Source organism: Phytopseudomonas punonensis (assembly GCF_900142655.1).
GTDB lineage: Bacteria > Pseudomonadota > Gammaproteobacteria > Pseudomonadales > Pseudomonadaceae > Aquipseudomonas > Aquipseudomonas punonensis.
The window spans coordinates 1-53,519 of the sequence record NZ_FRBQ01000015.1 but is presented as its reverse complement, the minus strand read 5'-3'; the positions used below and the strand labels follow the sequence as shown (position 1 = coordinate 53,519).

General features: G+C 62.9%; 49 protein-coding genes and 1 rRNA gene. 29 read left to right on the top strand and 21 right to left on the bottom strand.

Annotated elements, in window-relative coordinates:
* The first annotated feature begins 188 nt into the window (after positions 1 to 188).
* From rrf to BUC40_RS22140, 4 genes are all read left to right on the top strand, one after another.
* Positions 189 to 304 (top strand): 5S ribosomal RNA (gene rrf, locus BUC40_RS22155).
* A gap of 253 nt (positions 305 to 557) precedes the next feature.
* Positions 558 to 1,217 (top strand): paraquat-inducible protein A, encoded by a 660-nt coding sequence (locus BUC40_RS22150; protein WP_073268938.1) that lies wholly within the window; start codon positions 558 to 560, stop codon positions 1,215 to 1,217.
* Positions 1,204 to 1,827, top strand: coding sequence for a paraquat-inducible protein A (locus BUC40_RS22145; protein ID WP_073268936.1), 624 nt, complete (start codon positions 1,204 to 1,206; stop codon positions 1,825 to 1,827). Before BUC40_RS22150 ends, BUC40_RS22145 begins: the two co-directional genes overlap by 14 nt.
* A complete protein-coding gene (locus BUC40_RS22140; protein ID WP_073268934.1) occupies positions 1,820 to 4,117 on the top strand; it encodes a PqiB family protein in 2,298 nt (765 codons plus the stop codon). The genes BUC40_RS22145 and BUC40_RS22140 overlap by 8 nt, the downstream gene beginning before the upstream one ends.
* A 118-nt stretch (positions 4,118 to 4,235) precedes the next feature.
* Here the strand turns inward: BUC40_RS22140 and mksF are convergent, their stop codons facing one another.
* The 3 genes from mksF to mksB all read right to left on the bottom strand — a co-directional run bounded on the left by mksF (position 4,236) and on the right by mksB (position 9,115).
* Positions 4,236 to 7,070: an Mks condensin complex protein MksF gene (gene mksF / locus BUC40_RS22135; RefSeq protein WP_073268932.1), complete on the bottom strand. Its 2,835-nt coding sequence runs from the start codon at positions 7,068 to 7,070 to the stop codon at positions 4,236 to 4,238.
* Positions 7,067 to 7,759, bottom strand: a complete 693-nt coding sequence (gene mksE, locus BUC40_RS22130) for an Mks condensin complex protein MksE (protein ID WP_073268931.1) — start codon at positions 7,757 to 7,759, stop codon at positions 7,067 to 7,069. Before mksE ends, mksF begins: the two co-directional genes overlap by 4 nt.
* A gap of 111 nt (positions 7,760 to 7,870) precedes the next feature.
* On the bottom strand, positions 7,871 to 9,115 hold the full coding sequence (mksB, locus tag BUC40_RS22125) for an Mks condensin complex protein MksB (protein ID WP_073268929.1): 1,245 nt from the start codon (positions 9,113 to 9,115) through the stop codon (positions 7,871 to 7,873).
* 266 nt (positions 9,116 to 9,381) lie between these two features.
* Between mksB and BUC40_RS22120 the strand changes: the two genes are divergently transcribed.
* Together BUC40_RS22120 and BUC40_RS22115 are read left to right on the top strand one after the other, a co-directional pair.
* Entirely contained in the window at positions 9,382 to 10,479 is a 1,098-nt protein-coding gene (locus BUC40_RS22120) for a carboxynorspermidine decarboxylase (RefSeq protein ID WP_073268927.1), read from the top strand.
* Between the two features lie 48 nt (positions 10,480 to 10,527).
* A complete protein-coding gene (locus tag BUC40_RS22115) occupies positions 10,528 to 11,772 on the top strand; it encodes a saccharopine dehydrogenase family protein (RefSeq protein WP_027906075.1) in 1,245 nt (414 codons plus the stop codon).
* Positions 11,773 to 11,845: 73 nt separating this feature from the next.
* On the opposite strand, the gene BUC40_RS22110 is transcribed toward BUC40_RS22115, so the two are convergent.
* Complete coding sequence (locus BUC40_RS22110; protein WP_073268925.1) at positions 11,846 to 13,471, bottom strand: HAMP domain-containing methyl-accepting chemotaxis protein; 1,626 nt, start codon at positions 13,469 to 13,471, stop codon at positions 11,846 to 11,848.
* Positions 13,472 to 13,634: 163 nt separating this feature from the next.
* Between BUC40_RS22110 and BUC40_RS22105 the strand changes: the two genes are divergently transcribed.
* A complete protein-coding gene (locus BUC40_RS22105; protein ID WP_073268923.1) occupies positions 13,635 to 14,765 on the top strand; it encodes a lactonase family protein in 1,131 nt (376 codons plus the stop codon).
* 65 nt (positions 14,766 to 14,830) lie between these two features.
* Here the strand turns inward: BUC40_RS22105 and BUC40_RS22100 are convergent, their stop codons facing one another.
* The 3 genes from BUC40_RS22100 to BUC40_RS22090 are packed head-to-tail and all read right to left on the bottom strand — an operon-like array spanning position 14,831 to position 17,861.
* The gene (locus BUC40_RS22100; RefSeq protein ID WP_073268921.1) at positions 14,831 to 16,138 is read right to left on the bottom strand and encodes a CitMHS family transporter; all 1,308 of its coding nucleotides are present in this window, start codon (positions 16,136 to 16,138) and stop codon (positions 14,831 to 14,833) included.
* Positions 16,139 to 16,194: 56 nt separating this feature from the next.
* Positions 16,195 to 16,515 carry an AtuA-related protein gene (locus tag BUC40_RS22095; protein WP_073268919.1) on the bottom strand — a complete coding sequence of 107 codons (321 nt, stop codon included), beginning with the start codon at positions 16,513 to 16,515 and terminating at the stop codon, positions 16,195 to 16,197.
* The gene (locus tag BUC40_RS22090) at positions 16,515 to 17,861 is read right to left on the bottom strand and encodes an acyclic terpene utilization AtuA family protein (RefSeq protein WP_073268917.1); all 1,347 of its coding nucleotides are present in this window, start codon (positions 17,859 to 17,861) and stop codon (positions 16,515 to 16,517) included. Before BUC40_RS22090 ends, BUC40_RS22095 begins: the two co-directional genes overlap by 1 nt.
* Positions 17,862 to 17,968: 107 nt before the next feature.
* On the opposite strand from BUC40_RS22090, the gene BUC40_RS22085 reads away from it, so the two are divergent.
* The 3 genes from BUC40_RS22085 to rimI all read left to right on the top strand — a co-directional run bounded on the left by BUC40_RS22085 (position 17,969) and on the right by rimI (position 20,388).
* Complete coding sequence (locus BUC40_RS22085) at positions 17,969 to 18,862, top strand: LysR family transcriptional regulator (protein ID WP_073268915.1); 894 nt, start codon at positions 17,969 to 17,971, stop codon at positions 18,860 to 18,862.
* A 267-nt stretch (positions 18,863 to 19,129) separates the two neighbouring features.
* Entirely contained in the window at positions 19,130 to 19,939 is an 810-nt protein-coding gene (locus BUC40_RS22080) for an energy transducer TonB (protein WP_139272229.1), read from the top strand.
* A complete protein-coding gene (gene rimI / locus BUC40_RS22075) occupies positions 19,936 to 20,388 on the top strand; it encodes a ribosomal protein S18-alanine N-acetyltransferase (RefSeq protein WP_073268913.1) in 453 nt (150 codons plus the stop codon). The genes BUC40_RS22080 and rimI overlap by 4 nt, the downstream gene beginning before the upstream one ends.
* Before the next feature lies 1 nt (position 20,389).
* Here the strand turns inward: rimI and BUC40_RS22070 are convergent, their stop codons facing one another.
* Positions 20,390 to 20,635 (bottom strand): hypothetical protein, encoded by a 246-nt coding sequence (locus BUC40_RS22070; protein WP_073268911.1) that lies wholly within the window; start codon positions 20,633 to 20,635, stop codon positions 20,390 to 20,392.
* Between the two features lie 175 nt (positions 20,636 to 20,810).
* Here BUC40_RS22070 and can point away from each other — a divergent pair, with 175 nt between their 5' ends.
* The gene (gene can / locus BUC40_RS22065) at positions 20,811 to 21,452 is read left to right on the top strand and encodes a carbonate dehydratase (protein ID WP_073268909.1); all 642 of its coding nucleotides are present in this window, start codon (positions 20,811 to 20,813) and stop codon (positions 21,450 to 21,452) included.
* A gap of 2 nt (positions 21,453 to 21,454) precedes the next feature.
* Positions 21,455 to 22,375 carry a DMT family transporter gene (locus tag BUC40_RS22060; protein WP_083593678.1) on the top strand — a complete coding sequence of 307 codons (921 nt, stop codon included), beginning with the start codon at positions 21,455 to 21,457 and terminating at the stop codon, positions 22,373 to 22,375.
* A gap of 58 nt (positions 22,376 to 22,433) precedes the next feature.
* Here the strand turns inward: BUC40_RS22060 and BUC40_RS22055 are convergent, their stop codons facing one another.
* A complete protein-coding gene (locus BUC40_RS22055) occupies positions 22,434 to 23,354 on the bottom strand; it encodes an ABC transporter substrate-binding protein (protein WP_167369192.1) in 921 nt (306 codons plus the stop codon).
* Between the two features lie 409 nt (positions 23,355 to 23,763).
* Here BUC40_RS22055 and BUC40_RS22050 point away from each other — a divergent pair, with 409 nt between their 5' ends.
* Positions 23,764 to 24,453, top strand: a complete 690-nt coding sequence (locus BUC40_RS22050) for a hypothetical protein (protein ID WP_073268942.1) — start codon at positions 23,764 to 23,766, stop codon at positions 24,451 to 24,453.
* A 252-nt stretch (positions 24,454 to 24,705) separates the two neighbouring features.
* Here BUC40_RS22050 and BUC40_RS22045 read toward each other — a convergent pair whose 3' ends face one another.
* Together BUC40_RS22045 and BUC40_RS22040 are read right to left on the bottom strand one after the other, a co-directional pair.
* Positions 24,706 to 25,047 (bottom strand): zinc ribbon domain-containing protein YjdM, encoded by a 342-nt coding sequence (locus BUC40_RS22045; RefSeq protein WP_073268905.1) that lies wholly within the window; start codon positions 25,045 to 25,047, stop codon positions 24,706 to 24,708.
* A gap of 75 nt (positions 25,048 to 25,122) precedes the next feature.
* Entirely contained in the window at positions 25,123 to 25,527 is a 405-nt protein-coding gene (locus BUC40_RS22040; protein WP_073268903.1) for a RidA family protein, read from the bottom strand.
* Positions 25,528 to 25,749: 222 nt separating this feature from the next.
* Between BUC40_RS22040 and BUC40_RS22035 the strand changes: the two genes are divergently transcribed.
* On the top strand, positions 25,750 to 26,643 hold the full coding sequence (locus tag BUC40_RS22035; RefSeq protein ID WP_073268901.1) for a YihY/virulence factor BrkB family protein: 894 nt from the start codon (positions 25,750 to 25,752) through the stop codon (positions 26,641 to 26,643).
* Here BUC40_RS22035 and BUC40_RS22030 read toward each other — a convergent pair.
* From BUC40_RS22030 to BUC40_RS22020, 3 genes are all read right to left on the bottom strand, one after another.
* Positions 26,636 to 27,106: an LEA/WHy family protein gene (locus BUC40_RS22030; protein WP_073268899.1), complete on the bottom strand. Its 471-nt coding sequence runs from the start codon at positions 27,104 to 27,106 to the stop codon at positions 26,636 to 26,638. The genes BUC40_RS22035 and BUC40_RS22030 overlap by 8 nt on opposite strands.
* A 56-nt stretch (positions 27,107 to 27,162) precedes the next feature.
* On the bottom strand, positions 27,163 to 28,014 hold the full coding sequence (locus BUC40_RS22025) for a DMT family transporter (protein ID WP_073268897.1): 852 nt from the start codon (positions 28,012 to 28,014) through the stop codon (positions 27,163 to 27,165).
* A gap of 303 nt (positions 28,015 to 28,317) precedes the next feature.
* Positions 28,318 to 28,950 carry a TetR family transcriptional regulator gene (locus tag BUC40_RS22020; RefSeq protein WP_073268895.1) on the bottom strand — a complete coding sequence of 211 codons (633 nt, stop codon included), beginning with the start codon at positions 28,948 to 28,950 and terminating at the stop codon, positions 28,318 to 28,320.
* A 207-nt stretch (positions 28,951 to 29,157) separates the two neighbouring features.
* Between BUC40_RS22020 and BUC40_RS22015 the strand changes: the two genes are divergently transcribed.
* The 3 genes from BUC40_RS22015 to BUC40_RS22005 are packed head-to-tail and all read left to right on the top strand — an operon-like array spanning position 29,158 to position 34,906.
* Complete coding sequence (locus BUC40_RS22015; protein ID WP_073268893.1) at positions 29,158 to 30,300, top strand: efflux RND transporter periplasmic adaptor subunit; 1,143 nt, start codon at positions 29,158 to 29,160, stop codon at positions 30,298 to 30,300.
* A 14-nt stretch (positions 30,301 to 30,314) separates the two neighbouring features.
* Positions 30,315 to 33,458: an efflux RND transporter permease subunit gene (locus tag BUC40_RS22010; protein ID WP_073268891.1), complete on the top strand. Its 3,144-nt coding sequence runs from the start codon at positions 30,315 to 30,317 to the stop codon at positions 33,456 to 33,458.
* The gene (locus BUC40_RS22005; protein WP_073268889.1) at positions 33,455 to 34,906 is read left to right on the top strand and encodes an AdeC/AdeK/OprM family multidrug efflux complex outer membrane factor; all 1,452 of its coding nucleotides are present in this window, start codon (positions 33,455 to 33,457) and stop codon (positions 34,904 to 34,906) included. The genes BUC40_RS22010 and BUC40_RS22005 overlap by 4 nt, the downstream gene beginning before the upstream one ends.
* A gap of 66 nt (positions 34,907 to 34,972) precedes the next feature.
* On the opposite strand, the gene BUC40_RS22000 is transcribed toward BUC40_RS22005, so the two are convergent.
* From BUC40_RS22000 to BUC40_RS21990, 3 genes are all read right to left on the bottom strand, one after another.
* Positions 34,973 to 35,632, bottom strand: coding sequence for a DedA family protein (locus BUC40_RS22000; RefSeq protein WP_073268887.1), 660 nt, complete (start codon positions 35,630 to 35,632; stop codon positions 34,973 to 34,975).
* Between the two features lie 213 nt (positions 35,633 to 35,845).
* A complete protein-coding gene (locus BUC40_RS21995; protein ID WP_073268885.1) occupies positions 35,846 to 36,295 on the bottom strand; it encodes a hypothetical protein in 450 nt (149 codons plus the stop codon).
* Positions 36,296 to 36,413: 118 nt separating this feature from the next.
* On the bottom strand, positions 36,414 to 36,776 hold the full coding sequence (locus BUC40_RS21990; protein WP_073268883.1) for an RcnB family protein: 363 nt from the start codon (positions 36,774 to 36,776) through the stop codon (positions 36,414 to 36,416).
* A 210-nt stretch (positions 36,777 to 36,986) separates the two neighbouring features.
* Here BUC40_RS21990 and BUC40_RS21985 point away from each other — a divergent pair, with 210 nt between their 5' ends.
* The 9 genes from BUC40_RS21985 (at position 36,987) to BUC40_RS21945 (ending at position 47,295) form a co-directional block, all read left to right on the top strand.
* Entirely contained in the window at positions 36,987 to 37,376 is a 390-nt protein-coding gene (locus BUC40_RS21985; RefSeq protein ID WP_073268881.1) for a DUF3592 domain-containing protein, read from the top strand.
* A gap of 181 nt (positions 37,377 to 37,557) precedes the next feature.
* Positions 37,558 to 38,121: a putative antibiotic biosynthesis monooxygenase gene (locus tag BUC40_RS21980; RefSeq protein WP_073268879.1), complete on the top strand. Its 564-nt coding sequence runs from the start codon at positions 37,558 to 37,560 to the stop codon at positions 38,119 to 38,121.
* A gap of 34 nt (positions 38,122 to 38,155) precedes the next feature.
* Entirely contained in the window at positions 38,156 to 38,974 is an 819-nt protein-coding gene (locus BUC40_RS21975; RefSeq protein ID WP_073268877.1) for an alpha/beta fold hydrolase, read from the top strand.
* A gap of 18 nt (positions 38,975 to 38,992) precedes the next feature.
* Positions 38,993 to 40,963: an amidohydrolase gene (locus BUC40_RS21970; protein WP_073268875.1), complete on the top strand. Its 1,971-nt coding sequence runs from the start codon at positions 38,993 to 38,995 to the stop codon at positions 40,961 to 40,963.
* A 260-nt stretch (positions 40,964 to 41,223) separates the two neighbouring features.
* Positions 41,224 to 42,876 (top strand): MFS transporter, encoded by a 1,653-nt coding sequence (locus BUC40_RS21965; protein ID WP_073268873.1) that lies wholly within the window; start codon positions 41,224 to 41,226, stop codon positions 42,874 to 42,876.
* Complete coding sequence (gene ycaC / locus BUC40_RS21960) at positions 42,873 to 43,499, top strand: isochorismate family cysteine hydrolase YcaC (RefSeq protein WP_073268871.1); 627 nt, start codon at positions 42,873 to 42,875, stop codon at positions 43,497 to 43,499. Before BUC40_RS21965 ends, ycaC begins: the two co-directional genes overlap by 4 nt.
* Positions 43,500 to 43,627: 128 nt before the next feature.
* On the top strand, positions 43,628 to 44,530 hold the full coding sequence (locus tag BUC40_RS21955; RefSeq protein WP_073268940.1) for a LysR substrate-binding domain-containing protein: 903 nt from the start codon (positions 43,628 to 43,630) through the stop codon (positions 44,528 to 44,530).
* Between the two features lie 151 nt (positions 44,531 to 44,681).
* Positions 44,682 to 45,638, top strand: coding sequence for a GlxA family transcriptional regulator (locus BUC40_RS21950; RefSeq protein ID WP_073268869.1), 957 nt, complete (start codon positions 44,682 to 44,684; stop codon positions 45,636 to 45,638).
* 211 nt (positions 45,639 to 45,849) lie between these two features.
* Positions 45,850 to 47,295: an ATP-binding protein gene (locus BUC40_RS21945; protein WP_073268867.1), complete on the top strand. Its 1,446-nt coding sequence runs from the start codon at positions 45,850 to 45,852 to the stop codon at positions 47,293 to 47,295.
* A gap of 7 nt (positions 47,296 to 47,302) precedes the next feature.
* On the opposite strand, the gene BUC40_RS21940 is transcribed toward BUC40_RS21945, so the two are convergent.
* The 3 genes from BUC40_RS21940 to BUC40_RS21930 form a co-directional block, all read right to left on the bottom strand.
* A complete protein-coding gene (locus BUC40_RS21940) occupies positions 47,303 to 47,707 on the bottom strand; it encodes a helix-turn-helix domain-containing protein (protein ID WP_073268865.1) in 405 nt (134 codons plus the stop codon).
* Between the two features lie 131 nt (positions 47,708 to 47,838).
* A complete protein-coding gene (locus tag BUC40_RS21935) occupies positions 47,839 to 48,471 on the bottom strand; it encodes a response regulator (protein ID WP_073268863.1) in 633 nt (210 codons plus the stop codon).
* Positions 48,468 to 51,512: a sensor histidine kinase gene (locus tag BUC40_RS21930; protein ID WP_139272228.1), complete on the bottom strand. Its 3,045-nt coding sequence runs from the start codon at positions 51,510 to 51,512 to the stop codon at positions 48,468 to 48,470. Before BUC40_RS21930 ends, BUC40_RS21935 begins: the two co-directional genes overlap by 4 nt.
* Before the next feature lie 205 nt (positions 51,513 to 51,717).
* Between BUC40_RS21930 and BUC40_RS21925 the strand changes: the two genes are divergently transcribed.
* Both BUC40_RS21925 and BUC40_RS21920 read left to right on the top strand, forming a co-directional pair.
* Entirely contained in the window at positions 51,718 to 51,987 is a 270-nt protein-coding gene (locus tag BUC40_RS21925; protein ID WP_073268859.1) for a hypothetical protein, read from the top strand.
* 150 nt (positions 51,988 to 52,137) lie between these two features.
* Positions 52,138 to 52,503, top strand: a complete 366-nt coding sequence (locus tag BUC40_RS21920; RefSeq protein ID WP_073268857.1) for an excalibur calcium-binding domain-containing protein — start codon at positions 52,138 to 52,140, stop codon at positions 52,501 to 52,503.
* 98 nt (positions 52,504 to 52,601) lie between these two features.
* Here the strand turns inward: BUC40_RS21920 and BUC40_RS21915 are convergent, their stop codons facing one another.
* Positions 52,602 to 53,054, bottom strand: coding sequence for a hypothetical protein (locus tag BUC40_RS21915; RefSeq protein WP_073268855.1), 453 nt, complete (start codon positions 53,052 to 53,054; stop codon positions 52,602 to 52,604).
* 194 nt (positions 53,055 to 53,248) lie between these two features.
* On the opposite strand from BUC40_RS21915, the gene BUC40_RS21910 reads away from it, so the two are divergent.
* A partial coding sequence (locus tag BUC40_RS21910) for a transposase (protein ID WP_139272227.1) occupies positions 53,249 to 53,519 on the top strand: 271 nt, incomplete at its 3' end.

The following is a 53,519-nucleotide window of genomic DNA, read 5'->3' as shown; positions in this document are numbered from 1 at the left end:
GTTGTGAGGCGTTGAGCTAACCAGTACTAATTGCCCGTGAGGCTTGACCATATAACACCCAAACAATTTGGCTGTTAGACGGTAGAAGTCGACAGTAATGCCGAAAATTTGCGAGAACACGTAATACCAACTGACATCACATACCCAATTCGCTGCAGCGGCTAAACCCCGAAGCAGCAACCAGTTTGCTTGACGACCATAGAGCGTTGGAACCACCTGATCCCATCCCGAACTCAGTAGTGAAACGATGCATCGCCGATGGTAGTGTGGAGTTTCTCCATGTGAGAGTAGGTCATCGTCAAGCTTCTACTAGAAACCCCAGATCTCAATAGAGATCTGGGGTTTCGTCTTTTAGGGGCCGCGGAAAACTAGAGAGCCGGCAGCGCCAGGAGAGCTCGGCGGGGGCTCCTCGGTAAGCCGCAACTACCTAAATCGCCGCACAGCCAAGTTGGCCGACGTAACGCTGGGGTAATGTTTGTCGCGCAGATAATCGGTATAACGGTGCGTTGCTTGCAGGGTCTCATTTAGAATGGGCGACATTTTTGAGAACTCCAACCATGCCCGAGTCGGCCGCTCAACAGTCGTTAGCTGAAGTCCCGCTGAGGGAGCTGGTTGCCTGCCATGAGTGCGATCTGCTGATGCATCGCCCGGTGATTGGCGATGGTGAGCGTGTCGAGTGCCCGCGCTGTGGCTACGAACTGTATAACCACCGCCCACAGGTAATACGCCGTAGTCTTGCTCTGGTGCTGGCTGCGTTGCTTCTCTATATCCCCGCAAATTTCCAGCCGATCATGCAGATGAGCATGCTCGGGCAGTCCTCTCATGACACGGTGTGGAGCGGCGTGCTTGGGCTGTACGACAGCGGCATGCAGAGCATCGCCGTAGTGGTGTTCCTATGCAGCATGGCGGTTCCGCTGCTGAAGCTGCTTTGCCAGCTGCTGGTACTGCTGAGCATCTGCCTGAACATGGGCCGTGGCTATGGCTTGCTGCTCTATCGCATTTACCACCATATGCGTGAGTGGGGCATGCTCGAGGTGTACCTGATCGGCATCCTGGTTTCCATCGTCAAGCTGGCGGATCTCGCCGAGCTGTCCGTTGGCTTGGGGCTCTTCTGTTTCATCGCGTTGTTGCTCGTACAGGTCTGGTTGGAGGTCACCATGTCGCCTCACCAGATATGGGAAGCGCTGGCCGGGGAGGATCGCCATGCGCGCCATTGATGCCGGGTTGATCATCTGCCACGAATGCCACCAGCTCAATCGTCATCAGCCCGAGCTGAAACGCCAGTTCTGCACGCGTTGCGGAGGGCGGATACATGAGCGTCGGCCCAATAGCCTGGTGCGCACCTGGGCGCTGCTGATTACTGCCGCGATTCTCTATATTCCTGCGAACGTGCTGCCCATCATGACGGTCAATTCCTTCGGCAAAGGGCAGCCTGACACCATCATGTCGGGCGTCATTACCTTGGTCGAGAATGGCATGGCGCCGATTGCCATCGTCGTGTTCGTGGCCAGTATTCTGGTGCCTACCTTCAAGTTGGTCGGCATCGGTCTTTTGCTGTATTCGGTACAGCGACATCAGCCGATGTCGGCTCGCCAACGTATCTTGATGTACCGCTTCATCGAATGGATTGGGCGCTGGTCCATGCTGGATATCTTCGTCATTGCCATTCTCGTGGCGGTGGTGCGGTTCGGCAGTCTGGCCAGCGTCGAACCGGGAGTGGGGGCGGTGGCATTCGCCACTGTGGTGATCCTGACCATGCTGGCAGCACTGACTTTTGACCCTCGGTTGATTTGGGATAACACGGAATCGGATGACGACCATGAATGATCTGCCCACCGCCAGGACGCGTCCAGCTTCCAACTGGTCTGCCATCTGGGTATTGCCGCTGATCGCGCTGCTTATCGGCGGCTGGCTGGCATGGCGCGCCTACAGCGAAGCCGGTGTCGAGATTCAGGTGGTCTTCGCCAGCGGCGAGGGCATCGAGGCTGGCAAGACCGAAGTGGTCTTCAAGGGCATGTCGGTCGGCAAGGTCACCAGCCTGACGCTGGACAAGAGCGACAAGCAACGTGGGGTGATTGCCACGCTGGAGATGAACAAGGATATCGAACCCCAGTTGCGCACTGGCACGCGTTTCTGGCTGGTCAAGCCAAGCGTGAGCCTGGCCGGGATTACCGGACTGGAAACCCTGGTATCCGGTAACTACATCGCCTTCAGCCCGGGTACTGGCGAGCCGGCCTATGACTTCCAGGCCCTGGCTCAGGCGCCACCGCTTTCCGATGAGCAGCCCGGCCTGCACCTGACCCTCAAGGCCGAGCGGCTGGGCTCGCTCAATCGTGACAGCCCGGTGTTCTTCAAGCAGATCCAGGTTGGCCGGGTGAAAGATTACGAGCTGGCTGCCGATCAGACGTCGGTAGAGGTGAAGGTCTTTATCGAGCCGGCCTATGCCCATCTGGTACGCAAACATACGCGTTTCTGGAATGCCAGCGGCATCAGCATCGACGCCAACTTCTCGGGCGTGAAGGTTCGCAGTGAGTCGTTGGCCAGCATCGTGGCTGGCGGTATTGCCTTCGCCACACCTGAGCATCGCAAGGACAGCCCGCCTACCGACCCCAGTAAACCCTTCCGTCTCTATGAGGACTTCGACGCTGCCCAGGCCGGTATCAAGGCAGTAGTCAAACTGACTGACTTCGAAGGGCTGCAGGCCGGGCGCACGCCAGTCATGTACAAGGGGATTCAGGCCGGTTTGCTGAAGACCCTCAAGGTCGACCCGGATCTGAAGAGCGCCACTGCCGAATTGGCCATGGACCCACTCGCCGAGGATTACTTGGTCGAAGGCAGCCAGTTCTGGGTGGTCAAGCCGTCGATCTCCCTGGCCGGCATCACCGGGCTGGAGGCATTGGTCAAAGGTAACTACATCGCCATTCGTCCGGGCGAGCTGGGCGGGCCACCACGCCGTGATTTCGTCGCCCGGACCAAGGCGCCACCGCTGGATCTCGGCGCCGAAGGCCTGCACCTGGTGTTGTTCAGCGACACCCTCGGTTCGGTGGATGTCGGTAGCCCGATTCTCTACCGGCAGATGAAGGTCGGCTCGGTGCAGAGTTTCCAGCTCGCGCGCGACAACAAGCAGGTGGTGCTCGGCGTGCATATCGAGCCTGAATACGCCAGCCTGGTGAACCGCACCACGCGGTTCTGGAATGTCAGCGGCATCACCCTCAAGGGCGGTTTGTCCGGCATCGAGGTCAAGAGCGAGTCGCTGCAAACGCTGATGTCCGGAGGCATCGCCTTCGAGACCGACGACCTCAAGGCGCCTGCCGATCCTAAGCGCGTGCAACGCTTCAATCTGTACGCTGATCGTGAGGCGTCGATGAAGAGTGGTGACGCTCTGAGCATTCGGGTGGAACGTGGCGACGGCCTCTCGCCAGGCACCGAGATTCGCTACAAGGGCCTGCAGATCGGCAAGATCGAACGCGTCGAGCTGACCGGCGACCTGCAGGCGGTGATGCTGCACGGGCGCATCACTACCGCTGCACAGCAGGTGTTGCGATCGGGCTCGCGCTTCTGGGTGGTCAAGCCCGAGATCGGCCTGACCGGCGCCGCCAACCTGGATACCCTGATCGGTGGGCAGTACATCGAAGTGCAGCCCGCCAACCAGGGCGGCGGACGGCAAACCGATTTCGTGGCGCTCAAGCAGCCGCCCGAACAGGTGGCCGAGGAGCCGGGCCTGCGTCTGGTGCTCAGTGCTCCGCGTCGCGGCTCGTTGAAGGCCGGTTCACCCGTGACCTATCGCGAAGTGCAGGTGGGCAAGGTTACTCAGTATGAGCTGGGCGCCACGGCTGACCGGGTGCTGATCCATATCCTTATCGAGCCGCGCTATTCCAGCCTGGTGCATACCGGTAGTCGCTTCTGGAGTAGCTCCGGGTTCGGCGTCGATTTTGGTTTGTTCAAAGGCATTCAGGTGCGTACCGAGTCGGTGGAGACACTGGTTGCCGGTGGCGTGGCCTTCGCGACACCAGACCCGACCGGCAATGCGGCGGTACCGGGGCAAACCTTTGCGCTGTTCGATGAGGCGCAGCCGGAGTGGCTGCAATGGGCACCGAAAATCGCTTTGCCCAAATGAAGGCAGCTGCGCGTCGGCCTTGCGGTGTTAACAGCAGGCTCTGGCTCGCAAGCCTTCAACTACGGTGAAACAAAAAGGCCCGCGTATTTCGCGGGCCTTTTGCGTTACGGCGGCAGGGTCAAGCCGGTTCGACGGCTTCCTGGTCGCTGCTGGTCGGTGTTTCGACCTGCTCGCGGCGCTTGATGTACTTCCAGTCCGCCTCGTCGATGTAGATGCCGTTCGGGCCGCTGCCACCTTCCAGATCGATGGCCACGGTGGCCGAGACCTGGGGTTTTACCGAGGCGAGGATTGGCACGAAGCCCAGTTGCAGGCTGGTTTCGATCAGCGCCTGCTGGTTGCGCTCGTCGATGTCCGCGGCCTCGTCGAGGTAGTAGGGCAGGCGTACCCTGCCGGCCTGGTCGCGATCCATCAGGTGCAGCAACAGGTACATGTTGGTCAGCGCCTTGATGGTCATCGTGGTGCCGTTGGAAGCGGCGCCATCGATGTCGGTGTGGATCACCGGTTGGCCGTGCACCTTGGTGATCTCGAAGGCCAGCTCGAACAGATCCTTGAGGCCCAGCTGGTTGCCGTTGGCGGCGACCAGGCGCGACAGGTAATCCTTGGCCTCTTCGTTCTTGACGTCCTGCTCGGCGTTTTGGGTCAGGTCGAACACCGACAGGGTTTCGCCTTCTTCGTACTGGCCAGCGCTGTGGATGATCTGGTCAATATGGCGCAGGGCATCCTTGTTTGGCGCCAGCACGATGCGGAAGCTTTGCAGGTTGGAGACCTGGCGCTTGTTGATCTCGCGATTGAACAGTGCCAGTTGGTGCTCGAGGTTGTCGTAGTCACTGCGGATGTTGCGCAGGGTACGGGCAATGTCGGTCACTGCCGCACGTCTGGCCTTCGCTAGCGTGAGGGCTTCGTCCTGACGGTGAGCATAGGCGTTGACCAGCAGCTGCAGGCGGCGCTCCATGTCGTCTTCGCTGTCGAACTTGGCGACACCCTTGAGGCGCACCTGGGCGTACAGCGCCTCGATCTGTCCGTCGATGCGCTGCAGGCCCTGCCAGGTGTCCTGGTAGTCGTTGAGCAGCGGCAGCAGGTTGTCCAGCGAGTCGTCGACCGGCTCCATGAACGGTGTGCCGAAGGGCAGGTCTGCGGGCAACAGCTGGCGACGGCGCAGGGCGTCTTCCAGGGTGCGCTCCTTGGCTTCCAGGTCGGCGATCTGCCGGCCGATCAGTTGCAGCTTGGCGGAGAGCTGCTGGACGCGCTCGGTGAAGGCGTCGCTGGCACGCTTGAGTTCGTCCTGGGCGGCTTCCAGCTGGGCCAGTTTCTCCAGCTTGTGCGGCTCCTCGGCGCTCAGCGTCTGGCTGCGGCGGAAGTCTTCCAGCGCCTTCTGGGCGTCGAGCACGGCCTGGTACAGCTGCTCGGCCTGGGCCTTGCTGGCAGCGCGGTCAGCGGCGACCGACTGCTGAGTCTTGAGCTGTTTGTATTCGCGATCGAGGCGGTCCTTCTGATCGCGCAAGGCGGCGCGGTCGGCGAGGGCCTGCAGGGCCGGGGGCTCGATGTTGGAGAGGTCGATATCCAGGCCGGGCACCTGGAAGCGCTCGCCCTTGAAGCCGTCGAGAATGGCTTCCAGGGATTTGACCCACACATCGCCGTCGTCGAGCTGGATGCCTTTTTCGCCCAGTGGCAGGCTGAACAGCTGGCCGTTGAACAGGCGCATCAGGCGATCGACATCGGCCTGGGAGAACTCTTCGCGCAGACGCGAGTAGCTGTTGTTGTCAGCGTGGTCGAGCTGCTGCTTGACCGACTTGAGGCGTTTCTCCAGCTCGCGCAGGCGCTCGTCCAGGTCTTCGCTGGAGAACTGACGGGACTGCGCCAGGGCGCCGGCCAGCTCGTCGTGGGCATCCTTGGCAGCCAACAGTTGAGCCTCCAGCACCTTGACGTCATCGACCAGGGCGAAGCGGTTCTTCAGCACTGCCAGTTCGCCGAGCCAGCGCTGGATCTCGCTGATCTCGCGCTCCATGCGCATCAGTTCCTGGGTGCCGCCGCGCTGATCGTTCTGCAGGCTGTCCTGCTCGCCCCGGTAGTGCTCGGCCTGGATGACCAGCTCTTCCTTGCGGGCATCGGCGTAGTCGTGCCAGGTGCCCAGCAGGTTGTCGAGCAGCGGCGAGAGGCGATGCAGCTTGCCGCGCAGCTGTTCGCGCTGGGTGACGCCGGATGCCAGGGCTTCGATCAGGGGGCCGGCAGTGACCAGGGCCTGGTAGTCCTGCTCCATGCGGCGTACGTCGCGGAAGGCTTCTTCGGTGGCAGCGATGTAGTCGACGCTACCCGAGCGCAGGCTGTGCTCGAAGGCATCGAGAAACAGCTGTTTCAGCTTCGCCGCGGTGATCTCGCGCATGTGCAGCAGGTTGATAAACAGGGCGCGGAAGGTCTTCAGGCTCTGCTCGCTGGTCGAGCGCAGCGGGATCAGGGTCAGGTCCAGCGGGATGCTGGTGTGGCCGCCGACCAGCAGGCGACGCAGTTCGTCGGGCTTGAGCTCGTAGGCGGTGATGCCGGCCTGGCCAAGATTCTTGAACAGCTCGCGTTGGCGCAGACAGGTGCCGTTGTGTTGGTAGTGATCCAGATCCAGCTCGCCCTGGTAGGCGAAGAACTGGTGACCGAAGCCGCCGCCCGGGCCGCGACCGGCCACGCCGATTACGTGCGGGCCGTGGGGCAGGGCGACTTCGACGAGGATGTAGCTGGTGTCGGTGGCGAAGTAGAACTTGCGCGACTGCTCGAGGCTGTACTTGCCGAAGCTCATGTCCGACATGCGCGCCAGGATCGGGAACTGCAGGGCGTTGATCGACGCCGACTTGCCGAGGTTGTTGGCGCCGTACACCGACAACGGGTTTTCCAGCGGGAACAGGCCAAGGCTGTAGCCGGCGGTGTTGAGCAGCGCGAAGCGGCGGATGCCGTAGCGTTCCTGGGTCATGCGTCTTGCTCCTGTGCGGCGCGCTCTTCGGCCAGGGCGCGGGCCATGGCCTCTTCTTCGGATTCTTCGACGTCGTCGAGGGTGATGATCGGGTCGCCACTGTCGTCGTCGATCAGCACCGGGGCCGGCAGCGGCAGGTCGGTGCTGTGCAGGCTGGCGGCCAGGTCGCGGTCGTGTTGCACGGACAGGCAGACGTCGAGGAAGCGGTGCATCGGCGGCAGGAAGCGGTACACGCCATTGCTGTCCTCGGCGAAACCAAGTTGCGTGAGGCGGCGAATGACCTTGTCTTCCAGCTCTTCGTGGGTGGTGACTTCGGCCTGCAGGAACAGGTCGCGGTACTTGTCGAGCAGCGCCGGCAACTCGTCACGGCCGATGGTGCCGCCATCGAGTACGGAGAGCGGATCACGGCCCTGATCGGCCAGGTGCTCGACCAGGATGAAGGTGAACAGCGCCAGGCGCTGAGCGGTCTTGTTGACCTGCGGCGCGGCCTGCTCGGGCACGAAGTAGTAGAAGCCGCGCGGATCGCACACAAGCTCGAAGCCCAGGGCGCGGAACAGCGCGCGATACTGGTCCTGCATGCTGGACAGTTGGGCGTAGCACTCCGGTTCGCTGCGCGAGATGTGGTAGCCCTTGAACAGGTCGCGAAACGCGGCCGCGAGCTGGGTCATTTCTTTCAGGTCGATATTCATATGCGGTGCTCGTTGGCAACTGGAGCGGGGAGCAGGGCAACGCCGGCTCTTGCCAGAAATTCGGGATGGTCTGTGGTGGACAAAAAAAGCGTTGTCCACCCTACGTAAAAATCAGGCACTGGGACGACCCACCAGGGCATAGGAGCTGATGCTGATTTCATGCTCGCGAGTCAGGTAGGTCTGGCGTTCCAGGCGATCGCGCTGGAAGCGGCCTTCGCGCGACAGGCGCGAGAACCAGTACAGCAGCTCATCGGTGGCGCCCTCGGGCTCCTGCTCCAGCAGCCAGGTCATCAGGTCCGGCAGCGGCAGTGACTGCTCGCAACGGTCGATCATTTCCCGGGCGGTTTTCGGCGCACGCGGGTTGTCGCCCTTGCGTTTGCCGCTGGCTTTCGGGAAGTGGTTGGGCTTGGCCTCGAAGCGCGCCAGGGCATAGACGTAGGCTTCGACCTGCGAGGCGCTGCCGAGGAAGTTGCTCTGCGGCCGGGTGAACATCGGCATTGCCGCTTGGGGAACGGCGTCGATGCCTTTCTTGCGGATCACCGACAGGGCCAGCGCCGCGCCGCGGGTCACGGCATTGTGGCGGCGGGCCTCCTCGCGCAGCGGTAGCAAGAGCTCGCGGGCCTTGCGCAGGGTCAGCTGGGCGTGGGTCTGCATTTCCAGGATGCGCGCATGGGTGCGCAGCAACAGGTCATCGTCGACCAGTTGGCCGAGGCGCTGTTGTTCGCCGAGCAGCTTGAGCAGCACCTGTTCGACGCGGCGCACGCCTTGCTCGAAGGCGCCATCGGCGGCGACCAGCTGGATCATCGGTTCGACGTATTCATCCCAGGTGGCCAGGACTTCGGCGTAACGCTGACGCAGGGGAATCTGCCGGTCGCTGGTCTTGGCCCGTTCGGCCACGCCCATCAGCGCCTGCTCGTCGTTGCCGAGCTTCTTCAGTACGTCGCGCACGCGCATGTCGAGCAGGCGCAACTGGCGCGCGAGGTCGTTGCCGTCACGGATCTCGAAGGCGTCCTGAATGTGGCCGGCCAGGCGCTCGAGGTGGCGCAGGTAGGCTTCGATTTCCAGGCACAGGCCGAGGCGGTGCTCGCGGCGCAGGTAGGACAGGAAGTCGTGAATCTGCGCGTTGAGCTCGAAGCGGTTGGGGCTCTTGGCCACCGGCACCAGGATATCCAGGCGGATCCACTGGTCGAGCAGGGCGGTGACATCCACCGCGGTGCTCTGCGGCGGCAGCTGGGCGGTCAGCTGGTTGCGCAGTTCCACCAGGCTCAGGGTGCCGGCGTCGAAGCGTTCACCGAGCGGTTCGAGCAGGGCCCAGTGCTCGGCAAGGGCGCGCAATACGCGTTTGGGGTCGATCATCGCGGGACGGTCGCTCGCTTGCGAAAAAACGCCGATTGTACGGGAAACCGAGGGGCGCCTGCATTGTCACGCGGGCGTCATCAGCGAGCGGCATGCTCGGCGTCGAATCGCCGGGTAATGTGCCCAGTTCGCCATGAAATATCCGTAAATGGACAAAATATGCTCAACGGCCTTTCGAACTGTGGCGGTTGTCGGCACAATTCGCGTCCGCTTTTTCCAGGAGGCTGGCGGGCTCCTGTTGGCCGACCTTTATTACGGACTGCGCAATGATCAAAACGCCGTACTACCTCATCGACAAACAGAAGCTGCTTGGCAACATGGAGAAGATCGCTTACGTGCGTGAACACTCCGGTGCCAAGGCGCTGCTGGCCCTCAAGTGTTTTGCCACCTGGTCGGTCTTCGACCTGATGCAGCAGTACATGGACGGCACCACCTCCAGCTCGCTGTACGAGCTCAAGCTCGGCCGCCAGAAGTTCGCCGGCGAAACCCACGCCTACAGCGTGGCCTGGGCCGACGACGAAATCGAGGAGATGCTGGAGAACTGCGACAAGATCATCTTCAACTCCATCGGCCAACTGCAGCGTTTCGCCGAGCAGTCCGAGGGCAAGGTGCGCGGCCTGCGCGTCAACCCGCAGGTGAGCAGCTCCGACTACCTGCTCGCCGACCCGGCGCGCCCGTTCAGCCGTCTGGGCGAGTGGGACCCGGCAAAGATCGAAGCGGTGATCTCGCAAATCTCCGGCTTCATGTTCCACAACAACTGCGAGAACGGCGACTTCGGCCTGTTCGACAAGATGCTGTCGCACATCGAAGAGCGTTTCGGCGATCTGCTGCACAAGGTCGAGTGGGTCAGCCTCGGCGGCGGCATCCACTTCACCGGCGAAGGCTATGCGCTGGATGCCTTCTGCGCGCGCCTGAAGAGCTTCGCCGAGAAGTACGGCGTGCAGGTCTACCTGGAGCCGGGCGAAGCGGCGATCACTGGCAGCGCCTCGCTGGAAGTCACCGTGCTCGACACGCTCTACAACGGCAAGCACCTGGCCGTGGTCGACAGCTCCATCGAAGCGCACATGCTCGATCTGCTGATCTACCGCCTCAATGCCAAACTGGCGCCCAGCGAGGGTGAACACACCTACATGGTGTGTGGCAAATCCTGCCTGGCCGGCGATATCTTCGGCGAATACCAGTTCGAGAAACCGCTGCAGATCGGCGACCGCCTGTCGTTCGTCGATGCGGCCGGTTACACCATGGTCAAGAAGAACTGGTTCAACGGCCTGAAGATGCCCGCCATCGTGGTCAAGCAGCTCGACGGCAGTGTCGAGGTGGTTCGTGAATTCGGTTTCGACGATTACCTGTCGAGCCTGTCGTAATACCGCAGCACCTTTATCAACGAGCGCAGTACCCTGGAGGTGAAACAATTGAAGAAGAACGTCCTTATCATTGGTGCAGGAGGTGTCGCCAAGGTGGTGGCCCACAAGTGCGCGCAGCACAACGACGAACTCGGTCGTATTGCCATCGCGTCACGGAACATCTCCAAATGCCAGGCCATCATCGACAGCGTCAAGGCCAAGGGTAGCCTCAAGGTTCCCGCCGACATCCAGGCCTTCTCGCTCAATGCATTGGACATCGAGGCGACCAAGGCGCTGATCCGCGAGACCGAATCGCAGATCGTCATCAACGTCGGTTCCGCCTTCCTCAACATGTCGGTGCTGCGTGCCTGCATCGATACCGGCGTGGCCTATCTGGACACCGCCATTCACGAAGAACCGGGCAAGATCTGCGAAACCCCGCCCTGGTATGGCAACTACGAGTGGAAACACCTCGAGGAATGCCAGCAGAAGAACATCACGGCCATTCTCGGCGTCGGTTTCGATCCGGGTGTGGTCAACGCCTATGCGGCCCTGGCCCAGCAACAGCATTTCGACAAGATCGAGTCGATCGACATCCTCGACGTCAATGCCGGCAGCCACGGCAAGTATTTCGCGACCAATTTCGATCCGGAAATCAATTTCCGCGAGTTCACCGGCACCGTCTACAGCTGGCAGAACAGCCAGTGGACGAGCAACCGCATGTTCGAGGTCAAGCGCACCGACGACCTGCCGGTTGTAGGTTCCCAGAACCTGTACCTCACCGGTCATGATGAAGTGCACTCGATCTCCAAGAACCTGGACGTGCCCAACGTGCGCTTCTGGATGAGCTTCGGCGAGCACTACATCAACGTGTTCACCGTGCTGAACAACCTCGGCCTGCTCAGCGAGCAACCGGTGAAAACCGCCGAGGGCCTGGAAGTGGTGCCGCTGAAAGTGGTCAAGGCCGTGCTGCCGGATCCGGCTTCCCTGGCGCCTGGCTACACCGGCAAGACCTGCATCGGTGACCTGGTCAAGGGCACCAAGGATGGCAAGGCCCGCGAAGTGTTCATCTACAACGTAGCCGACCACGAAGAAGCCTTTGCCGAGACCGATAGCCAGGGCATTTCCTACACCGCCGGTGTGCCGCCAGTCGCGGCTGCACTGCTGGTCGCCCGTGGCGAGTGGGATGCAGGGCGCATGGTCAACGTTGAAGAGCTGCCGGCCGAGCCGTTCCTCAAGGCGCTGGACGTGATGGGCCTGCCGACGCGCATTAAAGACGAGCACGGTGATCGTCCGTGGGATCAGTCGCTGTAAGACTGGCCTACGCAGTCGCTGCATGAAAAAAGGATCGCCTCGGCGATCCCTTTTTCGTTTCTGGGCGCTGCGTTCAAACGTTGAAGCGACCCACCAGGCGACTGAGGTCGGCTGCCAGGCGTGACAGCTCGTTGCTCGAGGCGCTGGTCTGGTGGGCACCAGTGGCTGACTGCACCGACAGATCGCGAATGTTCACCAAATTGCGGTCCACTTCGCGGGCCACCTGCGCCTGCTCTTCAGCCGCACTGGCGATCACCAGGTTGCGTTCATACATTTCACTGATGCCGCTGGTGATCTCGCCCAGTGCGGTGCCCGCGCTCTGGGCCAGCTCGCGGGTTTCGCGCGCACGGCCGTTGCTGGCTTGCATGGAGGTCAGCGCCTGGCTGGCGCCGGTGCGCATGCCGGAGACCATCTGCTCGATCTCCTGTGTCGAGTTCTGGGTGCGGTGGGCCAGTGCCCGCACCTCGTCGGCCACCACGGCGAAGCCGCGGCCCGATTCGCCTGCCCGCGCCGCCTCTATGGCGGCGTTGAGAGCCAGCAGGTTGGTTTGTTCGGCAATCGCACGAATCACGTCCAGTACCTTGCCGATTTCCTGGGACTGCTCGGCCACACGCTGTACCAGCGCCGAGGTACTTTCCACCTCGCCGGATAGATCGCTGATCGCCGTGATGGTTTCTGCAACCCGGCTCTGACCCAGTTGGGCGGAGTGGTTGGCAGCCTTGGAAGCCTCCGAGGTGGACACCGCGTTGCGCGCCACTTCGTCGACGGCAGCGCTCATTTCGTTGACGGCGGTAGCGGCCTGCTCGATCTCGTCGTTCTGGCGTTGCAGGCCACGACCGGCTTCGTCGGTCACTGCGTTCAACTCTTCGGCCGCGGCGGCGAGTTGCGTCGAGGAGCCGGAAATCTCAGCCAGGGTTTCGCGCAGGCGACCCTGCATCTGCGCCAGTGAAGTTTGTAACTGGCTGACTTCGTCGCGCCCTTCGACCTGAATGACTTTGGTCAGGTCACCGTTGGCCACATGCTGGGCCGCCTGCACGGCGTGCTTGAGCGGCGCGACGATGCTGCGCGTCAGTAGCCAGGCCAGCAGCACGGTGATCAGTGCGGAGAGCAGAATCACGGTGATGACGACCAGTCGGGAGCTGGCGTATTCATTCGCCGACACTGTTCCCTCCTGTGCGATGCCCTTGTTGTAGATCTCGCCGAGCTCGGCGAGCTGCGCGCCGGTGCCATCCACCACTGGCTTCATGTCGACCAGCAGCAGCTTATTGAGGGCATCGCGCTCGCCCTGGCGTGCCAGCACGAAGGAATCAGCCATACCGCGCTGGTAAGCGGCGAAGTCCTTGCGGAACTGGTCATAGATGCGCTGCTCGTCCGGCGTATCCACGAAAGGTTCGAAGTCGCGAATGTTCTGTTCCAGCACCTTGTTACGCGCTTCGTACTGGCCCACATAGGTGTCGACGTTTGCCGGGTTGGGGTCCAGCGCTACGCGCAGGGAAATGGTACGAATGCGCAGCATGTTTTCGCGAATCGACCCGACGGCCTGGATGCTTGGTACCCAGTCGGTTTCGATGGTGGTAGCTCGGTCGCGAATGCTCGACATGGTGGCGAGCGAGAAGATGCCAAGGAACGCCACCATCAAGGCGATCAAACCGAATCCGAAGGCAGCGCGTGGGGCGATGTTCCAGTTGCGTAGCAGCATTAGGGACCTCTTGGGTCTGGCAGATATTGTTGTTGTCCCCGGGCTATCGGCTGCCGGGGAGGGCGCTTGAGCGTCGATTCGGGGCTTTCGGCATTCTTGCAAAAAATGGTTACACAGTCATAGGATGTCTGACCACAATAATCACAAATAAGCAGGCCCTCCCATGTTCAAACCGCTCGCTGTCGCTGTATTGGCATCCTGCCTGGCCACTACGGCCCAGGCCGCTGTTTCCTTCGCCTACATTTCCAGTCCGAACGATGGCCTGATTTCCCAGTACCGCTTGGATGACAGCACGGGCGGCATCGCACTGGTGGAGCAGACCCAGGCCGGTGACAAGGTCAACCCGATGGCGCTCTCGCCCGATGGCTCGCTGTTGTTCGCGGCCCAGCGGGTTGCGCCGTTCAAGGTCATCACCTACCGGGTCGATGCGGCCAGCGGGCACCTGGAGCGCCTGGGCCAGGCCCCACTGGCTGACAGCATGGCGTACCTTGCTACCGACCGCAGTGGACGTTTCCTGCTGGCTGCTTCCTATGGCGGGGCATTGCTCAGCGTGCAGGCCATCGACAAGGACGGCCAGGTGTCGGACAAGCCCCAGGTTTACAAGACCGGCCCGTTCGCCCACTCCATCCGCACCGACCTGAGCGACCGCTTCGTGTATGCCGGTAACCTCGGTGCCGACAAGGTGCTGCAGTTCAGCCAGGACAAGAAAACCGGCGTGCTGACGCCCATCGGTGACGGCTTCGCCACCACGGCGGCGAAGACCGGCCCGCGGCATATCGCGTTCTCACCTAATGGCAAGTTCCTCTACGTGGTAGGCGAGCTGAGCGGCACGGTCACCGGTTATGCCATCGATGGGCAGACCGGTGCCCTCAAGCAGGTGAGCGCGGCCAATGGCATTCCCGAGTCGTTGGGGCTGGCCCACGGTGAGGCGCGCAGCGCTGCCAACAATGATCTCAAGGACGACCCGACACCGCGCATCTGGGCCGCCGATATTCGCCTGTCGCCTGATGGTTCGCTGCTGTACATCACCGAGCGCACCACCAGTTCGGTGTCGGCCTTCAAGGTCGATGCGAATGACGGCAGCCTGAAGTTTCTCGGTAATTATCCGGTGCAGGAAAAGCAGCCGCGTAACATCGCCTTTTTCCCCAACGGCAAGTGGTTGCTGGTCACTGGCGAGAAGAGTCAGACCGTGGGCAGCTATCGCATCGGCGACAAAGGCAACCTGCAGCGGGTGAGCGAGGCCAAGTCGGGCGATGGCGCGCTGTGGATCGAGATTCTTCCGACCAAACCCTGATCGCGGCACCTGGCGCTACGAAAAAGGATCGCCGCGGTGATCCTTTTTCGTTTACGGCCTTGAGTTCAGACCGTCACCACGCCCAGCAGCACTGCGGAGGCCAGCATGATCAGGCTGATACCCCAGGCCCACAGCACGGTGTAGCGGATGTGCTTGTACAGCTCGACGCCGGCCAGGCCGATGGCCAGGTACACGCTGGGCACTACCGGGCTGACGCCGAAGCCGGTGTTCTCGCCGATCAGCATGGCGTTGGCCACGGCGGCCGGATCGACGCCAGCGGCCACCGCCACGTCGCGGATCACCGGCAACAGGGCGAAGTAGTAGGCGTCCGGCGAGAACAGCATGCCCAGCGGCACGCCGAAGGCACCGATGATCACGTGCAGCCAGTTGGCTGAACCTTCGGGCAGGATGTTGATCATCCAGTGCGCCATGCCTTCGGACATGCCGGCGCCCGACAGCACGCCGAGCAGGATGCCGGCTGCGAGCATCACCAAGGCCATCTGCATGGCGTCGCTGGCGTGGCGCAGCACGGCCTTGTTCTGCTGATCCAGGTTCGGATAGTTGATGATCAGGGCGATGCCCAGGCCAACCATGAAGCAGGCGAACAGCGGAAAGGCACCGGTGAACAGGCAAACCAGAATGGCCAGGGTCAGCGCCAGGTTAGCCCAGTAGCGCCAGTCGCCGGGGCTCAGTTGCAGGCCACTGTCGTCAGCACGCGACGCTTCGGCGGATGCCTGGCCGGCCATCACGCCCTGGGAGGCATGCTGACGTTGGGCGCGCAGGCCCAGGAACACCGCCAGGGCCATGACCAGCGCCAGGCCGACCACCTGGACGGGAATCAGCGAAATCCACAGTTGTGAGGCCTCTATCCCGGTCACCGCTGAGGCGCGTGCGGTGGTGCCGCCCCAGGGCACCATGTTCATCACCCCGGCGCTGAGCACCACCAGGCACAGCAGCATTTCGCGGCTCATGCCCAGGCGCAGGTACAGCGGTAGCAGGGCGGGGATCACCAGCAGAAAGGTCGCCGCACCAATGCCGTCCAGGTGGGTAACGGCGGTTACTACTACGGTGACCATCGCTACCGCCAAGGGGCGGCCGCGGGTGCTCTTGAGCAGGAAGTTCACCAGCGGGGCGAACAGTCCGCGCTCACGCATCACGCCGAAATACAGAATAGCGAAGATGAATAACGTAGCCGTGGGCGCGACCGCCTTGAGGCCTTCGGTGATGAATTTGCCGATTTCGCCGAGGTCGAAACCGGCCATCACACAGGCGATCACCGGTAGGGTGACGAAGGCAACCAGGGGGGTGACACGTCGCATGAGAATCAGTGCGACGATGGTGAACATCAGGGTGAAGCCGAGGGCGGTGATCATGACGATCTCTCCGGTTTTATTATTGTTTTGAGTCGCAGGTCTGGCGTTGAGTGAGTTCAGGAGGGCGCAGGCAACCTCAGGTCGAGCAGCGCATAGCTCAGGCTCTTGCCGTGACGGTCGATGCCGGGGCTGGCATTCACACCACCCTCCAGGGCGTTTTCCACCACGAAGTTGAGGCCGCCCAGGTTCGGCAGCTCGAAGCGGCGCACCGTGCCGATGCGGCGGTGGGCCAGGCAGCCCGCCACCCGTTCGACGGTCAGCTCGCGGGCCAGCCAGGCATAGTGCGCGGCGTCATAGGCGAACACCGCCACGCTGAGAATGTTGCCCTTGTCGCCGGCACGGGCGTGGGCGTAGTCGCACAGCAGAACGTCGCTCATCAGAACCACTCCACCTGTTGCTGCACCGCGGTGCGGGGAATGAAGAAACTCGCCGTGCCGATGGATTCGGTGAGGTGCCGGCGCACGCCGCCGCCGCCCGCCGGGCCGTTGGTGTAGAGCGATTCGGCGTCGAGCAGCAGGTTTTCCAGCAGCGCCTTGTCACGGTCGACGAAACTGATGCGCAGGCGCACGTCCTGCGGGTCCGATGCGCTGGCGAGGCGCTGCTGCAGCCAGTCGCCGCGGGCGTCGTTGAACAGGCTGGCGACGCCGATCAGGTCGACCCACGGCGTCAGCTGCGGCGCCATGCGGGCGCAGCGCTGCAGCAGAACGTCGCGGGCGAGGGCGGCGCGGGCCAGAGCGCCAGGCCCGGCGTAGGATATTTCCGCCTCGGCGAACCAGTTGCCGCGCAAACCCACCAGTCCCTTGAGCTCGGCGGGGTGCGGATGACCGCATATGCCTTCGATCTCAACTAGGTCAGGGCCGGCCTGGCGAACCCGCGCGTTGCTCAGGTCCATGGTCACATCAGGCGTCAGGTAGGCGGCTGGGTCATGTACTTCATAGAGCAACTGTTCCTTGACCGTGCGCTCGGTGACGCAGCCACCGGTGCCGGCGGCTTTGCCGATGGTCACGCGGCCATCGGCCTCGATAGTGGCGATCGGGCAGCCGACATTGGCCAGGTCCGGCACATCCTTGAGGCCGGGGTGGGCGAAGTAGCCGCCGCTGACCTGGGTGCAGCATTCGAGCAGGTGGCCTACCACGGTGGCCAGGGCGATGCGGTCCCAGTCCTCGGGCTGCCAGCCGAAGGCGTGGCGCAGCGGGCCGACCGCCAGGCTGGGATCGGCGACGCGGCCACAGAGCACGATATCGGCGCCTTCATCCAGCGCCTGCACGATGCCGTCGGCGCCGGTGTAAACGTTGACCGACACCACCTCGCCGTCGAGCGATTCGGGCAGCCAGCGTTGCAGGGCGCCGCGGGACTCGAGCAGGTCGTCACCAAGTACGCAGGCGATGCGTGCAGTTGAGAAACGCCCAGCTTGCAGCTGCTGGCGCAGGCGCCGGGCTGCAGCGCTGGGGTTGGCCGCGCCGCCGTTGGTGATGATCGGGATGCCGGCGCTCAGGCAGGTTTCCAGCACTGGTTCGAGGAAGTCGAACAGCCGTGTGGCGTAGCCGCTGTCAGGATTGGCCAGACGGCGCAGTTGCGCTTCGGCCAGCGTGCGTTCGGCGAGCAGTTCGAAGAACAGGAAACGCCGGCCGTCGCGGGCCGCGAGGTCATTGGCCAACGCCAGGGCGGCATCGGGCCGATCATTGGCGAAGCCTGCCCCGCAACCGATATGGACTGTTGTCATCGTTATGATCCAGGTCGAGGTCTGCGGTGAGCGTGCCGCGTCTGGATTTAGTTGTGAATTCGAAATGTGATATCAATTGATAAAACAATTCTATAAAAGCGCCCGCCATGGATATCAGCTTTCGCCAGCTTCAGGCCTTCGTGCTCATCGCCGAGCAGCGTAGCTTCAGCCGCGCCGCCGAGCAGATTCATCTCTCCCAGCCGGCACTGAGTTACAGCTTGCGCAAGCTGGAAGAGGCGCTGGGGCTGTCGCTGTTCGCGCGCAACACCCGCAGCGTGGAACTGACCGAAGCCGGAGTGCGCTTTCTGGAGCAGGCCCGCCGCCTGCTGCGCGACATGCACAACGCGGTGCACGACGCCCACGAGCAGTTGCACCTGCAGAGCGGCTCGCTGCGCATCGGCGTGTTGCCGTCGGTGGCCATCGAGCCGTTGCCGCGGGTGCTGGTCGATTATCGGCAGCGTTATCCGGGTATCGACATCAGCCTGCGCGATGGCCGTGCCGGCGAGATCCTTCAGTGGGTGAGCAACGCAGAAGTGGACTTCGCCATCACCTCGATGACCGATGAACCCGGCGTGCTGGACTTCCAGCCGCTCTACGACGACAGCCTGGTGTTGCTGGTGCGTGGGCTGAGCCGCTTGCGCGGCAAGAAGCTGCTCGCGGCTCTGCAGGATCTGGATTACGTGGCCACCACCCGTGACACCAGCCTGCGCACCATGGCCGATCAGACCCTGGCGCGCATGGGCCTGCTACGCGAGCCGGCCTTCGAGGTCGCCTATATGAGCAGTGCTGCTGCGTTGGCGCGAGCGGGACTGGGCTATGCGCTGTTGCCGGCGAGCGTGGCGGACACCTTCAATGGTGATGGCAGCCTTTCCGTGCACCCGTTGCCGATGGCGCCCGCCCGCGGCATTGGTGTTCTGCAGCGCAAACCCTGTTACCTGAGCCCGCCGGCCCAGGCGTTCGTCAGCTTGCTCAAGCAGCAGGCCGAAGCCAGTGGCCTCTAGGGTCTGTTCCCGTTTCACGCACGGCCGCGCTGGAGCCAGTTTTTGTGCGAGGCAAGGCACGAGATGCGAAGTTTGGCAGGTCAAATGAGCCATCGAGTAACGCCGCATCGCACAAAAAATGGCCCGGCCCTTCGGGTTACGCGGCAACGCGGCTCGCGCTGAAACGGGAACAGACCCTAGCCACGGCTGACGTTTGGGACTACCCGTGGCCGGCGATTCACGCGACAATCAGCGCCCTCGAAAATCGAAGTGCCGGGTACCTGACGTTTGAACACCGAGCTGCGCCGCCGCGCCTATCTGGATGCCATGCAAGTGGCCAGTTGGCTGCCCCGTGTCGAACTGCCGTTCGCGGCACCTTCGAGGCCTGAGCTGCTGGTTTCTTTCGAGCCAGAACCAGAGCCTGAAGTGGTCGTAGCGCCTCAAGTGCAGACCAAGGCGCCGGCAGCCGCGGCAGTGGTCGCGCCCGCGAGTAATGATGTGGTTCGTGAGCGGCCCCGCATCGAAGTACCCAAGCCCGGTTCTGCAGCCAAGGCCAGCGAGCCTACTGCGACTGTTGAAGTCAGTGCGCCGCCGCCCCGCGAGCGGCCGGCACCCCCGCCGCGTTTCGCCCTGCAACTATTGCGCGCCGGTAGCTGTGCGCTGTTGGTCGAGCTGCCGACCGGTGAGCCGTTCCAGAGTCGCGATCCCGCCTACCTGTTGCTCAAGGATCTGCTGCGCGCCGCCGGCTTGCCGGATGCCCCGCAGATCATTGGCGAGCCGGTACGTTGGCCGCTGCTGGTGCGCGGCAATATGGATCAGGGCCCGCAGGCAGCGCTGGATTTCGTGCAGAGTTTTATTGGCGCGCGGCTGGAAGAGCAGGAGCCCTGTGTCTGCTTGTGGCTGATCGGCCTGCCGGCCATTCGCTTCGCCGGTGACGCCGATGCAGAGGCTTACAATCGCGAACTGCAGGTCGAGGAACTGGGCGCTGCCTGGGCGTTGCCGGGCCTGGAGCTGCTGATGGATGAACCGGAGCGCAAGAGCGACTTGTGGCACGCCATGCAGCGCGTTCGTCGGCGCTGGCTGGAGGCTTCGGCATGAGTGATGCGATCACTTTCCGCAGGGCCACCGAGGCGGATCTCGATGCGGTGCTGAAGATCGAATACGCCGCCTTCAGCCACCCGTGGACGCGCGGCATTTTTCTCGACAGCCTGAAATCCTACGAAGTCTGGCTGATGTTCGAAGGCAGCCAGCAGGTCGGTCACGGGGTGATCAACGTGATCATCGATGAGGCGCACCTGCTCAACATCACCGTCAAACCGGAAAGCCAGGGTCGTGGCCTGGGCCTGCGCCTGCTCGAACATCTCATGGAGCGTGCCGCGCAACTCAAGGCCGGAGAGTGCTTTCTCGAAGTACGCTCCAGCAACCAGGCGGCGTACCGGCTGTACGAGCGTTACGGTTTCAACGAGATCGGCCGCCGGCGCGATTACTACCCAGCGCCTGGCGGCCGTGAAGACGCGCTGGTGATGGCCTGCACGCTGGTGGAGTGAACTAGCGGCGCATGCTGCGCCGGCGCTCTTCGCGTTCCTCGTCAACCAGGCTCAAATCGTATTTATCCAGAAGCTCCTCAGGTCGCTCGTCGCGCTGCTGATCTCCAGGCGATTGCGCGGGCTTTTCGCGGCTGTTGTTGTCCACCGCTCTCGGTTTCAAGGGCTCTACCACATCGCGCAGAATGGGCGGCTCGGCGGGGTTTTCTGGCGCCGGTTGGCTACTGGCATGTGGTTGCTTGTCAGTCATGACGAACTCCGATCTGTCGATGGCTATACGCAATGGGACGGCCGCAAGGTCTGAAAAATTCAGCGTTTAAGCCATCGCCCGGCAAATCCATGGGCTTGGTCAGGGGCAAATCGCCTTGTCAAAAAGGCCAGTGCATCCGTATGGTGCGCATCGACCTTTCTCGGGAGCCGCCGGCATGAGCGATCTCAAGCACCTGTTCGACAACAATGAGCGCTGGGCAGAAAACATTACCAGGAACGACCCGGACTTCTTCCCGCGCCTGGCTCGCCAGCAGACGCCCGAGTACCTGTGGATCGGTTGTTCGGATGCTCGTGTGCCGGCCAATGACATCGTCGGCCTGCTGCCCGGCGAGCTGTTCGTGCACCGCAATGTGGCCAACGTGGTGCTGCATACCGATCTCAATTGCCTGTCGGTCATCCAGTACGCCGTCGACGTGCTCAAGGTCAAACACATCCTCGTCACCGGCCACTACGGCTGTGGCGGCGTACGCGCGGCCATGCACGATGAGCAGTTCGGCCTGATCGATGGCTGGCTGCGCAATATTCGCGACCTCTACTACGAACAGCATGCGCAGCTGGCTGCGCTGGCAGACGAGGAGGCGCGGGTCGATCGCCTCTGCGAGCTGAACGTGATGAAGCAGGTGGGCAACGTCAGCCGTACCAGCATCGTTCAGAACGCCTGGCACCGCGGCCAGCCGTTGTCGGTGCATGGCTGCATCTACGGGCTCAAGGATGGCCGTTGGAAGGACCTCGACGTCACCGTCACGGGTGCCGAGCAGCTACCCGAGCAGTACCGCCTGCGCCCACCACAGGCATGAGCATGGGTAAACCTTCGCGTCAGCTGGCGATTGCCGGTGTACTTGTGGCGGTGCTGTGCTGGGCCGGCAATGCTCTGGTGGCCCGCGCCTTCGCCGGCGAGATTCCTCCTTTCGCGCTGGCCTTCTGGCGTTGGAGCCTGGCACTGATCCTTATCCTGCCGTTCGTGGCACTGCCACTGTGGCGTCATCGTGCGGCGGTTCGCCATGCCAGCTGGCGCCTGGTGGTGATCGCGGCATTCGGTATCGCCGGCTACAACACCTTTCTGTACAGCGCGGCGCAAACCACTGCGGCGATCAACATCACCCTGGTCAACACCTGCATTCCGCTTATGACTTTCATCTTCGCCGGGTTGCTGCTGGGTGCTTGGCCCGCGCGGCGCGCTTGGTGGGGCATGGCGCTGGCGGTGCTTGGCTTGCTGGTGCTGATCTGTCGCGGAGACTGGCAGACCGTGGCACGCATGGAGTTCAACCGCGGCGACCTGATCATGCTGCTGGCGGTGCTCGATTGGGCGCTCTATACCGTGCTGCTCAGGCGCTGGGCTGCGTACCTGGCGCCAATTCCGCCGCTGGCGCTGCTCGGTATGTTCATGCTGCTGGGCGTGCCGATGATACTGCCGCTGTATCTCTATGAGCTCTCCACTGGCGCGCAACTGCTGGCGACGCCGGCGAACCTGGCGGCCATCGCCTACACCGCGGTGTTCGCTTCGCTCGTCGCTTACCTGGGTTGGAACAATGGCGTGAAGGTACTCGGCGCTTCGACCGCAGCGATGGGCAACTACCTGATGCCGGTGTTCACCGCGATTCTGGGCTGGATTCTGCTCGGCGAGGCGCTGCAGCTATTCCACTGGTTCGGCGGCGCGATGATCTTTGCCGGCCTGCTGCTGGCGACCCTGCCAAGCCGCTCGCAGCGCGCGGCGGCCTGAAACGATCAGGGCACCTGCCTGACATTGCCTGAGAAACGCCCTCGTAAGAGGGCGTTTTTTATCGGCTATAGGCTGCCAGCACCTGATCAATCTGCAGATCCACACTCTTTAGGCCTCCGCCGGACAGATACCACAGGGCAGGATCCAGGTAGACGACCTGTTTGGCTTGGGCCGCTGGCGTGCGCGCCAGTGGCGAGTCGGCCAGGGTGGTGACATCGAGCGGCGTGGCGCCAATGGCCGCGCTGCGGTCGATGATGAAGATTACGTCAGGCCGGGCCGCGGCGATGGCATCGGCGTCCAAGGGCAGTGGGCGTTGGCGAGGTGTGCCTGCGGGCTGCGGCGCTGGCAAAGGCAGGGCGCGTGGCGCCTGTAGCAGGGAGTAGATCAGCGCATGCTCGGTCGGCGCAAAGCGGCCCTCGTTGTGGGTCAGCACCAGAGTGCGCTGGCCTGATGCGGCGACCTGTTGCCGGGCTTTTTCGGCCTTGCTCTGCAGGGCGCTCAGCGCCTGTTGCGCTTCGGCGGATTTGTCGACCAGTTGGCCGAGCAACCTGGCGTTGTTGGCAACGCCTGCGAAGTAATCATCGCCGGTGATGCCAATATCCAGCGTCGGCGCCAGTGCTTGCAGGGCCTGGCGGCTTTCGCTCTGACGCCCGGTGATCAGGATCAGGTCCGGTTTTAGCGCCGCGATGGCATCGATATCCGGGGTCTTCATGTTGCCGGCGTCCTGCGTTCGACCGACCTTGTCTGCCAGGTAGGGCGGTACGTTACCGGGTACGGCCAGCACTCGCTCGCCGGCGCCAAGGACGATCAGGCTGTCGTAGCTGCCATAGTCGAAGGTGACTATCCGCTGGGGATCATGGGCGATTTCGGCCTGCTGGCCCGCCTGCGTAACCTTGAGGGTAGCGGGGCGTTGCTGGCCATCGTGGCTGCAGCCAGCCGTTGCCAATGCCAGAAGTGTAAATAGTGCGGCCTTCTTCACCTGATCGAGCTCCTTGGGATGGCGGTTCGCAGCTGGGTGCTGCAATCCTGAGGGCCAGGCAACATAGCATTCAAAGTTGATCGAGAAGCTTTCTCAACGGGTAAACTTTGCAAACCTCCGGCTGCAGCCATTTGCCCACCGGCGATGTAGGGCTAATTTCCCATGCCGGAAAACTTTACGGGACCCATGGAGGTCTACCCCGTTGGCTGGCGGCATTGTTGAACCGATGGCGCCATAACGGGCATGTAGGCAATTCAGTTGCTAGGGTTATGCCGTCTGCAGAAGGATAAGTTGTGAGTTAATGGATTACTCGCACGTCTCCCTAACTCGAAAAAATGCATCCGTGCACAGGCTGACGGCCCTCTATCCGTCACTTCGTGGTGCCTGCTGGCGCGTCACGTTGCTGGTGATGTTGGTCGTCGGGTTGAGCGGCTGCATACGCAATCAGGCCAATGGCGCCTTCTCCAGCAACAGCATGGCGGCCAGCCCTGGCGAGTTGTTCCAGACCCATTCTGATCGCATGGCCACCATCGGCATGCGCAACAACCTCAACAGCCTTTATCGCCTGATGGACAAGCTTTACCAGCGCAACCCGCGTGAGTGGCACAAGACCGGCCTGGCCAGCCGCGATGTGGCGCGACTGGCCGTGCAGCAGGCAATCGAGCAGGGCAGGCCGCCGCCAGCGCTGGCTGGCCGGCAGGACATCGTCGCCCTCAGCTATGCGTTGAGCCCGGAATTCGAGGGGGATCGGGTCGGCGCCTTCATCTACGCCATCGGCAGCATGGTGATCACCGCTCACGGCGGGCGCACCCAGTTCTACATCACCGACACCATCGACGCGCAGTTCGTGCACAACGCCGCGCGCAACATCGAGAAAGCCACCTGGCTGCTGGCCACGCGCCGCGACGCTCAGGGCAACCCGCTGCTGTTATCCAACGAGTTGTCCGAGAATGGGCGCAACCTGAGTTTTGCCGTGGAGTTCGGCAAGATTGTCGCCCGTCTGGATTACCTGAGCGATGTGCTCGACGAGCGCTACCGGCGTATCGGCGTGAACTACGCCCATAGCCTGCTGTTTCTGAATTTCCTGCCGGTGCAGTAGGCGCCCGCTGACGAGCGCCATCGCCTTGGAATCTATTCACGAGGTTTCGGCACGATCTCAGCGCTTTGGCGGCAAAAAGGCGGAGGCGGACATGCGGCGCTTCTGCTTTTGTGGGAGGGGCTTTAGCCGCGAGCCCTTTGCGCCTAGATAGGCACAATCGCGGCTAAAGCCGCTCCCACGCGGTTGCTAAAAGTCCGCTTCGGCCTTGTCACAGCCTTTTTAATGTCGCCCAAAAAGATCGTGAACAGACTCTCACACCTTGCGAACGAACTCGGACTTGAGCTTCATAGCGCCAATACCATCGATCTTGCAATCGATGTCGTGGTCGCCGTCGACCAGGCGGATGCCCTTGACCTTGGTGCCGACCTTGACCACCAGCGAAGAGCCCTTGACCTTGAGGTCCTTGATCACGGTGATGGTGTCGCCGTCCTGCAGCACATTACCAACCGAATCCTTGATCACTTTGGCGTCGTCGCTCGCAGCTTCGCTGGCGGTGGCCGACCATTCGTGGGCGCATTCCGGGCACACCAATTGGGTGCCGTCTTCATAGGTGTATTCGGAGTTGCAGGCAGGGCAGGGTGGCAGCGTGCTCACGGGGTATCCTTCTGAGGCCGTGGATAAAAAGGCCGCAGATTATATAGGGTTTTACACGCCGCCGGGGATTGTGGCTCAGGCATCCGGCAGCAAGGCCTCGGCTTCGATCTCGATCAGCCACTCGGGCTCCGACAGCCCGGTGACCACCACCCAGGAGGTTGCTGGCGGCTGATCGGGAAAGAAGCTGCGCAGCGCATCGACGATATGCGCCTGCTCGTCACGGGCCTGGGCGGCGATGTAGATACGCAGCATCAGCACGTGTTGCAGGCTGCCGCCAGCTGCTTCGAGAATCCTGCGTACGTTGTACAGTGCGGCGTGGGTTTGGGTGGCCAGGTCGCTGCCTACCAGGCGTTCGTGCTCATCCACGCCAACCTGCCCAGACAGGTGAATACGCCGCCCGCCCTGACTGATCACCGCCTGGCTGAAACCGTATTGGAGGGTATTGAAGACTGAATCGGGGTTGAGTGTTTGCCTGTGCATCGATGCGTCCTTGATCAAAAACAGCAGGCCAGTCTAGCGTTGCGCCTGTGCCGATCCAGCCCAAGACTGTTGCCAGTTGTGCAGGGCAGGTGCGGATAACCCGAACTCATGGCGGCTTCGCTGCCTCCAAACGAGTGTGGTGTTCGCCTAATGACGAGCGCCGCGTCAGCCGACGATTTTCAGGGTGTGTATCAACGCCCCGTCATAGCCAGTGGAGGCGCTATGTTTTTCCCCCAATTGCCGGGTGTCAGCCTGTTCCAGGTGATGAAGAAAACGGTCACCGACTTCATCGAGGATGAGCTGCCCACCTATGCCTCTGCCCTGGCCTTCCAGATGTTCTTCTCGTTGTTTCCCTTTCTGCTGTTTCTGGTGGCGCTGATCAGCCTGCTGGACATGCAGCCGTTCTTCGACTGGCTGCGCCAGCAGGCTGAGCTGCTGCTGCCGCTTTCCACAGTGGAATTGGTCAATCCAGTGATCGATCAACTGCAGACGCAAAAGGCCGGTCTGTTCTCGATTGGTATCGTGGTCGCCTTGTGGACCGCTTCGTCGGCCGTACGCTCGACCATGGATGCGATGAACAAGGCCTACGGTGTGAAAGAGGGGCGCAAACCCTGGAAGCGCATTCCGCTGTCGCTGCTGTACACCATCGGTATCGCTGCGGCGCTGCTGACTGCCGCCGCACTGATGGTGCTCGGCCCGCAGGTAATGAACTGGCTGGCGCATCAGCTTGGCATTGAGCAGATCGTGGTTACCCTGTGGAATTTGCTGCGCCTGCCGGTGGCGGTGTTTCTGCTGATGATCGTGGTGGCAGTGGTCTATTACGTGGCGCCGGATGTCGAGCAGCGTTTCCGCTTCATCACACCAGGCTCGGTACTGGCGGTGGTGGTGTGGATTGCCGCCTCGGTCGGCTTCGCCTATTACGCGCAGAACTTTGCCAACTATAACGCCACCTACGGCAGCATCGGCGCGATCATCATTTTCCTGCTTTACCTGCACATTTCCTGTGCGGTGCTGCTGTTTGGCGCCGAGCTCAATGCCGTTATCGAGCATTTCTCGCAAGAGGGCAAAGAGCCAGGCGACAAGGAAATTCGCCCGGAGAACGAGCCCACTACCTGACCGCTGGCTGCTCTGGTGGCCAGGTCAACTGGCCGCTATCGCTGAAGCGGCGGGTGCCGAACAGGCCGTCGGCGAGCTTGCCGTGCAGTTGATAGGGCAGGCTCTGCCCCAGCTGATGACTGCTGGCGCCCCAGGCCTGGCGAAATACCGAATAGGCAGAAATGGTCACCGGCACGCTGACCACCGTTTCGCCAAAGCGCGGCACTCTGCCGCTTTGATCGCTGACACCACGCGCCAATGGCTGGTCGTTGATATCCAGAGCAAGCGACACGCCGTTGAAGTCGATGGCGTTTTCGTTGGGGTTCTGCACCCGCAACTTCACGGCGAAGCGCATTTCCAGGCCTTCGGATGGCAGCGGCTCGAGACCGACCAGGTCGATATGCAGTGGATCACGCGGCGCCCAAGAGGCGCAGCCGGCCAGGGTGGCGATCAGCAGCAGGGCAAGCAGGTGGCGCAGGCGCATGACAATTCTCCGGTAGCTGAATCCTGCAGTTGTGACCGCACCTGGCTGCGTTCGGCTCAAGCCTTGGCGCGCTGTTTGGCCATCAGCACCAGTGCGATGCCGCCCAGAACGGCCAGTGAGCTCAGAGTCAGTCGCATGCTCAGTGCTTCGCCCAGCAGTAAAGCGCCGGCCAATGCCGTGATGATCGGTACGCTCAGTTGCACGGTGGCCGCCTGAATGGCTTTCAGCTCGGTGATAGCTGTGTACCAGATGGCGTAGCCCAGGCCAGAAGCCAATGCGCCGGACGCCAAGGCGTAGAGCACGCCGTGCAGATCCCAACTCGCGCTGTACAGCAGGGCCAGGCTGAGCAGCGTGGTCACCGGCACGCTGCGCACGAAGTTGCCGGCCGTCGCAGCCAACGCATCACCAGCAGTGCGACCCAGCAACGAGTAGGTGCCCCAGGCGACGCCGGCGATCAGCATCAACAGCGCGCTGCCAGCAGAGGGGGCGCTGGTGCCAGGCAGCAGCAGGACCAGCAAACCTGTAAAGGCCAGCAGCAAGCCGGCAAGGCTCATCGGCCTTGGTCGCTCACCCTGGCTCCAGCCAAACAGCAGCATGCAGATCTGCACGGCGCCGAACAGCAGCAACGCACCAACGCCCGCATCGAGGCTTACATACGCGAAGGAAAACGCGGCGGCATAGATGAACAGTGCTGCTGCACCGCTCCAACTGCCCGCCATTCTCTTCGCACCCGAGCCGTGGCGCAGGCGCAGCAGCAGAGCCAGCATCAGTGCGCCGCTGAGCAGGCGCAGGCTGGTGAAGGTAGCGGGGTCGATCTGGGTGGTTTTCAGGGCCAGGCGGCATAGCAGCGAATTGCCGGCGAAGGCCAGCATGGCGATAGCGGTGAGAAGCAGCGTACGTGCTGACATGGCCATCCTCTTGTGCAGGTCTGGCAGTGGGTCGAGCTCAGCCGCAGGCGGCTCGCTTATGGCTTTCAGAGGATATAAGCACGGCAGAGGAGGGCTTGGTATCAGCGCAAGGTCTTAGGACCTGTTCAAAGTCTACTGCGCGTCGGCACTGCTGCGTTAAGAAACAGGCTGGATTGCCAGCCCAGTCGGACTGCTCATTTACAGCTCGTAAACTCCGCGTCCTCGCCTGTTTCGTGGGGCCGCCTAGGCCTTGCATTGCTCTAGCTCGCGAGACTTTGAACAGGGTCTTAGCCGAGGGGCGCGTCAGATCGTGCGCAGTGCCTTGCTATGGAGCATGTCGATCAGCGCCTCGATCATCGCATGGGCATGAGCGCCAAGGTCATAGGCCTCGGGCTTGAGCAGCCAGTGGGCTTGCAGGCCGTCCAGGTAAGCGTGCATGCAGATCGCCGCGCGCTGGCAGTCGAGGTCGGCCGGCAATTGGCCGCGGTTCACGGCATTACGTAATGTTCTGGCAATGCGTTGGTCGCATTCTTGCTGGAACGCCTGCATCTGCTGGCGCAGGCCGCCAGCCTCGGAGCTGTATTCGCATTTGTACTGCAGAATCTCGCCGACGCGCCGGTACTCGTCGTTGGCGTGCATGCGTTGCAGGAGCTGTACCAGCAGTTGGCGCATGTTGCCCAATGGATCCGGTTCGTCCTCGCTCTCGCAGGCACGGGCCAGTTCTTCCTGGGGCAGCAGGCGACGGTCGAGCATGGCCTGGAATACGTCGACCTTGTTCTGGAAGTGCCAATAGATGGCGCCGCGGGTTACGCCAGCGGCAGCAGCGATGTCAGCCAGCGAGGTGGCGGATACGCCATTGGCGTAGAACACCCGCTCGGCGGCATCGAGAATCTGCGCCCGGGTTTCTTCGGCTTCCTCTTTGGTGCGTCTTGCCATGTCGAGCAGTTACCACGCGCTTAAATAGTGGATAAAAAAACGGGTTGGCGGTCACAAACAGGCCCGCAGTGTCACACCAAAAAGATCCGTTTACAAACATTCTCGAATGTAAGTATATTTGCGCTCTAATTCCCAGTGCTCGCCTCGGCTATCTGCCAGGTACCGCTCCCTGCGGCTCGAATCACTTAAGACATGAGGTTCTTTCAGATGCAGAAGAAGCCAGCCTTCGCCGCTATGGTTTCCGCTATCGCTCTGGCCACGCTGACGCTTGCTGGCTGCGGCGACAAGGCTGCTCCGCCACCACGCCCGGCGCCGACTGTCGGCATCGTTACGCTGCAGGCCGAGCCCTACACGCTGACCACCGAGCTGCCCGGCAGAACCGCTGCCTTCCGTGTCGCTGAAGTGCGACCGCAGGTCAACGGCATCATCCAGAAGCGCCTGTTCAAGGAAGGTTCTGAGGTCAAAGCCGGTCAGCAGCTGTATCAGATCGATTCCTCTGTTTATGAAGCCGCAGCCAAGAGTGCGGAGGCGACCCTGGCATCGGCCAAGTCGCTGTCCGAGCGCTACAAGAGCCTGGTTTCCGATCAGGCTGTGAGCCGTCAGGCCTATGACGAAGCCCAGGCTGCACGCCTGCAGGCCGAAGCCGCTTTGGAACAGGCGCGCATCAACGTGCGTTACACCAAGGTGCTGGCGCCTATCGCCGGCCGCGTTGGTCGCTCTGTCGTCACTGAAGGCGCGCTGGTCAGCAACGGCCAGACCACCGCCATGGCGACCATTCAGCAACTCGATCCCATCTATGTAGACGTAACTCAGCCGACCAAGGATCTGCTGCGCCTGCGCCGCGAATTGGAAAGCGGCCAACTGCAGAAGGCCAGCGACACCGCTGCCAAGGTGCAGCTGCGTCTGGAAGACGGCAGCACCTACGAGCACGAAGGCACCCTGGAGTTCTCCGAAGTGTCGGTCGACGAAGGCACCGGCTCGGTGACCCTGCGCGCTGTGTTCCCCAACCCGGATCACAACCTGCTGCCTGGCATGTTTGTGCATGCGCGCCTTGCCGCTGGTGTGAATCAGCAGGCCATCCTCGCACCGCAACAAGGCGTGACGCGTAACGCCAAAGGTGAGCCGACCGCGCTGGTGGTCAACGAGGAGAACAAGGTCGAGCTGCGCCAGATCAAGGCCGAGCGTACTGCCGGCAACCGCTGGCTGGTGCTCGATGGCCTGAAGGCCGGCGACAAGCTGATCACCGAAGGCCTGCAGTTCGTGCAGCCCGGTGCCGAGGTGAAAACCACCGAAGCGAAGAACGTAGCCGAGCCGAAACCGGCCTCTGCTGACCAGGCTGAAACCCGCTAAGGAGCGATTACACGATGTCGAATTTCTTCATCGACAGGCCGATTTTCGCCTGGGTGATCGCCTTGGTGATCATGCTGGCCGGCGGTCTGTCCATCCTCAAACTGCCGGTCAATCAGTACCCGAGCATCGCTGCGCCTGCCGTGAGCATCCAGGTCAACTACCCGGGTGCCTCCGCGCAAACCGTGCAGGACACCGTGGTACAGGTGATCGAGCAGCAAATGAACGGTATCGATGGGCTGCGCTATATCAGCTCGGCGAGCAACTCCGATGGCAGCATGGAGATCACCGTTACCTTCAACCAGGGCACCAACCCGGATATCGCCCAGGTTCAGGTACAGAACAAGCTGCAGCTGGCCACGCCGCTGTTGCCCCAGGAAGTCCAGCAGCAAGGCCTGCGCGTTACCAAGGCGGTGAAGAACTTCCTCTTGGTGATCGGCGTGGTGTCCACTGACGGCAGCATGACCAACCAGGATCTGTCCAACTACATCGTCGCCAACATGCAGGATCCGATTTCCCGGACCCCCGGTGTCGGTGACTTCCAGGTGTTCGGTGCCCAGTACGCCATGCGTATCTGGCTCGACCCGGCCAAGCTCAACAACTTCCAGCTGACCCCGGTCGATGTGCGTACCGCCGTACAGGCGCAGAACGTGCAGATTTCCTCCGGCCAGTTCGGCGGCTTGCCTGCCGGCCCCGGCCAGCAGCTCAACGCCACCATCATCGGCAAGACTCGCCTGCAGACGCCGCAGCAGTTCCGCGACATTCTGCTCAAGGTCAATCGTGACGGCTCTCAGGTACGCCTCGGTGATGTCGCCAAGGTCGAGCTGGGCGGCGAGAACTACAATATTCGTGCGCAGTTCAACGGTAACGCCGCATCTGGTCTGGCGATCAAGCTGGCCAGCGGTGCCAATGCCCTGGATACCGCCAAAGCGATCCGCGCCACCATCGACCAGCTCAAGCCATTCTTCCCGGCTGGTATGGAAGTGGTGATGCCGTATGACTCCACGCCAGTGGTTCAGGAATCGATCCACGGCGTGGTCATGACCCTGATCGAAGCCTTCGTGCTGGTCTTCCTGGTCATGTACCTGTTCCTGCAGAACTTCCGCGCCACACTGATTCCCACCCTGGCCGTGCCAGTGGTGCTGCTCGGTACGTTCGGGATCCTGGCGGTGTTCGGTTACAGCATTAACACCCTGACCATGTTCGCCATGATTCTGGCCATAGGCCTGTTGGTGGACGACGCCATCGTGGTGGTGGAAAACGTCGAGCGGGTGATGCGCGAAGAGGGGCTGTCGCCGCTCGAAGCAACGCGCAAATCCATGGGCCAGATCCAGGGCGCGTTGGTGGGCATCGGCGTGGTGCTGTCGGCGGTATTGCTGCCGATGGCCTTCTTCGGAGGCTCGGTGGGCGTCATCTACCGGCAGTTCTCGATCACCATCGTTTCGGCCATGGTGCTCTCGGTAATTCTCGCCCTGATCTTCACCCCTGCGCTGTGCGCCACAATGCTCAAACCGATCGCCAAGGGCGATCATCACGAGAAAGGCGGCTTCTTCGGCTGGTTCAACCGCACCTTCGAGCGTAGCGTCAATAGCTACGAGCGCGGCGTGCGTGGCGTGGTAAAGCGCAAGGCACCGTTCCTGATCATTTATGCGGTGATCGTCGCGATTGCCGGCTGGCTGTTCACCCTGATCCCGTCGGCGTTCCTGCCCGAGGAAGACCAGGGCGTACTGTTTGCCCAGGTGCAGACGCCATCGGGCTCCAGCGCTGCGCGTACCCAGGCGGTCGTCGACGATATGCGCAAGTACCTGCTCGAAGACGAGAAGGACGTGGTCAACTCGGTGTTTACCGTGACCGGCTTCAACTTCGCCGGCCGGGGTCAGAGCTCGGGTATGGCGTTCATCATGCTCAAACCGTGGTCTGAGCGTACCGCTGCCGGTACCAGTGTTGCCGAGTTGGCGCAGCGCGCCCAGGGCCGTTTCTTCGGTGGTGAATTCCGCGACGCGATGGTCTTCGCCTTCGCCCCGCCAGCGGTCATGGAACTGGGTAACGCCACCGGTTTCAACCTGTTCCTGCAGGACCGTGCTGGCGTCGGCCAGGCTACCTTGAACGAAGCCCGTGACAAATTCCTCAAGTTGGCCAACCAGAGCCCGGTACTGAGCAGCGTGCGCGCCAACGGTCTGCTCGACGAGCCGCAGTACAAGCTGCTGATCGACGATGAGAAGGTGCGCACCCTGGGTGTGTCCCTGGCGGATTTGAACAGCACCCTGCAGATCGCCTGGGGCGGCAGCTATGTCAACGACTTCATCGACAAGGGCCGTGTCAAGAAGGTCTATCTGCAGGGGCAAAGCGACTCGCGGATGAACCCCGAAGACCTGAGCAAATGGCACGTGCGCAACGACCAGGGCCAGATGGTTCCGTTCAGCGCCTTTGCCACCGGTGAGTGGACTTACGGTTCGCCCAAGCTGTCGCGCTACAACGGTGTGAGCGCCATCGAGATTCTCGGTGCGCCGGCGCCGGGCCACAGCTCGGGTGAGGCGATGGCCGAGGTCGAGCGGATTGCCGCCGAGCTGCCGCAAGGCATCGGCTATGACTGGACAGGGCAGTCCTACGAGGAGCGTCTGGCGGGTTCGCAAACCCTGGCACTCTATGCACTGTCATTGCTGGTGGTGTTCCTCTGTCTGGCTGCGCTCTACGAGAGCTGGTCGATTCCGTTCTCGGTGATCTTGGTCGTGCCGCTGGGTATCCTCGGGGCTCTGCTCTTTACCCTGGGTCGCGGGCTGTCCAACGATGTGTTCTTCCAGGTTGGCCTGATCACCACGATCGGTTTGTCGGCGCGTAACGCGATCCTCATCGTCGAGTTCGCCAAGTCGCTGCACGAGGCGGGCAAGAGCCATCTCGAGGCAGCGGTCGAGGCGTGCCGTATGCGTCTACGCCCGATCATCATGACCTCCCTGGCGTTCATCCTGGGGGTCGTGCCGCTGGCCATTTCCAGTGGTGCAGGCGCTGGTAGCAAGCACGCCATCGGTACCGGCGTGATTGGCGGCATGATCACCGCTGCGGTGCTGGCTATCTTCTGGATTCCGCTGTTCTATGTGGTCGTCAGCTCAATGTTCAAGGACAAGAGCGTTAAACAATCCAATGATGAGGAGGCGGTCCAGTGAGGCAGTCCCTGTTGTCTCTAGCCGTCGCGGGCATTGTGCTCAGCGGCTGCACCATGATCCCCGACTACAAGCGTCCTCAGGCGCCAGTCGAAAACGCCTGGCCACAAGGCAAAGCCTACGAGGGCAGCAACGTGCAGGGCACCACCGCCGCAGCCGACCTCGGCTGGCGCGAGTTCCTGCGTGACCCGGCGCTGCAGCGTTTGGTGGAAACCGCGTTGAACAACAACCGCGACCTGCGCGTCGCGGCGTTGAACGTCGATGCGTTCCAGGCTCAGTACCGCATTCAGCGTTCCGAGCTGTTCCCCAACATCTCGGCTGCTGGCAGCGGAACTCGCCAGCGCACCCCGGCCGACCTGTCGCAAACCGGCCGTTCCACGGTCGGCGGCCAGTACAGCGCCACCGTGGGCGTGAATGCCTGGGAAGTGGATTTCTTCGGGCGTCTGCGCAGCCTCAACGAGCAGACCCTGCAACAGTACTTCGCCACCGAAGAAGCACGACGCAGCACGCAGATCAGCCTGATCGCCAGTGTGGCCAACGCCTACCTGACGCTGCAGGCTGATGAAGCACTGCTCAAGCTGACCCGCGAAACCCTCGGCACTTACCAGCGCAGCCTGGAGCTGACCCAGCGCAGTTTCGATGTCGGCGTGACCGACGCCTTGTCGCTGAGCCAGGCGCGCACCGCGGTACAAACCGCCCAGGCCAACCTGGCGCAGTACACCCGCCAAGTCGCTCAGGATCGTAACGCCCTCGGCGTGCTGCTGGGCGGCCCGGTGCCGGCTGATCTGCCGCAGGGCGAAGGGCTGGATAAACAGCTGCTGGCCGAAGTGCCGGCCGGGCTGTCGTCCGACCTGCTGCAGCGCCGCCCTGACGTGCTGCGCGCCGAGCGCGAGCTGCTCGCTGCCAACGCCAGCATTGGCGCTGCGCGTGCCGCGTTCTTCCCGAGCATCAGTCTGACCGCCAACGCCGGCACCGCCAGCCGCCAGCTGTCGGGCCTGTTCGATGGAGGCTCGGGCACCTGGCTATTCCAGCCGCAGATCAACCTGCCGATTTTCACGGCCGGTCGCCTGCGCGCCAACCTCGACTACGCCGAGATCCAGAAGAACATTCAGGTGGCGAACTACGAGAAAGCGGTGCAAACCGCCTTCCAGGAAACCGCCGATGGTCTCGCCGCGCGTGGCACCTTCGAGGAGCAACTGCAGGCGCAGCGCAGCCTGGTGGAAACCTCCGAGAGTTACTACGACCTGGCCGACCGGCGTTTCCGTACCGGCGTGGACAGCTACCTGACCCTGCTCGACGCCCAGCGCCAGCTGTTCAGTGCCGAGCAACAGCTGATCACCGTGCGGTTGTCGCAGCTCACCAGCGAGATCAACCTGTACAAGGCGCTCGGTGGCGGCTGGAACGAACGTACCCAGACCGCACCTGCTCAGGCTGCTGCACCGCAGTCCTGATCGGCAGCGGCAAGGCAAAAGAAAGCCCCGGATTTCCGGGGCTTTTTCATATCTGCGAGGTAACCGTTAGGGCGTCTGCACGCGGGTCGAACTGCTCATCTTGTGGCGGATCAGCTGGATCACGCCCGGCAGGACCGACACCACGATGATGCCGATGATCAGGTAATGCAGGTTGCTCTGCACCGCCGGCAGGTTGCCGAAGAAATAGCCACCGTAGGTGAACAGCGTCACCCAGAGGATCGCACCGACCACGTTGTAGGCGGCGAAGTGGGCGTAGTTCATGCGACCCATGCCGGCAACGAAGGGCGCGAAGGTGCGCACGATCGGCACGAAGCGCGCCAGGATAATGGTCTTGCCGCCGTGGCGGGCATAGAACTGCTGGGTGATTTCCAGGTGGCGACGGCGAAAGATCTTCGAGTCTGGGTTGCGGAACAGCCACTGGCCCATGAAGCGGCCGATGGTGTAGTTCAGCGCGTCGCCGAGGATCGCTGCGGTGATCAGCAGCGCCACCAGCAAGTGCACGTTCATGGTGCCGTGCACGGCGATGGCACCGGCCACGAACAGCAGCGAATCACCGGGCAGGAACGGAGTGACCACCAGGCCGGTTTCGCAAAATATGATCAGGAACAGGATCGCGTAGATCCAGGTGCCGTATTCGGCGGTCAGGGCCGCCAGGTGCTGGTCGATATGCAGAATGAAATCGATAACCAGGTGAATGAATTCCATCAAAGGCTCCAACGATTGGGCAGCCCGGTGTCCGTTCGGGCGGGCTGTTTCGGGGCGGCATTATGCTCGCTATGGCGGGCAAAGGCGCGTGCTACAAGGTTCGGGCAGGCGTTTGAGCGTCAGTGCCGGCAAGCGTTCCATACCGAGAACGGCGCGCCGATGAAACGTGGGCGCTATCGGCGATTGCCGTGCGCGGGAGGATATTGCTAGAGGTTAGGGCTTCTGCCGAGAGGGAATATGCAGCTCGGTGGTTTGTGCTTCCTTGGCTTGCAGCGTCGACGGGTCGCGGCTGCTTATATCCTGCTGGGAGCGTTGCTTGGCGAGCGCGGCCATGCGTTCGGACCAGGCGAACTGCAGCTCGCGGTACTGCGGCGCTACCGCGGCACTATTGAGTCGTGCCTGCTCCTGCCAAAACTCCGCATCACCACGCCACCACGGGTCTTCACCGGGTGCCACAGGCTCGAATGGCGCGACCGGAACGGCCTTGGTGGCCGCCGCTGGTGCCAGCTTGATGGTGGTTGGCTCTTGCTGTTGCGGTGCGGGGTTGAGGCGAGCGAACAGATGAGCGCCCCCATAAGCCAGCGCGGCGCCAACGGCAACTGCAACGGCGCTGCGAGCGAACTCACTGCGCGGGCTTTTGGGTTTGCTGACTGAAGCTTTCATCATCCATCCCTAGAAGAGAAAGGGCCGACACGAGGCATGGCGGAACCTGCGTAGATGATAGCCACTTGCGTGGCGCCGTTGAGCTTTATTTACGTGTCGGTGTCGCGTGCTAGAGCAGTTACTTGGCCTTGATGATGCGCTGGATGGTGCCGGTGTTGTTGTTCAGCAACACATAGTCGGTACCAATCTTCACCCAGTGCTCATGTTCCTTGTCTTCCGGCTCCGGCAGGTTGTGCTTTTTCAGGTCCTTGATCGCGTAATCCTCGCGCCAGTACTTGTGCGGCGCCGGGGTGCCTTCCTTGAGATCACCGATGTGCATCGGGTCTTTGGCTTGCGGATCTTCCTGCTTCGGTTGCTGCTTGAGCACCTGGTCCTGATAGACCTTGCGGGCCGGCTCCTGCTCTGCGGGATCTGCCGCGTGGGCCAAGCCGCTGGCCAACAGGGCGCCGAACAAGATGCTGAGGGTAGGCGTGGTTTTCATGTGACTCTCCTTAATCCGTGTCCATATAGATGGACAGGGACAGGTTGCGGAAAACTCAACCTAAATTTTCGCCACCCTACCGGCCTGTCGATTTCTTATACCGCGTTGCTGATGACACTTCTGCACGCGCCGCCGAACGGCAGCTTTTTTCCATGAACCTTCAGGCTTTGCGCCGCCACTATCTATTCAGGTTCCCCAATCGAGTCAGTCATGCCTGTTTCCGTTTTTCTCGCCCTTGTGTTTGGTTGTGTCGGTGCCGTACTGATGGGCATCGGCTTGTCCAGGCGCCGTGCCAGCCGCAACTGGCTGTGCGCGCAGGGGCGCATCATCGCCAGCGACTGGGGGCTCAGCACGCCGAGCCGTTACCCGCGTTTCGAATGGCGCGACGCCGAAGGCAACCTGCACATGCACGAAAGCAGCATGAGCAGCTGGCGCCATTACCGAAAAGGCGACCCGGTGCCGGTACGCTACGATCCGGCGTTCCCCAAGCGCGCGGTGATCGATACGCCGGTGCAGCGTGGCGCCTCGTTCTTCTGGCTGGGCGTGCTGCTGTGCGGCATCGCCGGGCTGTTCCTGCTGGTCGAGCTGCTGCTCAACTAAGCCGCTCATCCTTCAGCCGCCTGGCAGGGCGGCTGCGACCATTGAGCACATACGTCCAATAAAGCCGCTCGACGCAGCGGCATAGTGGCTGCACGGTCGGATATAGCCACGAGCTTGCTGATCGTCACGCCGCAGGCCCTGGCCTTGCGGGCCGATTTCGCCGCCGGGACGTCCCTTCGATATGCCAACCATCGAGCCTAGTGAAGTGGTGACCCTGGTCATCCAGCACAAGATCCGTCCTGGCTGCCTGCCGGCCTACGAGGCCTGGCTCAAGCGCGCTCTGGCCGCTGCCGAGCAGCAGACCGGGCACCTGGGCGTCAATGTGATCCGTGCGGACGAGCAGGGCGACAGTTTCACCACCGTGCTGCGTTTCGCCCAAGGCTGGCAGCTTGACGAGTGGATCGCATCAGACCGCCGCCGCCTGCTGGTCGACGAAGTGTTACCGCTGCTCGAAGGCGGCGACCAGATTCAGGTCAGCCGCGATCACGAATTCTGGTTCACCCCCGAGCATGCCCAGGCGCCTCAGCCGCCGAAGTGGAAGCAGGCGGTGCTCACTTATCTGGTCATCTGCCCGCTGACCATGCTCATCCCGCAGTTGTGGCTACCCCTGTTCCAGCACTACCCAGCCCTGGGTGGGGTGGTGCCGAGCAACCTGCTGATCACCCTGTGCATCGTCGTGCCAGTGGTGTTCTGGATCATGCCGGTGGTCACCCGCTGTTGCGCGGGCTGGCTGAGCGCCCGTTGATTTTCCCCACCTTCCTACCCGAGAGGTTATTGCCATGAGCACTTTCACCACCCGTGACGGCACCGAGATCTACTTCAAGGATTGGGGCAGCGGCAAGCCCGTGCTGTTCAGCCATGGCTGGCCGCTGGACGCCGACATGTGGGAATACCAGATGCAGTACCTGAGCAGCCGTGGCTACCGCACCATCGCCTTCGACCGCCGTGGCTTCGGGCGCTCCAGCCAGCCGTGGACAGGCTATGACTACGACACCTTCGCCGATGACATCGCCCAGCTGATCGAACACCTCGACCTGCATGACGTGACCCTGGTCGGCTTTTCCATGGGCGGCGGCGACGTCAGCCGCTATATCGGCCGCCACGGCACCTCGCGGGTCGCCAAGCTGGCGCTGCTCGGCGCGGTCACGCCGATCTTCGGCAAGGCGGCGGACTTTCCCGAAGGCGTCGACGCTTCGGTATTCGCCGGTATCAAGGACGGCCTGCTCAAGGACCGTGCGCAGTTCATCGCGGACTTCGCCACACCGTTCTATGGCATCGACAAGGGCCACAAGATTTCTGACGGCGTGCTCACCCAGACGCTGAACATCGCCTTGCTGGCTTCGTTGAAAGGCACCGTGGATTGCGTGAGCGCGTTCTCGGAAACCGATTTCCGCGCCGACATGGCCAAGGTCGACGTGCCGACCCTGGTGATCCATGGCGACGGCGATTCCATCGTGCCGTTCGAAACCACCGGCAAGCTCGCCGCGCAGATGATCAAGGGCGCCGAGCTGAAAGTGTACGAAGGCGCGCCCCATGGCTTCGCCGTCACCCATCAGCAGCGTCTCAACGAAGACCTGCTGGCCTTCGTGTCCCGCTGATTACCGGAGTGCCCGGCCATGACCGATGACCCCAAAGATCCGAAACGCCGCCAGGTCGTCGCGGCCGGTGGCCTGCTCGGCGTGGCTGGCGCGCTGTGGTCCGCCTTACCTTTCGCCGGCGCTGCCGGTTACGCATTTGGAGCCAACATGAACGATGCAGACTTGATCCTGCTCAACGGCAAATTCCACACCGTCGACCCCGAGCGGCCACAGGCCACTGCCGTGGCGATCAAGGATGGTCGCTTCATCGCCGTAGGCAGCGATGCCGAAGCCATGGCCACCAAGGGCGCGGCCACCAAGGTCATCGACCTCAACAAGCGCACCGCCATTCCGGGCCTCAACGACTCCCACCTGCACCTGATTCGTGGTGGCCTAAACTACAACCTCGAGCTGCGCTGGGAAGGCGTGCCGTCGCTGGCTGATGCCCTGCGCATGCTCAAGGCCCAGGCCGACCGCACGCCCACCCCGCAGTGGGTGCGCGTGGTGGGTGGCTGGAACGAATTCCAGTTCGCCGAAAAACGCATGCCGACCCTGGCCGAGATCAACCAGGCGGCGCCGGATACGCCGGTGTTCCTGCTGCACTTGTATGACCGCGCCTTGCTCAACCGCGCCGCGTTGCGGGTGGTCGGCTACACCAAGGACACGCCCAACCCGCCCGGTGGCGAGATCCAGCGCGACAGCAACGGCGAGCCCACCGGCATGCTGATCGCCCGTCCCAACGCGATGATTCTCTACTCGACCCTGTCGAAAGGGCCGACGCTGCCGCTCGAATACCAGGTCAACTCGACCCGCCAGTTCATGCGCGAGCTCAATCGCCTGGGCCTGACCAGCGCCATCGACGCCGGCGGCGGTTACCAGAACTACCCGGACGACTACCAGGTGATCCAGCAACTGGCCGACAACGACCAGCTCACCGTGCGCATCGCCTACAACCTGTTCACCCAGAAGCCCAAGGAAGAACTCGCCGACTTCCAGCAATGGACCAAGACCGTCACCTACGGCCAGGGCACCGATTACCTGCGCCACAACGGCGCCGGCGAGATGCTGGCGTTCTCCGCCGCCGACTTCGAGGACTTCCTCGAGCCGCGCCCGGATCTGCCGCCGAACATGGAGGCCGACCTGGAACCGGTGGTGCGCCACCTGGTCGAGCACCGTTGGCCGTTCCGCCTGCACGCCACCTATGACGAATCCATCACGCGGATGCTCGATGTGTTCGAGAAGGTCAATCGCGACATCCCATTCAACGGCCTGCCGTGGTTCTTCGACCACGCCGAAACCATCACCCCGAAGAACATCGAGCGGGTCAGGGCGCTGGGCGGCGGTATCGCCATCCAGCACCGCATGGCGTTCCAGGGCGAATACTTCGTCGATCGCTACGGCAAGCAGGCGGCGGAAAGTACGCCGCCGATCAAGCGCATGCTTGCCGAAGGCGTGCCGGTCGGCGCCGGTACCGATGCCACCCGCGTGGCCAGCTACAACCCCTGGACCTCGCTGTATTGGCTGGTCAGCGGCAAGACCGTCGGTGGCACCGCGCTGTACCCGGAAGGCCTGTCCCGCGCCGTGGCGCTGCAGCTGTTCACCCAGGGCAGCGCCTGGTTCTCAAGCGAGCAGGGCAAGAAGGGGCAGATCAAGATTGGTCAGCTGGCGGACGTGGCGGTGCTTTCCCAGGATTACTTCAGTGTGTCCGAGGAAGCCATCAAGTACCTCGAGTCGGTGCTGACCGTGGTGGGCGGCAAGGTGGTTTACGGCGCCGATGAGTTCGACAAGTTCGGCACGCCGCCATTGCCGGTACTGCCCGAGTGGTCGCCAGTGGCCAAGGTGCCTGGCCACTGGAAGCCCGCCGTGCCGCTGCAGGCCGCCGTGCACCAGTGCATCGGCTCCTGTTCGGTACACGCCCACAGCCATGAGCGAGCGCGGCAGAGCAAGGTGCCGGTGAGTGATTACGCCGGCTTCTGGGGCGCGTTCGGGTGTTCGTGCTTCGCGTTCTGAGCCGTTTTTAGAGGGCTGAGGAACCGACGAGGAGCTTGAGAGCGACTGATTTCTGTGGGAGCGGGCCATGCCCGCGATTCGCGCGCATGGACTAGGCGTCCCGCACGCTCCCACAGGAAGGCTGAGTTTCGCCTGCACGTACCAGGCGCCTGGACTTGCGTAGCTAACGACGAATCATTTTTTAATCGACGCCTCTGCGCCGCCTCGGGCACGGCTGTGCCCATTTTTTACCGACACCGACTTTTTTAACGAGATAAGCCATGACCAGCGTCACCCAACCAACCACCGCCGGCCCCTGGAGCCCGCTGCGCACGTCAGTGTTTCGCTGGCTATGGCTGGCCAGCATCGCCTCGAACATCGGCACCTGGATGCACGAGGTCGGTGCCGGCTGGCTGATGACCTCGCTGTCGGCCAGCCCGTTGGCGGTGGCCATGGTGCAGGTGGCGGCGGCACTGCCGATGTTCTTTCTGGCTTTGCCGGCTGGCGCCCTGGCCGACATCGTCGACAAGCGTCGTTACCTGCTGACCGTGCAACTGTGGATGGCGACCGTGGCGGTACTGCTCGCCGGCCTGACCCTGCTCGGCTTGATGAACGTACCGCTGCTCCTGCTGCTGACCCTGGCCATGGGCATCGGCACAGCGCTGATGATGCCCGCCTGGTCGGCGCTGACGCCCGAGCTGGTCGGCAAGAGCGAGCTGCCTGCTGCCGTGGCGCTGTCCAGCCTGGGCATGAACGTGGCACGCGCCATCGGCCCGGCCATCGCCGGTGTGCTGGTCAGCCTCAGCGGCCCCTGGCTGACCTTCGCCCTCAATGCCGTGTCGTTCCTGGCGGTGATCGCTGCGCTGTACGCCTGGAAGCGCACGCCCACGGTGAGCATCCTGCCAGCCGAGCGGCTGTTCGGTGCAGTGCGCCTCGGTGTGCGTTATGCGCGCAGCGCCAAACCCTTGCAGGCGGTGCTGGCGCGTACCTTCGCGTTCTTCGTTGGCGCCAGTGCCGGCATGTCGCTGCTGCCGCTGCTGGTGCGCCGCGAGCTGAACGGCACGGCGGCGGACTTCGGCATCTTGCTCGGCTGCGTCGGCGCCGGTGCCATCGCCGGGGCGATGTTCCTGCCCAAGTTGCGCGAGCGCCTGCGCAGCGACGTGATCGTCGCCGGCGCCAGTGTTGCCTACGCCGCCGTGCTGTTCGGCCTGGCCTTCATTCGCGACTTCTACCTGCTGATTCCGGTGATGCTGGTCAGCGGCGGCGCCTGGATCGCCGTGCTGTCGAGCCTGCAGGTGGCGGCGCAGACCTCGGTGCCGAGCTGGGTGCGGGCCCGCGCCCTGGCGGTGTACATCCTGGTGTTCTTTGGTTGCAGCGCCCTGGGCGGTATCGTCTGGGGTTCGCTGGCCAGCGAATACTCGCTGAGCGTGGCGCTGGCCGGTGGCGGGGCGATGCTGCTGCTCGGCGTGCTGCTGTCCTGGCGCTTCCATTTGCCGGTCACTGACAGCGAAGATTTGGCGCCCTCGGTGCACTGGCCAGCGCCGGTACTCAGCGCCGACCTGGACCGCGAGCGCGGTCCGGTGATGGTCACCCTGGAATACGACATTCCTCAGGAAAACGCCGAGGCGTTCAGCCACGCGATGCTCGCCGTGCGCGCCATGCGCCGGCGTAACGGTGCGCTCTCCTGGGGCCTGCTACAGGACAGCGAGAACCCGCAGCTCTGGCAGGAATTCTTCTTCGACGCGTCCTGGCTCGAACATCTGCGCCACCACGGCCGCGTCACCGTGGCCGAGCAACGCATCGAAGCCAACGCCCGCCAATACCAGCGCGAAGGCGTGGCCGTACGCATCCGTCACCTGCTCGGCGTGCCGCCACCGCGTGGCCCACAACCCCCTTCAAACACCCCTCATGCAACCACAGGAGTTTCACCATGACCATTCCCTACAACCGCCTGGACAAAGACAACGCCGCCGTTCTGCTAGTCGACCACCAGGCCGGCCTGCTGTCGCTGGTACGTGACATCGACCCGGACAAGTTCAAGAACAACGTGCTGGCCCTGGCCGACATCGCCAAGTTCTTCAACCTGCCAACCATCCTCACCACCAGCTTTGAAACCGGCCCCAACGGCCCGCTGGTACCGGAGTTGAAGGAGATGTTCCCGGACGCGCCGTACATCGCCCGCCCTGGCCAGATCAACGCCTGGGACAACGAAGACTTCGTCAAGGCGATCAAGGCCACCGGCAAGAAGCAGCTGATCATCGCCGGCGTGGTGACCGAAGTCTGCGTGGCGTTCCCGGCGCTGGCGGCCATCGAGGAAGGCTTCGACGTGTTCGTGGTCACCGACGCTTCGGGCACCTTCAACCAGATCAGCCGTGATTCGGCCTGGCAGCGCATGACTGCCGCCGGCGCCCAACTGATGAACTGGTTCGCCGTGGCCTGCGAGCTGCACCGCGACTGGCGCAACGACGTGGAAGGCCTGGCGAAGATCTGCTCCGACCACATCCCGGACTACCGCAACCTGATGACCAGCTACTCGGCACTCACCGAAGGCAAGTAAGCAGCGCGTCTCAGAGTAGGATGGGCGGCGCTGTATGCGTCCACCTGCTGGGCAACAGGCGGCAGCGTCAGGTTTTCCTGCGCGCTGCCCCTCCATTTCTTCGGCGCAGCCTTTTCCGGGAGCTCATCGTGAACCGCAACGACCTGCGCAAAGTCGACCTGCAACTCTTGGTCGTGTTCGAAAGCCTGATGCACGAGCGCAACCTCACGCGCACGGCGGAAAAACTCTACCTCGGCCAGCCGGCGATCAGTGCCTCGCTGACCCGCCTGCGCGATTACTTCAACGACCCTCTGCTGGTGCGCAATGGCCGCGAGATGGAGCCCACGCCCCGCGCGCTGGAAATCTTCCGCCGCCTGCCGGCTGCCCTGGACGGCATCTCCCAGGCGATCAGCGAGGTGCGCGACTTCGACCCAAGCAACAGCACCGCAGTGTTTCGCATCGGCATGTCCGATGATGTCGAGTGCGGCCTGCTGCCTCAATTGCTGACCCACCTGCGCCAACAGGCGCCCGAATGCGTGCTGGTGGTGCGCAACGCCAATTTCCTGCTGCTGCCCGGGCTGCTCGCCACCGGCGAAGTGTCCATCGGTATCAGCTACACCACCCAGTTGCCGGCCAACGCCAAGTGCCGCAGCCTGCGTGATATCCGCGCCATGGTCATCCGTGCCGACGACGGCCTGCCGGCGCTGAGCCTGGACGACTACTGCACGCGGCCCCATGCGCTGGTGTCGATGTCCGGCGACCTGTGCGGCAACATCGACCAGGACCTGGCGCGCCTCGAACGCAGCCGCAAGATCGCCCTGGCGGTGCCGCATTTCAACGGCCTGGGCGCGCTGCTGCGCAACTCCGACATGATCGCCACCATCCCCGATTACGCCGCCGAGGCGCTGGTGCAGGGCGGCGGGCTGATCATGGAAGAGCCGCCATTCGAGATCGTGCCGGCGCAACTGACCATGGTCTGGCGCGCCGCCCAGGATCAGGACCCGGCCGAACGCTGGCTGCGTGAGCAGATCCTCGCGTTCATGGCGGCCTGATGCCTGCCAGCAACACTTTAGTGTTGCGCTGCTGCACCCCTTGTGGGGCTGTTTAACCGGCTGCCATGCCTAGATAATCGACGCAGACTTGCAAACCTGACAGGTGCCCTACGACGGCATCTGCTGTTTTCCCTTGCGTTCGAGACCTTGCATGACGACGAAAACCGTCGCGATTCTGTTGTTCCCCGATGTGTTGATGCTCGATGTGGCGGGCCCCATCGAGGTGTTCTCGGTCGCCAACCGCTACCTGCCCGAAAGCGATCACTACCGCATCGTTACCCTGGGCGCCGAGTCGCTCAGCGTGCGGGCCTCCAACGGCATCGTCATGCAGGCCGAGCAACTGGCCGTCGACGCGCCGGTGGCCTACGACACCTTGTTGGTACCGGGCGGCCCCGGCGCCTACAACGACAGGCATCCGCACCTGCATAGCTGGCTTTGCGAGGCGGCCCAGGCGTCGCGGCGGCATGGCGCGGTGTGCACCGGCGCCTTCATTCTCGGCGAAGCCGGGCTGCTCGACGGCCACCGTGTGACCACCCACTGGCATTACCTGGATCGCCTGGCCAAGCGTTTTCCCAAGGCGCAGCTGGAAACCGACCAGCTGTTCACCAAGGACGGCAAGCTGCTCAGCTCCGGCGGCGTGACGGCAGGCATCGACCTGGCGCTGTCGATCCTCGCCGACGACCACGGCAAGAAGCTCGCGCTGGATGTCGCCAAGGTGCTGCTGGTGGTGATCAAGCGCCAGGGCGGCCAGGCCCAGTTCAGCCCATTGTTGCCGCCAGCTGGGCAGGGCAGCACACCGCTCGAGCGGGTGCAGCAGTACGTGCTGGAGAACATTCAGGAGCCGTTCACCGTTGAGCAATTGGCCGAGTTGGCCGCCATGAGCGTGCGCAATTTCGCCCGCGTGTTCACCCGCGAGCTGCAGATGACGCCCATGGAGTTCGTACTCAATGCCCGTATCGATCATGCCCGCTCACTGCTGGAAAGCACCGACCTGCCGCTGAAGACCGTGGCCTTTCGCAGCGGCTTCGGCAGCACCCGGCATATGCGGCAGATGTTCGACAAACGCCTGGGACTGACCCCGATGCAGTACCGTCACCAGTTCGGCTGATCCGCTGGCACAGGGCCGCGATACCCGTGATAGAGCGTTTCGTCGGTTGTCCGAGTTGCGCACCGCGATGGCCGAATCCGCCCCCCCGTGCCGATGTCGCCGGGCAGACGAACGGTAGAGAATGATTCTCTTATCAGAACAGGAGCGGCAAAGCGCCGAGCAGCCGAGACCCGATGGGTGACGTCCGGCATGGCGGGATGCTGAACAGGACATGCGCGATCTCCAATCCAATGGCAGCGATACCGTCCTGCGCTTCGGCCGCTTCGAGTTGCACCCCCAGCGTCGTCTGTTGCTCGACGGCGAGCGGCCACTGCCGATTGGCGCCCGGGCCCTGGACATCCTGCTGGTGCTGGTGGAAAGCGCCGGCAAGATCGTCAGCAAGGAGGCGATCATCGCCCAGGTGTGGCCAAGAACCTTCGTCGAAGAGATCAACCTGCGCGTACACATCTCCGCGCTGCGCCGGGTACTCGGCGTGTGCCCGCAATCGCGGGACTACATCACCAACGTCCGCCAGCGTGGCTACAGCTTCGTTGCCCACGTCGAGCAGGTCAGTCAGGCCGGGAGCGAGACGCCGCGTACGCCCCGCGAGCTGCCCAACCTGCCGGGCCGGGCGGTGCGCATCGAGGGGCGCCAGCGGCTGATCGACGAGCTGACCCGCCGCCTGCACACGCGCCGGCATATCACCCTGATCGGCCCCGGCGGAGTCGGCAAGACCACCGTGGCGCTGCGCGTCGCCCAGCAGCAGCTCGGCCACTTCGCCGATGGTGTGCGTTTTGCCGACCTGGCAACCCTCGCCGAGCCGGCGCAACTGGCCGCTACCCTGGCCTCGGAAATGGGCATCGCGGTGCCCGAAGGCGTCGATGCCCAGGCCCATCTGCAGGCCACCCTGGCCAACCGGCACATGCTGGTGCTGATGGACAATTGCGAGCATCTGGTGGATGCCTGCGCCGCACTCAGCGAGGCGCTGCTGCAGGCCGCTCCCAGGCTGCACATCCTGGCTACCAGCCGCGAGGCGCTGCGGACCGCCGAGGAATACGTGCAGCCGCTGGCGCCCCTGGAGTCACCGCCGCTGGGCAGCCACCTGCGCCTGGCCGCAGCGCTGCGTTATCCGGCGGTGAAGCTGTTCGTGCGCCGGGCACGGGCGCGCCAGGCGGATTTCCGACTGCGGGAAAGCGATGTGCCGCAGGTAGCCGAGCTGTGCTGGCGGCTGGACGGTCTGCCGCTGGCCATCGAGCTGGCCGCGGCCCAGCTCGATGTACAGAGCCTGGACGGCATTCTTGCCCAGCTCGCCAACCACAGTTACCTGAGCCTGCTCGGGCGGCGCAGCACGCCGGCCCGGCATGCCAGTCTGCTGGCCTCGCTGGAGTGGAGCTACGCGCTGCTCAGCGCCGAGCAGCGTCGCTGCCTGCAAGGGCTGGCGCGTTGCGACGCGTACTTCACGGTGGCGGATGCGCAGCAGGCCCTGGCCGATGTGCAGGTCAGCGACACCGGGCGATGCGCTGCCGTGGCGCGCCTGGTGGCGCTTTCGCTGATTGGTCTGCGGCGCGATGGCGGGCTGGTCTATTACCACATGCTCGGCTGCACCCGCGCCTTCGCCCGCGAGAAGGCACGTGAAGCGGCGCTCGCCAGTGCCTGGGACACTCCGGCGCTCGCCTAGGCGCCGACTAGCAAGCGACGCGTGGCAGGTCGGCTGGCTGGGCCTGATGCTGGCGCTTGAAGGCCAGCGGCGTCATACCCTGGCTGCGGGCGAACACCCGGCAGAAATGCGCCTGGTCGAAGAAGCCGCACTCCATGGCGACCTGCGTCAGGGACAATTGCGAATGGCGCAGCAACGCCATGGCCTTGCCCACCCGCTGCTGGCGCAACCATACGTGGGGCGACAGGAGGGTGCTTTCCTTGAACTTGCGGGTGAAGTGGCTGCGTGACAGGGCGCAGGCCTCGGCCACTTCGGCGACCGATATGCCGGCATCCAGATTGGCCAGCATCAGTTGCTTGGCGATGTCTTCCTGCCAGTCGGCGAGTTTGCTGGCCGACGTTGGCGAATGTGCGGAACCCTGGATGGTCTTCATGCTGATATCCCGACTGGCGCCCGGGCGACATCGTGTCGCGGGGCAGCAGGGATTGTTGAAGAGCGGGGCGGTGGCGGCGAGTTGCGTAATGTTAATTAAGGTTAAGCCGCCGTCTAACGCTCGGCCGGGCGCTACTGCCAGCCGTCGATGATGCCGCGCTGCAGGGCGATGCTCACCGCATGGGTGCGGTTGCGCGCCTTGAGCTTGGTCATGATGCTGCGCATGTGGCCTTTGACCGTGTCTTCGCAAATCGCCAGTTGCGTGGCGATATCGCCGTTGCCCAGGCCCTGTGCCGCGCGTTCGAGCACCTGGATTTCCCGCGGGGTGAGGCCGTCCTCGGCGATGGCGTCGAGCAGCTCGCTGGCGATCGGTTCCGGGAAGTAGCGCTTGCCGGCGGCCAGGCTATGGATGGCGCTGAGCAGCTCCTTGCGCAACATGCTCTTGAGCAGATAGCCACGGGCGCCGGCCTGTACGGCTTGCAAGGCGCGGGCGTCGCCGCTGTAGGTGGTGAGCACGGCAATGCAGGCATCGGCGAATTGCCCGCGAATCGCTCGGATCGCCTCGGTGCCATTGAGACCGGGCATCTGCAGATCCATCAGGGTCACATCAGGACGTAGCTCGGCGTAGCGCTGCACGGCCTGCTCGCCGTTGGCGGCTTCACCAACCAGCTCGATGTCCGGGTGAGCCTCAAGCACGGCGGCGATTCCTTCGCGCAGCAGGGGATGGTCATCGACCACTAGCAGGCGGATGGGGGCGTCGCTCATGCATCGTCTCTCCTTAGTAGGCGCGCGATCCAGCGGCGCCAGGTTTGTCGGCGCTGGTCGATATAAGCCAGCGCCGCGTCGAGCTGCAGCTCCACGCGGGTACCGCCGGCATCGGTAGCCTTAACCTCAAGCGTGCCACCGATCTGTGTCGCGCGCTCGTGCATACCACGAATGCCCCAGCGCGCCGGCTTGCCTTCGGCCGAGGCGTAAGGTGTCGCGATGCCCTGGCCATCGTCGCCGATACGCAGGCTGAAACGCTGCGCACCATAGATCAGCGTCACTGCTATCTGCCGCGCTGCTGCATGGCGCACGGCATTGCCGATTGCTTCGACGGCGATGCGGTACGCTGCGTCATGCACTGCTGCAGTCAGCGCGCGTGGCTCACCCTGTACTTGAAGGTTGAAGGTGATGCCGGGCTCATCCAGCTTGCTGCCATGCTCGGCGAGCTCGGCTGCCAGGTTACCGTCATCTGTTCCAGCCTGACGAAGCTGTTGCAGGCGCTCGCGGCCCTCGTTCATCACGTCATCGGCGCGATCCAGCGCGTGCTCCAGCCGCGCGCGTGCCGGGTGGTCAGCGGCCAAGGTGTTGGCAGCGGCCTGGAAGCGCAGCATCAGCCCCTGCAGGCTTTGCAGCAGTGTGTCATGCAGTTCGCGAGCGATGCGTTCGCGCTCGTCCTGCTGGGCTTGCAATTGCAGTTGCACGCGCAGCCTGTCGCGGCGCACCACGCGGCGGTGCAGCCACCACAGGGCGAGCAGCAGCGCAGCTGTCATCGGTAGATAGAAGATCGGCCGCAGGTAAAACACCTGTGCCACGCTGAAGGCCAGCACTGTGGGGGCGGCAGGCTCGCCGCCGCCCTGATCGAATACCTGTACTTCGAAGCGGAAATCACCTGCCGGCAACGCTGTGTAGGTAGCGCGCCGCTGGCGCCCGGCTTCGATCCAGTCACGCTCGTAACCGGCTAGCCGATAGCGGAAAGACAGGCTCTGTGGCGCCCGCAGGCTCAATGCCGTGTAGTCGATCACCAGGCGCTGGGCGTCGGCTGGCAGCTGCAAAACGCCTGGCCGCGGTTGCGGCACACCATCGACCAGTACGTTCTCGATGACAACCGGCGGCAAGGGAGCAACTGCAGGCTGGCGCGCCGGGTCGAGCAGGTTCACTCCCGCGCTGGTGGAAAACCACAACTGTCCATCGGCGCCCACCACACCAGTAGGCAGAGGCAGCAGGCGGTAAGGGTCGTTGGCCAAGCTACCGTCCAGGCTGACGGTTCGGTAACGCAGGCGATAACCCGGCTCGGCCAGCGCGCGATGCACTTCGGCGGCCGGCAACAGCATGATGCCGCCCTTGCCATGCACCCACAGGTCGCCATCGTGACCCGGCAGTAGTGCATAGATGTTGTCGAACTGGCCGTTGGCCGGTAATTGCAGCATCTGGAAGCGCGCGCCGTCGAAACGCGCCAAACCATGCTGACCGCCGAACCAAGAAATACCGCCGTGGTGCAGCTGCGCGGTGACATGGCCAATCTGCAAACCATCGGCCGAGGCCCACTGGCGCATCTGCTCGCCCCGGTAGCTGATCAGCAGATTATCGCGGTAGCCGAACCACAGCCGGCCTTCTTCGTCGCTGCCTGCGTTGACCGGCATCAGCTGGCTTGGCATCGCATCCGGGCCTTTTAGCGCGCGCCACTGGTCACCGCGCAACACGAACAGCCCGAGCCCGTTGATCGACACCCACAGGCTCTTATCAGCGGCCACGACCATTGCCCGCACTGCTGCATCGTCTGCCGCCTGCTCAGGCAGCTTTGCCTGCAATGTCACCCCTGCTGGCGTGGCGTGCCAGATGCCATGGGGGCCGCCGGCCCAGACGCCATCATGGCTATCGGCAATCAGGCTGGTAACCGGCTCGGCTATCGACCAGTGCTGCAGGGCTTCGTTGTGCTGGCGCAGCAGCCCACGGTTGCCACTGGCCGCCCAGAGCGCGCCGTCAGCGGCCACCGCCAGAGCAGCGTTCAGCGTTCCGGGTGGCAGTGGCGCAGGGTTCAGCTCGCGCAGCCGAAAGCGGTCGAGCCCGGCGTTGCTGCCGGCCCACACGGTGCCGTCGCGATCCTCCAGTAGCGGCCACAGGTAGTCGGCGCTCAGCCCTTGCGTGCGGGTAACGCGTTCGGCGTCTGCGAGGTTCAGCGGCATGTCAGCGTTCGGGTAGCGGCGCAGGCCATCTCCCGGTGTGCTGGTCCACAGCCCGCCAGCACTATCGAACAGCAGGCCATTGATGGGTGCATCCACCGTTTGCGTCTGCAGGTGCGGCCGTGTACCGGGAATCACGCGGTGCAGCCGATTCACATAGCGTTCGGCAATCCAGATCGAGCCATCCGCCGCCTGGGCGATCTGACTGGCCCAATCGAGGCCGTCAGCCACTTCGGTAAATCGTTGGGTGCCGGCGGGGCGTTGATACAGGTGATTACCGCTGGCGGCCCACACCGTACCGGCGCGATCGACGAACACGGCGCGAGCGCTGCTGGCGGTAAAGCCCTGAGCATCGTCGATGGTCGCCCAGGTATGGCCCTTGAAGCGTGCCAGCCCCTCATGGGCTGCTGCCCAGATCGCGCCTTCGTGGTCACGTGCCAGCCCGTACAGAGCGCCGCCAGGTAAGCCCTGGCCTGCTGGGTAACTGCGCGTCTCGCGTCCCTGAATCAGTCGTGCGCCACCAGCACGCAAGCCGACCCACAAACCGTCGTCCACTGCCAGCAGGCTGGCTACCGTGCCTAGAGGCTGATCGCTATCCGGTTGGTAGTCGACGAAATCGAAACCATCGAAACGCAGCAGCCCGCTGTCGCTGCCGAGCCACAGATAGCCGTCGCGGGTCTGGGCCAGCGCCCCAACCTGATTGGGGCCGTCGTCATCCGCCATGGTCCAGCGATGGTGCTCACGCATGGCCAGCGGCTCGGCCAGAGCCGTTAACCCGAGCAGCCCCGCCAACAACCAGGCGCAACACACCCGTACCCCAAAGGACAGTTGGCGGATATATGGAAAGGCGAGGGTATTCACGGCTGGCGTTCAGGCGGGCAGGGGAGCGTGGATTGTGCCGCTACACCCGACATGGCGCCAGAGTGGCCGGTCATCTGACAGGGCGCACAAAAGTCGCACAGCAGACCGCACGAAACGGTTTCCGGGCGTACACTGAACTTGCGGATGCCAATGCCGCTCTGATTGATCAATTGGATAGATCAGCAACAGCCAGGAGGGCTTAATCATGGGACCGGAAGACCGAGAGTGGTGGCGCGAAGGCCGCCAAAAGCAGGGGCATGGCGCCTCATGGGATAACTTCAAAGCCCAACCCTCATCAAAAGTCAGCAACGTGCTGAGAATTCAACGTCCGCTCAAGCTCGCCACCGCAACTCCCTACGCCCAACTGCAACCCCAGCAATTGATCGCCCCACGTTTAAATACCAGCCGACTATTGCTGATCCTCGGCGTGGTGGCCGTGGTTTCGCTGATCGTCGCGGCGTTTCTGGTGATCTAGATTCAGTGCTCAGGCAGCGCAAAAGGCTTATCAGGTGACAAGCCTTTTTTGTTTGTGGCGCCCGCCGGCTCGTGCAACTCCATCCAGCCTCGCGGTATCGCAAGGTATGCTGCTCTGCACCAGGCAACCTGACAGCAATGGAATGCAGTGATGAAGAAACTGATCATGATAGTGGCGTTGGGTTTTGCGGCCTGGCACTTCTACCTCAAACCACCCGCCAGCCCGGTAATCAGTAATATCGGTGCCAATGGCGCGGTACTCAGCAATCCCATCATCGAACAGCCGGCCCCGGCATTCTCGCTGGAGCGCTTTATCCCGACGTTCGCCAACAATGACACAACACTACGCTCCACCTCCGCAGCTCAGTCCGCCACCACTTACCGCTGCGACGGCCGCACGCATTGCTCACAAATGCGCTCCTGCGAAGAAGCGACCTTCTTTCTGCGTAACTGTCCAGGCGTAAAGATGGATGGCAATAACGATGGGGTGCCGTGTGAGGCGCAGTGGTGCCGGTAGTTAAAGGCTCAGACGGAAAAAAGGGCTTGGCTCTCGCCAAACCCTTTCTTCCCAAAAGTGTTGGTGCTCACTACGTAGGCTAACGCACTACATGCCTACTACTTGGCTTTGAGCAGTACAAAAGCCTCACCACCGCGGCGGTCGTGCATCGCGATAAAGGTTTGCCCAGCCAACGCGAATTTTACCGGTACCGAGCGCGGCACCTGGCTGTTGGCGCTCTCGGCTACAACGTTGAGAAATTGCCGAGTCAGGCTATCGTCCTTCTGTTCTTCGGTAGTTACTACGCATTCCACGCCCGGCTTGAGCTGAACACTTAGGCTCTTGTCTGCAGTGAAGCCTGCAGTCATGAAACCAAGGTCGTCGAGTTCAGTGACGCCGTATGCCTTGGCAGCAGCGATAGAACCCGCGAAGTCCGGAGCGTTCTTCAGGCAGATATCACGAAAGGCCTGGATCGACGTCGAGTTGACTGCAACCGGCTCGACTGGCCCTGACGGCTGGCTGGCGCAGGCACTGAGAAGGGCAGCAGTCGCTGCTAGGTAAAGAGGCTTCATTGGATCATCCTTGAATAGATTGGTTGGCCGCGAAGGATGTCATGAAGCAGGCAGCAACTGAAGCTGGCTTGTTTGAAAGGATGGATAATTCAACAGCCAGCGTGGTCGTGACTCTGGTGAGCGTCTGCTTGTAGTGGTCTACTGATCCCGGACACCCATTTAGGGCGAGAATACTCGCCATAGAGAGGTGTCTGATGACCAAGCAACGTCGTTCCTTTACGCCCGATTTCAAACGAGAGGCCGCTGGTCTGGTGCTCGATCAGGGCTACAGCCATATCGAAGCAGCTCGCTCGCTGGGGCTGGTTGAATCAGCGCTTCGTCGCTGGGTGAAACAGCTCCAAGATGAGCGCCAGGGCGTTACCCCGAAGAGCAAAGCATTGACTCCCGAACAGCAGAAAATCCAGGAGCTGGAAGCCAGGATCGACCGACTGGAACGGGAGAAAGCGATCCTAAAAAAGGCTACCG

Excerpts from the sequence above, each read along its gene's own strand:
- can (WP_073268909.1), top strand. The coding sequence starts at position 20,811 with ATGAGCGATCTCAAGCACCTGTTCGACAACAATGAGCGCTGGGCAGAA.
- BUC40_RS22050 (WP_073268942.1), top strand. The coding sequence starts at position 23,764 with ATGTTGGTCGTCGGGTTGAGCGGCTGCATACGCAATCAGGCCAATGGC.
- BUC40_RS22150 (WP_073268938.1), top strand. The coding sequence starts at position 558 with ATGCCCGAGTCGGCCGCTCAACAGTCGTTAGCTGAAGTCCCGCTGAGG.
- BUC40_RS22060 (WP_083593678.1), top strand. The coding sequence starts at position 21,455 with ATGGGTAAACCTTCGCGTCAGCTGGCGATTGCCGGTGTACTTGTGGCG.
- BUC40_RS22030 (WP_073268899.1), bottom strand. The coding sequence starts at position 27,106 with ATGCGCCTGCGCCACCTGCTTGCCCTGCTGCTGATCGCCACCCTGGCC.
- BUC40_RS22120 (WP_073268927.1), top strand. The coding sequence starts at position 9,382 with ATGATCAAAACGCCGTACTACCTCATCGACAAACAGAAGCTGCTTGGC.
- BUC40_RS22015 (WP_073268893.1), top strand. The coding sequence starts at position 29,158 with ATGCAGAAGAAGCCAGCCTTCGCCGCTATGGTTTCCGCTATCGCTCTG.
- BUC40_RS22095 (WP_073268919.1), bottom strand. The coding sequence starts at position 16,515 with ATGAGCGACGTTCTGCTGTGCGACTACGCCCACGCCCGTGCCGGCGAC.
- BUC40_RS22100 (WP_073268921.1), bottom strand. The coding sequence starts at position 16,138 with ATGATCACCGCCCTCGGCTTCACCCTGATGTTCACCATCGTCGCACTG.
- BUC40_RS21945 (WP_073268867.1), top strand. The coding sequence starts at position 45,850 with ATGCGCGATCTCCAATCCAATGGCAGCGATACCGTCCTGCGCTTCGGC.
- BUC40_RS21950 (WP_073268869.1), top strand. The coding sequence starts at position 44,682 with ATGACGACGAAAACCGTCGCGATTCTGTTGTTCCCCGATGTGTTGATG.
- BUC40_RS21970 (WP_073268875.1), top strand. The coding sequence starts at position 38,993 with ATGACCGATGACCCCAAAGATCCGAAACGCCGCCAGGTCGTCGCGGCC.
- BUC40_RS21940 (WP_073268865.1), bottom strand. The coding sequence starts at position 47,707 with ATGAAGACCATCCAGGGTTCCGCACATTCGCCAACGTCGGCCAGCAAA.
- mksE (WP_073268931.1), bottom strand. The coding sequence starts at position 7,759 with ATGAATATCGACCTGAAAGAAATGACCCAGCTCGCGGCCGCGTTTCGC.
- BUC40_RS22000 (WP_073268887.1), bottom strand. The coding sequence starts at position 35,632 with ATGGAATTCATTCACCTGGTTATCGATTTCATTCTGCATATCGACCAG.
- BUC40_RS22070 (WP_073268911.1), bottom strand. The coding sequence starts at position 20,635 with ATGACTGACAAGCAACCACATGCCAGTAGCCAACCGGCGCCAGAAAAC.
- BUC40_RS22110 (WP_073268925.1), bottom strand. The coding sequence starts at position 13,471 with ATGCTGCTACGCAACTGGAACATCGCCCCACGCGCTGCCTTCGGATTC.
- BUC40_RS21915 (WP_073268855.1), bottom strand. The coding sequence starts at position 53,054 with ATGAAGCCTCTTTACCTAGCAGCGACTGCTGCCCTTCTCAGTGCCTGC.
- BUC40_RS21920 (WP_073268857.1), top strand. The coding sequence starts at position 52,138 with ATGAAGAAACTGATCATGATAGTGGCGTTGGGTTTTGCGGCCTGGCAC.
- rimI (WP_073268913.1), top strand. The coding sequence starts at position 19,936 with ATGAGTGATGCGATCACTTTCCGCAGGGCCACCGAGGCGGATCTCGAT.
- BUC40_RS21990 (WP_073268883.1), bottom strand. The coding sequence starts at position 36,776 with ATGAAAACCACGCCTACCCTCAGCATCTTGTTCGGCGCCCTGTTGGCC.
- BUC40_RS22085 (WP_073268915.1), top strand. The coding sequence starts at position 17,969 with ATGGATATCAGCTTTCGCCAGCTTCAGGCCTTCGTGCTCATCGCCGAG.
- BUC40_RS22140 (WP_073268934.1), top strand. The coding sequence starts at position 1,820 with ATGAATGATCTGCCCACCGCCAGGACGCGTCCAGCTTCCAACTGGTCT.
- BUC40_RS22105 (WP_073268923.1), top strand. The coding sequence starts at position 13,635 with ATGTTCAAACCGCTCGCTGTCGCTGTATTGGCATCCTGCCTGGCCACT.
- BUC40_RS22035 (WP_073268901.1), top strand. The coding sequence starts at position 25,750 with ATGTTTTTCCCCCAATTGCCGGGTGTCAGCCTGTTCCAGGTGATGAAG.
- mksB (WP_073268929.1), bottom strand. The coding sequence starts at position 9,115 with ATGATCGACCCCAAACGCGTATTGCGCGCCCTTGCCGAGCACTGGGCC.
- BUC40_RS21980 (WP_073268879.1), top strand. The coding sequence starts at position 37,558 with ATGCCAACCATCGAGCCTAGTGAAGTGGTGACCCTGGTCATCCAGCAC.
- BUC40_RS21925 (WP_073268859.1), top strand. The coding sequence starts at position 51,718 with ATGGGACCGGAAGACCGAGAGTGGTGGCGCGAAGGCCGCCAAAAGCAG.
- BUC40_RS21985 (WP_073268881.1), top strand. The coding sequence starts at position 36,987 with ATGCCTGTTTCCGTTTTTCTCGCCCTTGTGTTTGGTTGTGTCGGTGCC.
- BUC40_RS22090 (WP_073268917.1), bottom strand. The coding sequence starts at position 17,861 with ATGACAACAGTCCATATCGGTTGCGGGGCAGGCTTCGCCAATGATCGG.
- BUC40_RS21935 (WP_073268863.1), bottom strand. The coding sequence starts at position 48,471 with ATGAGCGACGCCCCCATCCGCCTGCTAGTGGTCGATGACCATCCCCTG.
- BUC40_RS21975 (WP_073268877.1), top strand. The coding sequence starts at position 38,156 with ATGAGCACTTTCACCACCCGTGACGGCACCGAGATCTACTTCAAGGAT.
- ycaC (WP_073268871.1), top strand. The coding sequence starts at position 42,873 with ATGACCATTCCCTACAACCGCCTGGACAAAGACAACGCCGCCGTTCTG.
- BUC40_RS22010 (WP_073268891.1), top strand. The coding sequence starts at position 30,315 with ATGTCGAATTTCTTCATCGACAGGCCGATTTTCGCCTGGGTGATCGCC.
- BUC40_RS21965 (WP_073268873.1), top strand. The coding sequence starts at position 41,224 with ATGACCAGCGTCACCCAACCAACCACCGCCGGCCCCTGGAGCCCGCTG.
- BUC40_RS22025 (WP_073268897.1), bottom strand. The coding sequence starts at position 28,014 with ATGTCAGCACGTACGCTGCTTCTCACCGCTATCGCCATGCTGGCCTTC.
- BUC40_RS22020 (WP_073268895.1), bottom strand. The coding sequence starts at position 28,950 with ATGGCAAGACGCACCAAAGAGGAAGCCGAAGAAACCCGGGCGCAGATT.
- BUC40_RS22145 (WP_073268936.1), top strand. The coding sequence starts at position 1,204 with ATGCGCGCCATTGATGCCGGGTTGATCATCTGCCACGAATGCCACCAG.
- BUC40_RS21995 (WP_073268885.1), bottom strand. The coding sequence starts at position 36,295 with ATGAAAGCTTCAGTCAGCAAACCCAAAAGCCCGCGCAGTGAGTTCGCT.
- BUC40_RS22040 (WP_073268903.1), bottom strand. The coding sequence starts at position 25,527 with ATGCACAGGCAAACACTCAACCCCGATTCAGTCTTCAATACCCTCCAA.
- mksF (WP_073268932.1), bottom strand. The coding sequence starts at position 7,070 with ATGACCCAGGAACGCTACGGCATCCGCCGCTTCGCGCTGCTCAACACC.